49 protein-coding genes and 1 pseudogene (2 of these 50 only partly in view) are annotated in these 56463 nt (G+C 71.3%); 25 read left to right on the top strand and 25 right to left on the bottom strand.

The genetic code is table 11. From position 1 onward, the window contains the following. The 3 genes in view from ACZ4N4_RS29320 to ACZ4N4_RS29310 are tightly spaced (at most 45 nt apart) and all read left to right on the top strand, a layout consistent with a single transcriptional unit that may run on beyond the window. On the top strand, positions 1–555 hold the 3' portion of the coding sequence (locus ACZ4N4_RS29320) for an acyl-CoA thioesterase (protein WP_467594268.1). Its footprint begins 345 nt before the window's first position; only the last 555 of its 900 coding nucleotides appear in the window; its start codon lies off the left edge, out of view; its stop codon occupies positions 553–555. A 45-nt stretch (positions 556–600) separates the two neighbouring features. After that, entirely contained in the window at positions 601–2241 is a 1641-nt protein-coding gene (locus ACZ4N4_RS29315; RefSeq protein WP_467594266.1) for an AMP-binding protein, read from the top strand. Positions 2242–2252: 11 nt separating this feature from the next. Next, entirely contained in the window at positions 2253–4637 is a 2385-nt protein-coding gene (locus ACZ4N4_RS29310) for a bifunctional salicylyl-CoA 5-hydroxylase/oxidoreductase (RefSeq protein ID WP_467594263.1), read from the top strand. 20 nt (positions 4638–4657) lie between these two features. Here the strand turns inward: ACZ4N4_RS29310 and ACZ4N4_RS29305 are convergent, their stop codons facing one another. From ACZ4N4_RS29305 to ACZ4N4_RS29295, 3 genes are all read right to left on the bottom strand, one after another. Beyond that, entirely contained in the window at positions 4658–5638 is a 981-nt protein-coding gene (locus tag ACZ4N4_RS29305) for a DUF3500 domain-containing protein (protein ID WP_467594260.1), read from the bottom strand. Positions 5639–6100: 462 nt separating this feature from the next. Then, positions 6101–7591, bottom strand: a complete 1491-nt coding sequence (locus ACZ4N4_RS29300) for a sensor histidine kinase (protein WP_467594257.1) — start codon at positions 7589–7591, stop codon at positions 6101–6103. Then, positions 7588–8313, bottom strand: coding sequence for a response regulator transcription factor (locus ACZ4N4_RS29295; protein ID WP_467594253.1), 726 nt, complete (start codon positions 8311–8313; stop codon positions 7588–7590). Before ACZ4N4_RS29295 ends, ACZ4N4_RS29300 begins: the two co-directional genes overlap by 4 nt. Positions 8314–8762: 449 nt before the next feature. On the opposite strand from ACZ4N4_RS29295, the gene ACZ4N4_RS29290 reads away from it, so the two are divergent. Beyond that, entirely contained in the window at positions 8763–9272 is a 510-nt protein-coding gene (locus ACZ4N4_RS29290; protein WP_453579499.1) for a transglycosylase SLT domain-containing protein, read from the top strand. A gap of 13 nt (positions 9273–9285) precedes the next feature. Here ACZ4N4_RS29290 and ACZ4N4_RS29285 read toward each other — a convergent pair whose 3' ends face one another. Further along, on the bottom strand, positions 9286–9504 hold the full coding sequence (locus tag ACZ4N4_RS29285; protein WP_453579521.1) for a TetR-like C-terminal domain-containing protein: 219 nt from the start codon (positions 9502–9504) through the stop codon (positions 9286–9288). A gap of 68 nt (positions 9505–9572) precedes the next feature. Here ACZ4N4_RS29285 and ACZ4N4_RS29280 point away from each other — a divergent pair, with 68 nt between their 5' ends. Next, positions 9573–9743, top strand: a complete 171-nt coding sequence (locus tag ACZ4N4_RS29280; RefSeq protein ID WP_453579501.1) for an O-methyltransferase — start codon at positions 9573–9575, stop codon at positions 9741–9743. Between the two features lie 10 nt (positions 9744–9753). On the opposite strand, the gene ACZ4N4_RS29275 is transcribed toward ACZ4N4_RS29280, so the two are convergent. Continuing rightward, positions 9754–11208, bottom strand: a complete 1455-nt coding sequence (locus tag ACZ4N4_RS29275) for a purine-cytosine permease family protein (protein WP_453579502.1) — start codon at positions 11206–11208, stop codon at positions 9754–9756. A 247-nt stretch (positions 11209–11455) separates the two neighbouring features. Here ACZ4N4_RS29275 and ACZ4N4_RS29270 point away from each other — a divergent pair, with 247 nt between their 5' ends. Together ACZ4N4_RS29270 and ACZ4N4_RS29265 are read left to right on the top strand one after the other, a co-directional pair. Beyond that, entirely contained in the window at positions 11456–12262 is an 807-nt protein-coding gene (locus ACZ4N4_RS29270; protein ID WP_467594249.1) for a serine hydrolase, read from the top strand. A 203-nt stretch (positions 12263–12465) separates the two neighbouring features. After that, the gene (locus tag ACZ4N4_RS29265) at positions 12466–13557 is read left to right on the top strand and encodes an AI-2E family transporter (protein WP_467594247.1); all 1092 of its coding nucleotides are present in this window, start codon (positions 12466–12468) and stop codon (positions 13555–13557) included. A 15-nt stretch (positions 13558–13572) separates the two neighbouring features. On the opposite strand, the gene ACZ4N4_RS29260 is transcribed toward ACZ4N4_RS29265, so the two are convergent. Continuing rightward, a complete protein-coding gene (locus ACZ4N4_RS29260; RefSeq protein ID WP_467594245.1) occupies positions 13573–15813 on the bottom strand; it encodes a sensor histidine kinase in 2241 nt (746 codons plus the stop codon). Positions 15814–16075: 262 nt separating this feature from the next. On the opposite strand from ACZ4N4_RS29260, the gene ACZ4N4_RS29255 reads away from it, so the two are divergent. Next, positions 16076–16243 (top strand): hypothetical protein, encoded by a 168-nt coding sequence (locus ACZ4N4_RS29255; protein WP_467594242.1) that lies wholly within the window; start codon positions 16076–16078, stop codon positions 16241–16243. 72 nt (positions 16244–16315) lie between these two features. After that, complete coding sequence (locus ACZ4N4_RS29250; protein WP_467594240.1) at positions 16316–17188, top strand: methylenetetrahydrofolate reductase; 873 nt, start codon at positions 16316–16318, stop codon at positions 17186–17188. A 218-nt stretch (positions 17189–17406) separates the two neighbouring features. Here the strand turns inward: ACZ4N4_RS29250 and ACZ4N4_RS29245 are convergent, their stop codons facing one another. Continuing rightward, the gene (locus ACZ4N4_RS29245; protein ID WP_467594238.1) at positions 17407–17892 is read right to left on the bottom strand and encodes a DUF5990 family protein; all 486 of its coding nucleotides are present in this window, start codon (positions 17890–17892) and stop codon (positions 17407–17409) included. 126 nt (positions 17893–18018) lie between these two features. Beyond that, positions 18019–19356 (bottom strand): jacalin-like lectin, encoded by a 1338-nt coding sequence (locus tag ACZ4N4_RS29240; protein WP_453579515.1) that lies wholly within the window; start codon positions 19354–19356, stop codon positions 18019–18021. Between the two features lie 500 nt (positions 19357–19856). Between ACZ4N4_RS29240 and ACZ4N4_RS29235 the strand changes: the two genes are divergently transcribed. Further along, entirely contained in the window at positions 19857–20408 is a 552-nt protein-coding gene (locus ACZ4N4_RS29235; RefSeq protein ID WP_467594234.1) for a lamin tail domain-containing protein, read from the top strand. Between the two features lie 62 nt (positions 20409–20470). On the opposite strand, the gene ACZ4N4_RS29230 is transcribed toward ACZ4N4_RS29235, so the two are convergent. Continuing rightward, complete coding sequence (locus tag ACZ4N4_RS29230) at positions 20471–21424, bottom strand: ScbA/BarX family gamma-butyrolactone biosynthesis protein (protein ID WP_467594231.1); 954 nt, start codon at positions 21422–21424, stop codon at positions 20471–20473. A 394-nt stretch (positions 21425–21818) separates the two neighbouring features. Here ACZ4N4_RS29230 and ACZ4N4_RS29225 point away from each other — a divergent pair, with 394 nt between their 5' ends. The 5 genes from ACZ4N4_RS29225 (at position 21819) to ACZ4N4_RS29205 (ending at position 25907) form a co-directional block, all read left to right on the top strand. After that, on the top strand, positions 21819–22550 hold the full coding sequence (locus tag ACZ4N4_RS29225; RefSeq protein ID WP_467594228.1) for an HAD family phosphatase: 732 nt from the start codon (positions 21819–21821) through the stop codon (positions 22548–22550). Then, positions 22547–23320, top strand: a complete 774-nt coding sequence (locus ACZ4N4_RS29220) for an SDR family NAD(P)-dependent oxidoreductase (protein WP_467594225.1) — start codon at positions 22547–22549, stop codon at positions 23318–23320. Before ACZ4N4_RS29225 ends, ACZ4N4_RS29220 begins: the two co-directional genes overlap by 4 nt. Positions 23321–23461: 141 nt before the next feature. Beyond that, the gene (locus tag ACZ4N4_RS29215; protein ID WP_360496077.1) at positions 23462–24127 is read left to right on the top strand and encodes a ScbR family autoregulator-binding transcription factor; all 666 of its coding nucleotides are present in this window, start codon (positions 23462–23464) and stop codon (positions 24125–24127) included. 217 nt (positions 24128–24344) lie between these two features. After that, positions 24345–24959: a ScbR family autoregulator-binding transcription factor gene (locus tag ACZ4N4_RS29210; RefSeq protein WP_467594221.1), complete on the top strand. Its 615-nt coding sequence runs from the start codon at positions 24345–24347 to the stop codon at positions 24957–24959. Between the two features lie 123 nt (positions 24960–25082). Next, positions 25083–25907, top strand: coding sequence for an AfsR/SARP family transcriptional regulator (locus ACZ4N4_RS29205; protein WP_467594218.1), 825 nt, complete (start codon positions 25083–25085; stop codon positions 25905–25907). Here ACZ4N4_RS29205 and ACZ4N4_RS29200 read toward each other — a convergent pair. Both ACZ4N4_RS29200 and ACZ4N4_RS29195 read right to left on the bottom strand, forming a co-directional pair. Next, positions 25891–26298 (bottom strand): annotated as a pseudogene (locus tag ACZ4N4_RS29200) (MFS transporter); the annotation flags it as partial. The gene ACZ4N4_RS29205 and the pseudogene ACZ4N4_RS29200 sit on opposite strands and share 17 nt — an antisense overlap. 45 nt (positions 26299–26343) lie before the next feature. Further along, a complete protein-coding gene (locus ACZ4N4_RS29195) occupies positions 26344–27615 on the bottom strand; it encodes an FAD-dependent oxidoreductase (protein ID WP_467594215.1) in 1272 nt (423 codons plus the stop codon). A gap of 563 nt (positions 27616–28178) precedes the next feature. Between ACZ4N4_RS29195 and ACZ4N4_RS29190 the strand changes: the two genes are divergently transcribed. Both ACZ4N4_RS29190 and ACZ4N4_RS29185 read left to right on the top strand, forming a co-directional pair. After that, the gene (locus ACZ4N4_RS29190) at positions 28179–29150 is read left to right on the top strand and encodes a DMT family transporter (RefSeq protein WP_467594213.1); all 972 of its coding nucleotides are present in this window, start codon (positions 28179–28181) and stop codon (positions 29148–29150) included. Between the two features lie 282 nt (positions 29151–29432). Next, positions 29433–30290 carry an AfsR/SARP family transcriptional regulator gene (locus ACZ4N4_RS29185; protein ID WP_467594210.1) on the top strand — a complete coding sequence of 286 codons (858 nt, stop codon included), beginning with the start codon at positions 29433–29435 and terminating at the stop codon, positions 30288–30290. A 168-nt stretch (positions 30291–30458) separates the two neighbouring features. Here ACZ4N4_RS29185 and ACZ4N4_RS29180 read toward each other — a convergent pair whose 3' ends face one another. Both ACZ4N4_RS29180 and ACZ4N4_RS29175 read right to left on the bottom strand, forming a co-directional pair. Further along, positions 30459–32399 carry a glycoside hydrolase family 5 protein gene (locus ACZ4N4_RS29180; RefSeq protein WP_467594207.1) on the bottom strand — a complete coding sequence of 647 codons (1941 nt, stop codon included), beginning with the start codon at positions 32397–32399 and terminating at the stop codon, positions 30459–30461. A 56-nt stretch (positions 32400–32455) separates the two neighbouring features. After that, complete coding sequence (locus ACZ4N4_RS29175; protein ID WP_467594204.1) at positions 32456–33160, bottom strand: alpha/beta fold hydrolase; 705 nt, start codon at positions 33158–33160, stop codon at positions 32456–32458. A 173-nt stretch (positions 33161–33333) separates the two neighbouring features. On the opposite strand from ACZ4N4_RS29175, the gene ACZ4N4_RS29170 reads away from it, so the two are divergent. Then, complete coding sequence (locus ACZ4N4_RS29170; protein ID WP_467594201.1) at positions 33334–34023, top strand: DUF6215 domain-containing protein; 690 nt, start codon at positions 33334–33336, stop codon at positions 34021–34023. A 92-nt stretch (positions 34024–34115) separates the two neighbouring features. On the opposite strand, the gene ACZ4N4_RS29165 is transcribed toward ACZ4N4_RS29170, so the two are convergent. The 3 genes from ACZ4N4_RS29165 to ACZ4N4_RS29155 form a co-directional block, all read right to left on the bottom strand. Then, complete coding sequence (locus tag ACZ4N4_RS29165; protein WP_467594198.1) at positions 34116–34715, bottom strand: hypothetical protein; 600 nt, start codon at positions 34713–34715, stop codon at positions 34116–34118. 413 nt (positions 34716–35128) lie between these two features. Then, the gene (locus ACZ4N4_RS29160) at positions 35129–37162 is read right to left on the bottom strand and encodes an NAD(+) synthase (protein WP_453576895.1); all 2034 of its coding nucleotides are present in this window, start codon (positions 37160–37162) and stop codon (positions 35129–35131) included. A gap of 193 nt (positions 37163–37355) precedes the next feature. Further along, on the bottom strand, positions 37356–38192 hold the full coding sequence (locus ACZ4N4_RS29155; RefSeq protein ID WP_467594196.1) for a PaaX family transcriptional regulator: 837 nt from the start codon (positions 38190–38192) through the stop codon (positions 37356–37358). A 92-nt stretch (positions 38193–38284) separates the two neighbouring features. Between ACZ4N4_RS29155 and ACZ4N4_RS29150 the strand changes: the two genes are divergently transcribed. Further along, positions 38285–38467 carry a hypothetical protein gene (locus ACZ4N4_RS29150; protein ID WP_467594193.1) on the top strand — a complete coding sequence of 61 codons (183 nt, stop codon included), beginning with the start codon at positions 38285–38287 and terminating at the stop codon, positions 38465–38467. 95 nt (positions 38468–38562) lie between these two features. Here ACZ4N4_RS29150 and ACZ4N4_RS29145 read toward each other — a convergent pair whose 3' ends face one another. After that, positions 38563–39555 carry a phospholipase D-like domain-containing protein gene (locus ACZ4N4_RS29145; protein ID WP_467594191.1) on the bottom strand — a complete coding sequence of 331 codons (993 nt, stop codon included), beginning with the start codon at positions 39553–39555 and terminating at the stop codon, positions 38563–38565. Positions 39556–40301: 746 nt separating this feature from the next. Between ACZ4N4_RS29145 and ACZ4N4_RS29140 the strand changes: the two genes are divergently transcribed. Together ACZ4N4_RS29140 and ACZ4N4_RS29135 are read left to right on the top strand one after the other, a co-directional pair. Beyond that, a complete protein-coding gene (locus ACZ4N4_RS29140) occupies positions 40302–42686 on the top strand; it encodes an ATP-binding cassette domain-containing protein (RefSeq protein WP_467594189.1) in 2385 nt (794 codons plus the stop codon). A gap of 155 nt (positions 42687–42841) precedes the next feature. Then, complete coding sequence (locus tag ACZ4N4_RS29135; RefSeq protein ID WP_453576906.1) at positions 42842–43348, top strand: MarR family winged helix-turn-helix transcriptional regulator; 507 nt, start codon at positions 42842–42844, stop codon at positions 43346–43348. A gap of 95 nt (positions 43349–43443) precedes the next feature. On the opposite strand, the gene ACZ4N4_RS29130 is transcribed toward ACZ4N4_RS29135, so the two are convergent. The 5 genes from ACZ4N4_RS29130 to ACZ4N4_RS29110 all read right to left on the bottom strand — a co-directional run bounded on the left by ACZ4N4_RS29130 (position 43444) and on the right by ACZ4N4_RS29110 (position 48926). Then, on the bottom strand, positions 43444–43881 hold the full coding sequence (locus ACZ4N4_RS29130) for a universal stress protein (RefSeq protein WP_467594184.1): 438 nt from the start codon (positions 43879–43881) through the stop codon (positions 43444–43446). 245 nt (positions 43882–44126) lie between these two features. Further along, a complete protein-coding gene (locus ACZ4N4_RS29125) occupies positions 44127–45353 on the bottom strand; it encodes a glycoside hydrolase family 88 protein (protein WP_467594181.1) in 1227 nt (408 codons plus the stop codon). A 226-nt stretch (positions 45354–45579) separates the two neighbouring features. Continuing rightward, on the bottom strand, positions 45580–46446 hold the full coding sequence (locus tag ACZ4N4_RS29120; protein WP_467594179.1) for an oxidoreductase: 867 nt from the start codon (positions 46444–46446) through the stop codon (positions 45580–45582). Between the two features lie 15 nt (positions 46447–46461). Continuing rightward, a complete protein-coding gene (locus tag ACZ4N4_RS29115; protein WP_467594176.1) occupies positions 46462–47337 on the bottom strand; it encodes an NmrA family NAD(P)-binding protein in 876 nt (291 codons plus the stop codon). Between the two features lie 167 nt (positions 47338–47504). After that, the gene (locus tag ACZ4N4_RS29110; protein WP_467594173.1) at positions 47505–48926 is read right to left on the bottom strand and encodes an MFS transporter; all 1422 of its coding nucleotides are present in this window, start codon (positions 48924–48926) and stop codon (positions 47505–47507) included. 111 nt (positions 48927–49037) lie between these two features. Here ACZ4N4_RS29110 and ACZ4N4_RS29105 point away from each other — a divergent pair, with 111 nt between their 5' ends. Both ACZ4N4_RS29105 and ACZ4N4_RS29100 read left to right on the top strand, forming a co-directional pair. Continuing rightward, positions 49038–49664 carry a TetR/AcrR family transcriptional regulator gene (locus tag ACZ4N4_RS29105; protein ID WP_453576913.1) on the top strand — a complete coding sequence of 209 codons (627 nt, stop codon included), beginning with the start codon at positions 49038–49040 and terminating at the stop codon, positions 49662–49664. Positions 49665–49756: 92 nt separating this feature from the next. Then, positions 49757–50170 carry a hypothetical protein gene (locus ACZ4N4_RS29100; RefSeq protein WP_453576916.1) on the top strand — a complete coding sequence of 138 codons (414 nt, stop codon included), beginning with the start codon at positions 49757–49759 and terminating at the stop codon, positions 50168–50170. Between the two features lie 224 nt (positions 50171–50394). Here ACZ4N4_RS29100 and sigJ read toward each other — a convergent pair whose 3' ends face one another. Further along, positions 50395–51336 carry an RNA polymerase sigma factor SigJ gene (gene sigJ, locus ACZ4N4_RS29095; RefSeq protein WP_467594168.1) on the bottom strand — a complete coding sequence of 314 codons (942 nt, stop codon included), beginning with the start codon at positions 51334–51336 and terminating at the stop codon, positions 50395–50397. A gap of 158 nt (positions 51337–51494) precedes the next feature. Between sigJ and ACZ4N4_RS29090 the strand changes: the two genes are divergently transcribed. Next, a complete protein-coding gene (locus ACZ4N4_RS29090) occupies positions 51495–52124 on the top strand; it encodes an LUD domain-containing protein (RefSeq protein WP_467594165.1) in 630 nt (209 codons plus the stop codon). A gap of 121 nt (positions 52125–52245) precedes the next feature. Here the strand turns inward: ACZ4N4_RS29090 and ACZ4N4_RS29085 are convergent, their stop codons facing one another. Then, on the bottom strand, positions 52246–52971 hold the full coding sequence (locus ACZ4N4_RS29085) for a class I SAM-dependent methyltransferase (RefSeq protein WP_467594162.1): 726 nt from the start codon (positions 52969–52971) through the stop codon (positions 52246–52248). A 759-nt stretch (positions 52972–53730) separates the two neighbouring features. Here ACZ4N4_RS29085 and ACZ4N4_RS29080 point away from each other — a divergent pair. Further along, a complete protein-coding gene (locus tag ACZ4N4_RS29080) occupies positions 53731–56127 on the top strand; it encodes a glycoside hydrolase family 65 protein (protein WP_467594159.1) in 2397 nt (798 codons plus the stop codon). A gap of 140 nt (positions 56128–56267) precedes the next feature. Here ACZ4N4_RS29080 and ACZ4N4_RS29075 read toward each other — a convergent pair whose 3' ends face one another. After that, a protein-coding gene (locus ACZ4N4_RS29075) for a COG4705 family protein (protein WP_467594156.1) crosses the window boundary here: on the bottom strand, positions 56268–56463 show its 3' end. The gene runs 596 nt beyond the window's last position; 196 of the gene's 792 nt are visible here — the last part of the coding sequence; its start codon lies off the right edge, out of view — the gene reads right to left on this strand; it ends in the stop codon at positions 56268–56270.

Below are 56463 nucleotides of genomic sequence, written 5' to 3'. Positions count from 1 at the left end.
GCGGGGGAGCCGGGTGGCTCCTTCCACACCGAGTTCGCCGGGGAGATCCCCGCCCCCGAGACGCTGCCCAGCTCTGCCGAGTACCTCGCCGAGCGTACCGGCGGCACCATGACCGCGGAGTCCAAGGCCTACTGGCGCGGCGGCCGCGGCTTCGACATGCGCCACGTCCCCGGCCCCGTCTACCTCACCGTCGAGGGCGAGCGGCTGCCCCACCAGGCGGTCTGGCTACGGCCGTTCGACGCGCTGCGGCCCGTCGAGGGACTCACCGACGCCCAGCGCGACCTCGCCGCCCTCGCCTACGTCTGCGACTACACGATCCTCGAACCCGTCCTGCGGGTCCTCGGCCTGGCCTGGGCCGACCCCGGCCTGGTCACCGCAAGCCTCGACCACGCCATGTGGTTCCACCGTCCCGCACCGGTGGACGACTGGCTGCTCTACGCCCAGGAAGCGGTGGCCGCCGACGCGGGCCGCGGCCTCGGCACCGGACGTTTCTTCACCCGCGACCACCGTCACCTGGCCACAGTCGTCCAGGAGGGCATGATCCGCCCTGCCTGACCGTCCGCCGCATTCCACCGGCGGGCTCCCGGAAGGAACCCCACGTTGGCTGTTCCGCTCTCACCGACCTCGCACCTGGACACCTTCGCCCGGGATCATCTGCCGCCCGCCGAACTGTGGCCCACGATCGAGTTCAGCACGCCCGAACTGAGCTACCCGGCCCGCCTCAACGCGGCCACCGAGCTCATCGACGCGGCCGTCGAACGCCACGGCCCCGACCGCCCGGCCCTGCGCACCCCCGCCGGGGAGCTGTGGACGTACGGCGAACTGCGCACCCGCGCCAACCAGGTCGCTCAGGTGCTCACCGAGGACCTCGGCCTGGTGCCCGGCCGGCGCGTCCTGCTGCGCGCGCCCAACACCCCCTGGACGGTGGCGTGCTGGCTCGGCGTCCTGAAGGCCGGCGGGGTGGTGGTCACCACGATGGCCGCCCTGCGCGCCCGCGAGATCATCCCGATCGCCGAACGCACCAAGCCCGCCGTCGCCCTGGTGGACCACCGCTTCACCGACGAGCTCCGCACCGTCCTGCCCGGCCTGACGCTGGTCGAGTACGGCGGCCCCGGCCCCGACGACCTGGTGGCCCGGTGCGCCGCCAAGTCCGGCGAGTTCAGGGACGTGGAGACGGCGGCCGACGACGTGGCGCTGCTCGGCCCCACCTCCGGAAGCACCGGCGTCCCCAAGATCACGATGCATTTCCACCGGGACATCCTGTCCATCGACAACACCTTCGGCCGCCACCTGCTGGGGCTGCGCGAGGACGACCTGGTCGCCTGCACCGCGCCGTTCGCCTTCACCTTCGGCCTCGGCATGCTGGTCGTCTTCCCGCTGCGGGCCGGCGCCTGCGCCCTGCTGACCGAGACGGCGACCCCGGCCCAGCTCGCCGACCTCGTGGAGAAACACGGCGTCACCGTCCTCGCCACCGCGCCCACCGCCTACAAGGCGATCGTCCGAGAGGGCAAGGAAGGGCAGCTGCTCAGCGTCCGGGTCGGCGTGTCGGCGGGCGAGCACATACCGCTCACCACCTGGCAGGAACTGCGGAACCGCATCGGGCTGAAGGTCATCGACGGCATCGGCGCGACCGAGCTGCTGCACATCTTCATCTCCGCCGCGGGCGACGACATCCGGCCCGGCGCCACCGGGCGTCCCGTGCCCGGTTACCGCGCCACGATCCTCGGTCTCGACGGCGAGGAGCTCGGGCCGGGTGAGCCGGGACGGCTCGGCGTCATCGGCCCGGTCGGCTGCCGCTACCTCGACGACAAGCGCCAGCAGGACTACGTCGTCAACGGCTGGAACGTCACCGGCGACATCTTCCACCGCGACGAGGACGGCTACTTCCACTACCACGCCCGCAGCGACAACATGATCGTCTCCTCCGGGTACAACATCGGCGGCCCCGAGGTGGAGGCCGCCATCGACACCCACCCGGACGTCGTCGAGTCGGCGGTGGTGGCGCGCCCCGATCCCGAACGCGGCTCGGTCGTCTGTGCCTTCGTCGTCCTGCGCGAGGGCGTCACCGGGGACCCGGCGAAGGCCAAGGAGATCCAGAACCACGTCAAGCAGGTCCTGGCGCCCTACAAGTACCCGCGTGACGTCCGCTTCCACGACGCCCTGCCGCGCAACACCAGCGGAAAACTCCAGCGGTTCGCGCTCCGCAAGATCATCGAAGCCGAACAGACCGCTGAGCAGTGAGAGGAACTGCCTTGAAGATCGCGATCATCGGCGGTGGCCCGGGAGGGCTCTACCTCGCGGCGCTGCTGAAGCAGCTGGACCCCGCCCACGAGATCACGGTGTGGGAGCGCAACGCCCCCGACGACACCTTCGGATTCGGAGTGGTGTTCTCCGACGAGACACTCGGCGGCATCGAGAATGCCGACACCGTCTTCTCCGAGGCCATGTCCCGCCGCTTCGCCCGCTGGACGGACATCGACATCCACTACCGGGGCGAGAGCCACACCGTCGGCGGCCAGGGCTTCGCCGCCATGAGCCGCAAGGAGCTGCTGCACCTCCTCCAGGAGCGCTGCCGGGAGCTGGGCGTCACCCTGCACTTCTCGACCCCGGCACCCGAGGTGGCCGAGCTGCGCGCCTCGCACGACCTCGTGGTCGGCGCGGACGGCGTCAACTCGGCCGTCCGGGCGGCCCACGCGGACGCCTTCCGCCCCTCCCTGGACCGGCGGCGCAGCAAGTACATGTGGCTCGGCACGGACCGGGTCTTCGAGGCCTTCCAGTTCTTCGTCAAGGAGACCGAGTGGGGGGTCGTGCAGGTCCACGGCTACCCCTATTCCGACACCGGCTCGACCTTCATCGTGGAGATGCACGAGGACGTCTGGCGCCGGGCCGGCTTCGACGTCACGGAGGACGCCGTGTTCGCGCCGGGTGTCTCCGACGAGCAGGCCGTGGCCCGGATCCGGGAGCTGTTCGCCGACGAACTCGGCGGGCACCAGGTGTTCGCCAACAACTCCAAGTGGCTGAACTTCACCACCGTCCGCAACGAGCACTGGCACCACGGCAACCTCGTCCTCATCGGCGACGCCGCCCACACCGCGCACTTCTCCATCGGCTCCGGCACCAAGCTGGCCATGGAGGACGCCCTCGCCCTGGCCGCCTGTCTGCACGAACACCCCGACGCGGAAAGCGCGTTGACCGCCTACGAGAGCGAGCGCCGCCCGGTGGTGGAATCCACCCAGCGGGCCGCGCAGGCCTCCCTGGAGTGGTTCGAGAACATCGGCATGTACGCCGGCCAGGAACCCACCCAGTTCTGCTTCAACCTCCTGACCCGTTCGCGTCGTATCACCTACGACAACCTGCGCACCCGGGACCAGGAGTTCGCCGACCGCGTCGACGCCGCCTTCGCCACGGCGCAGGGACTGGACGCCGAAGCGCCCGCGATGTTCCAGCCGTTCCGCATCGGGCGGCTGGAGCTGAAGAACCGGGTGATCGTCTCCCCGATGGACATGTACTCCGCCGTAGACGGCGTGCCCGGTGACTTCCATCTGGTCCATCTGGGGTCGAAGGCGATGGGCGGGGCGGGGCTGGTGATGACGGAGATGGTCTGCGTATCTCCCGAGGGCCGCATCACCCCCGGCTGCACCGGACTGTGGAACGACGAACAGCTCGGCTCCTGGCAGCGGATCGTCTCCTTCGTCCACGACCGCAGCACCGCCCGCATCGGCCTCCAGCTCGGCCACTCCGGCCGCAAGGGCTCGACCCGCCTGATGTGGGAGGGCATGGACGAACCGCTCCCCGACGGCAACTGGGAGGTCGTGGGCCCCTCCGGACTGCCGTACGGTCCTGGGTCGCCCGTCCCCCGCGAACTCACCCGCACCGAACTCGGCGCCATCACCTCCGAGTTCGTCGAGGCGGCCCGCCGTGGCGCCGAGGCCGGCTTCGACCTCCTCGAACTCCACTGTGCCCACGGCTACCTGCTTTCCTCCTTCCTCTCGCCCCTCGCCAACCAGCGCACCGACCAGTACGGCGGCTCGCTGCAGAACCGGCTGCGCTATCCCTTGGAGGTCTTCGACGCGGTCCGGGAAGTCTGGCCCGCCGACCGGCCGTTGACCGTGCGGATCTCCGCCACCGACTGGGCCCCCGACGGCAACACCGAGCACGACGCCGTGGAGATCGCCCGCGCCTTCGTCGCGCACGGGGCGGCCGCCATCGACGTCTCCACCGGCCAGGTCACCAAGGACGAGCGCCCCGCCTACGGCCGCTCCTACCAGACCCCTTTCGCCGACCGGATCCGCCACGAGGTGGCCGCAGAGAGCGGCGTGGCCGTGATCGCGGTCGGCGCCATCGCCTCCTACGACGACGTGAACTCGATCCTGCTGGCGGGCCGCGCCGACCTGTGTGCCGTAGGACGCACCCATCTGTACGACCCGCACTGGACCCTGCACGCGGCCGCCGACCAGGACTACCGGGGCCCGGCCGCCGAGTGGCCTCTCCAGTTCGGGGCCGGGCGCCGCAAGCCGCCCACCGCACGCACCGACGCCGTTCGCCCGCGCCTGTCCCTGCTGCGGGCGGACTCGGCGGGGGAGAGCGTTCACCTGCGGTGGAAGCCCCTGCGGGAGGGACTACCGGTGGTGGGGTGACGTCAGGTAGTGCTGGCGGATCAGCTCCTTGCCGTAGTCGTGCCGTTGGGCGTGCGGATGACGGAGTGGACGTGCATCTGGGTCGGGACGCCCTGGGTGCCGCCGTACGCGCCACGCAGCGGGCCGGGTGCCTGGCAGTCGACCTCGACCCAGACCACCGGGCTGTGCACCCGGACGTAGAACGCGTCGGCGGCACCCGTGCCGCCGGCCCAGGTCACATAGGTGTCGTCGAGGTGGGCCCGCACCTCGGCCAGGCGCACCCTGGCCGCGTCGGCCCTGGCCCGGCCGGTGAACGCCTCGACGATGCCGAGGAGCTTCTGCTTCTGCGCCCGGGTCAGGGTGTTGCCGCGGATGCCCTCGTAGGCCTGGACCGCGTTGTCGGAGAAGGCGCCCGCCTTCATCGACTCGTTGGTCTTGGTGGCCGAGGTGATCGCGACCGCCTGCTGGTCGGCGGTGAGGGAGTTGACGAAGGCGAGACTCGCCAGCACCTCCTCGTGACAGACGGTGACCGTCTCGCCGTCGATCTCCATGGTGGTCGGCTCCGAGCCCCAGAAGCAGGGGCTCATGACGACCTGGTCGCCGAGCACGAAGTAGTTGATGACCAGGTGGTGGCCGTCGAACTGGAAGCCCCAGGGCTCGGTGGCGGACGGGGTGCCCATCAGCGTCCAGTAGTAGGCGTCCTCGTTGAAGGACGTGGTGTTGCCGATCGCCTCGCCGGCCGCCTGGTTGATCTTCCGGATCTTCTCCGAGGTCTCCAGGCCGTCCGCGCCCAGCGCGGCCTTCAGCAGGGCCGTGCCCAGGTCCTTCTGCGTGTCGCCGAGGTCGGCGAGCGAGACGCCCTGCCGGGTGTAGGAGTCGACGTTGCTCCACAGCCGCCACTCGGTGGAGTGGATCGTGAACTGTGTGGCGGTCCTCTGGGTGTCGGTCAGACCGGCCAGGAAGGCGTTCGCGGCGGAGATCACCGGGGCCGTGTCGACCTTGGTGGAGTGGATCGTGAACATATCGTCGATCCGCCTGCCGTCGGTCGTCAGGCCGAAGAACTCCTCGGTCAGCGACTGGTTGCCCGGACCGCCGGCGCCGCCACCGCCCGGGCCACCGCTCGGCGGGGCGCTGGGGGAGGGGCCGGCCGAGGCGTCGGCCGTACCCGTGCCGTCGTCGGCGAGCGGTGGCCCGGGCGGTGGCGCTGCCCATGGTCACCAGGGCCGTCGCCCCGGACGCGAAGAACACCTTGCGCATGAAGTGACGACGACTCGCCTCGGGACGTTCCGAGGCTTCCAGCATCCGCGTCGCGCCTGTGTCGGCGTCGATCTCGGACATGCGGCTCCCTCCGTCAGGGGCCCGTCCCTCGTGGACGGCCACCGGACGACCAGCCTGCTGCCGACAACTGAGGCTGCGCTGAACCGAGTTGCCCAGAGCGGCGCGGAGAACCCGGTGACCTGGGGTCATATGAGGATGCTGAGCATTCAGGAGACCTTCAGGGCGATGAGGGTGGCGCCGCGGGCGAGCGGCAGCGTGACGGTGAACTCGGTGCCGCCGGGTGCGCTCTCCACCCCGACCCGGCCGCCGTGCGCCTGAGTGATCGCCGCCGCGATCGCCAGCCCGAGCCCCGCCCCGCCCTCGGTGCCGGGGGTACGGGAGCGGGAGGCGTCGCCCCGCGTGAAACGTTCGAAGACCGTAGGCAGCAGACCGGCCGGTATGCCCGGCCCGTCGTCGTGCACCCGGATCGCGCAGTGCCCGTCCGCCGCCGCCACGGTGACGGTGACGCGGGTGCCGGCGGGGGTGTGGAGCCGGGCGTTGGCCAGCAGGTTGGCCACCGCCTGGTACAGCCGGGACCGGTCGCCGACCACCGTGGCCGGCACGTCCAGGCGCAGCACCAGCTGCCAGTGGTGGTCGGACCCCGCTGCCCGTGCGTCCCACACCGCGTCCCCGACCAGGGTGGCCAGGTTCACCTCGGCCGCCTCCAGCGGTCGGCCCTCCTCCAGGCGCGCGAGCAGCAGCAGGTCCTCGACCAGTCCGGTCATCCGTGCCGACTGGTCGGATACCCGGCGCCAGGCCAGCTCCGGTGCGATCCTCCCGGTGTCCACGCCCATCAGCATCAGCTCGGCGTACCCGGCGATCGAGGCGAGCGGGGTGCGCAGCTCGTGGCTGGCGTCGGCGAGGAAGCGCCGCATGTGCTCCTCGGCGCGCTGCCGTTCGCGGAGGGACCACTCCACGTGGTCGATCAGCCGGTTGAGGGCGATGCCGACCTGGCCGACCTCGGTGCGCGGGTCGGTGTCCGCGGCGGGCACCCGGGTGAGCCCGCTCACCTCCCCCCGGTCGAGGGGCGCGTGCGAGACCTCGACGGCGGTGGTGGCGACGCGCCACAGCGGCCGTAGCTGACCCCGGGTCGCCACGGCCGACACGGATCCCGCCAGGACCAGCCCGACCCCGGCGATGCCGGCCTCGACCACGACCAGGGAGTCGATCATGTGCTGTACGTCGCCCACGGGCAGCCCGGCCAGCATGGTGGTGCCGCCCTCGCCGACGGCGGTCAGCCGGTAGGCGCCCAGGCCGGGGATGGTCCGGGTGTGCAGGGTCCCGTCCGCGGGGAGGCCGCCGAGGACGGTGCGCTCGACGGTGGTGAGGGCGCGCGGGCCGTCGTCGGTCACCACCTCGGCCGTGGTGATGCGGCTCCCCTCGACGAGGGCGGCCAGGGTGCCGGTGTGCTGGCCCCGTTCGTTCAGGAAGCCGAGGCTCGCGCCGGGCGGCCCGTGCTCCCGGCCGCCCTGGCTGTGCTCGGCGGCGTCGGTGACCCGCTGGTCCAGGTCCCGGATCAGGTAGTAGGGCTGGACGAGCACGGTGGCGAGGGCCATCGCCGCGCAGACGGCGGCCAGGGTGACGGCGTGGACGAGGACCATACGGGCCCGCAGCGAGCGCCCGCGGAGATGGGCCAGGGCGCGGCGGACCGCCGTCATGCCTGGTCGTCCGCCGGTCTGAGGACGTATCCGGCGCCCCGCACGGTATGGATCATCGGCCTGCGCTGCTTGTCGATCTTCGCGCGCAGGCCGTAGACATAGACCTCCACCAGGTTCCCGCCGCCGTCGAACGAGCTGTTCCACACGTGGTCGAGGATCTGCGTCTTGCTGAGCACCTGGCGGGGGTGGCTCATCAGGAACCGCAGCAGGTCGAACTCCTTCGCGGTGAGCGAGATCGGCGTACCGCCCCGGCGCACCTCGCGGGTCTTCTCACCGAGCACCAGGTCGCCGAGGACCCGCACCCCTTCCTCCTCGGCGGCCTCGCCGGCCCCGCAGCGGCGCAGCAGCCCGCGCAGCCGGAGCATCACCTCCTCCAGGGAGAAGGGCTTGGTCACATAGTCGTCGGCACCGGAGGACAGTCCGTCGAGCCGGTACTCCACCGCGTCCCGGGCGGTCAGCATGAGCACGGGCAGCTGGGCGTTCTCGTACCGCAGCCGGCGCAGCACCTGGATCCCGTCCAGGTCGGCCAGCATGCCGTCCAGCACGACGGCGTGCGGGCTGTATCTGCGGGCGGTGCGCAGCGCGCCGTACCCGTCCTGCGCCACGAACGGCCGCCAGCCCGCCGCGGTGACGGCCACCGAGAGCAGCTCGGTCAGCTCGGGTTCGTCGTCGACGATCAGCACTCGGATCGCGTCCGCCGCGAGTGTGGGGGTGTCAGACATGCCCCCGATGTTCTCCCGGCGGGCTGTACGCGAGCTGTGGGGCGACCCTCTCCGGCCCCCCTCCGCCCCCTCCGAACCCCTTCGGGCGCCCTCCGTGATCATGGCGGACCGCTCGGTTTTCTCCCTCCGGAGGGCCCCGGAGGCGTGACGCCACCCATAGGAGCCAGATCACATCCTATCGGAGGTAGTAGACGGGAAACGCCCTGAACGCCATGCAAGCCGCATCAAAAGGTACATAACGCCGGTTTATACGAAGTTACGTAGTACGTCACATCATTGCGTCCCGGTCCGGGCGCCGCTAACCATTGCTGTCGTCGCCGGGAGACGGGCGATGGACCGGGCGGATCTCCGCCGGGCCCACCCACTCCCGCCGGTTGTACGGGGCTCCGCCCCACGCCGCCGCACACAGCGGCCGGCGCCGACGCCGTCCCCACCGGAGATTCGCTCACATGACCATGACCACTCGCACCCGCATCGCTCGCCTCCGCACCATCGGCCTCACCGGCCTCGCCACCACCGGCGCCGCGGCGGCAGCCCTCACCCTCATGCCGACGACCGCGCAGGCCGCCGAAGCGACGCAGGCGCACACCTCCACCGCGGTCACGGCCTCCAGCAGCGACAGCCACAAGTCCGGCTCCTCGAACAACCTCGACGGCTGGATCAAGCAGTCCCTCCAGATCATGAAGTCCAAGGGCATTCCGGGCAGCTACGAGGGCCTCAAGCGCAACATCATGCGCGAGTCCGGTGGCAACCCCTCCGCCCAGAACAACTGGGACGTCAACGCGCAGAAGGGCACCCCTTCCAAGGGCCTGCTCCAGGTGATCGACCCCACCTTCAACGCGTACCACGTCAACGGCACCGCGCACAGCGTCACCGACCCGGTGGCCAACATCACCGCGGCCGCCAACTACGCCGCCCACCGCTACGGCTCGATCGACAACGTCAACTCCGCGTACTGAGCGCGGCGATGACTCACCGGGCCGATGCCGGCCCGTCGTGCCGCAGCAGGAACGCGTCGGCAAGGGCGTCGGTGAACTCCTCACCGACCGGCCCGGCCGACACCGGCACCCGCCAGTAGAGCGGGCCCGTCAACAGGTCCGTCTCGGTCTCCAGGTCGAGCCCGGCGGGCAACCGGCCCGCCGCCACGGCTCGTTCCAGCCGGGCATGGTCGCGCCGGCGCTGCGGCGCCAGGCAACGCGACCTGAACTCCCCGGCGAACGCCGGATCACCTGGACGGCCGGAAGGACATCTGCCCGCCCGTGCTGAAGCTGCTGGAGCCGCGCCTCGCCCCCGGCACCCTCGTCGTCGGCGACGACTCCACCCTCGCGAGCAGACGGCCCTCCCTCGACCACGTACGCGACCCGGCGAACGGCTACCGCGGCGTCGGCCTCCCGGTCGAGGACGGCATGGAGATCAGCCGCCGGCCGTGACGCGTCTCGGCTAGAAGGGTTCCCGGTGCTCGTGCGCCGCCTGCTCCAGGGCCGCGGCCTCCGCCTCGGCGATGCGGGTCTCCGCCTCGACGTCGATCGAGCGGGTCAGCCACCAGTACAGCAGCGCCGAGACCGGCAGTCCGACGAACAGCGAGATGTCGGCGCCGTCGAGGGCCTTGGCGGCGGGGCCGACGAAGAGCGTGCCGACGGAGAAGAACGGGATCATGACCGCGAACCCGACCAGGTACGAGACGATCCCCTGCCAGCCCCAGCGGCCGTAGATGCCGTTCGGCTTGAAGATCTCGGCGATCGCGTAGTGGCCGCGGCGCACCACGTAGTAGTCCATCAGGTTGACCGACGTCCACGGGATGAACAGATAGAGCACCAGCAACAGGAAGTTGTTGAAGTTCGTCAGGAAGTTCGAGGTCGCCGCCAGCGCGCCGATCAGGGAGAGCGCCGCGGTCACGCCGATGGTGATCAGACGCACGCCCAGCGTCGGCCGCACCCGCTTGAACGAGTCGATGGCGCTGATCAGCGTCAGTGAACCGCCGTACATGTTCAGCGCGGTGACGGAGATCAGGCCCAGGGCGGCGAACAGCAGCACGATCGCGCCGAAGCCGTTGAAGACCTTGTCGCCCGCGGCGTTGATCGAGGGGATCGTGTCGAAGCTGTCTCCCGCCCAGGCGGCCAGCAGCGACCCGAGCACCATCAGCCAGATACCGCCGAGCGCCGAGCCGAAGTACGTCCAGTAGAACGTCTTGCGGACCGTCACGTCCGGCGGCAGGTAGCGGGAGTAGTCCGAGACGTAGATGGCCCAGCTGATCTGGTAGCCGGCGACCACGCCGAACTGGGCCAGGAACGGCGTCCACTTGAAGGCGCCGAGATCGAAGGAGCCCGGCGGGTAGTGCAGGGTGACCAGGACACCGACGGTGAAGATCCCGAAGATGACGAGGAAGGTGTAGGTCAGGAACCGCTCGGCCTTGTGGATGATGTCGTAGCCCACCAACGCGATGACGAACGCGACCGCCGTGACCACGATCACCCACAGCTTCACGCCACCGTGGATCGTGGAGTTCAGCGCCTCACCGGCCAGGCTGGTGTTGAACACGTTGAACCCCGCGTACTGCACGTACGCGAACAGCCACACCAGCAGCGCCCCGACATAGCCGAACTGGGGCCGCGACTGGATCATCTGCGGCAGCCCCAGCTGCGGCCCCTGCGCCGAGTGGAAGGCCATGAAGAAGGTGCCGATCACGGTGCCCGCGACGATCGCGAGCAGCGACCAGATCAGATTGCCGCCCTCCGTGATGCTGATCAGCCCCACGGCCAAGGTGGCGATCTGCGCGTTCGACATGAACCACAGCGGTCCCAGATGCCACAGCTTGCCGTGCCGCTCGTCCAGCGGCACATAGTCGATGGACCGGACCTCCAGACCGCTCACCCGCGGTTCCGCCGACGTGCTCATGGCACCTCCAAGGGGTCGGTCCGTCACTCTGGTCACATTCTTCCCCCGGAAAGGCCCGGATGAGGCCTCCGGAATCCGTGCTCCGTCCCCCGGCGTCCCCGGAATGCCCGCCTCGCTGCGGCCTTGTTGCTCTACTCACAATTTGCCCGGAACCACCCTTTTCGTGGCGGTGGTCACGTCGCCGACCGGGCATTTTGTCTATGTTCGCAGTTCTGTGTCCCTCCGACCTGAACTGCCGAGGCCCCGCATGCTCAACCGCCCCCTCGCCGTCGTGGCCACAGTGGTGACCCTTCTGGCCGGCGCCGCACCGGCGGCCCTGGCGGCCGGTGCCGCCTCCGCCTCCAGCTCCACGTTCCGTACGGCCGTGCAGGCACCGGCCGAGGCGCGCGTGACCGCCGCCGTCCTCGATCTGGACGCCGGCGGCCGGGAACCCGTGGTCTACGGCGACGACACGCCGTACGACACGGCGAGCATCGTCAAGGTCGACATTCTCGCCTCGCTGCTGCTCCATGCGCGTGACCACCGGCGTGCCCTCACCGCGCGGGAGAGCGCCCTGGCGCAGGTGATGATCCGCGACAGCGACAACGACGCCGCCAACGCCCTGTGGCACTCCATCGGCGGCGCCCCCGGCCTGGCGTCGGCGAACAAGCGGCTGGGGCTGACCTCGACCACGCCCGGCACCGGAGGCCGCTGGGGGCTCACCCGGACCACGGCAGGCGATCAGATACGCCTGCTGAGCGCGGTCTTCGGCGCCGGCCCCACACCGCTCGACTCGGCGTCCCGAAGCCGTATCGGCACCCTGATGACCGAGATCGCCGCCGACCAGTCCTGGGGCGTCTCGGCCGCCGCCGACTCCGGGTGGGCGCTGAAGAACGGCTGGCTGATGCGGACCACCACCGACCTGTGGGACATCAACAGCGTCGGACGCGTCACGGCCGGCGGCCACCACTACCTCGTCGCGGTCCTCTCCAACGGCAACGCGTCCATGCCGGACGGCGTGAAACTGGTCGAACGAGCCGCCCGTACGGCCGTCACCACGGCGGCGGCACACTGACCCCCTTGGCCCAGCACACCCCGCCCGCCGCCCGAATCGCCCCTAACGTGCACTAGAGGTGCCCTTACGCGCACCCGAGGTGACGGAGGCCGGCAACGGGAGGCGCGGTGGCGGGTGCGGGCGGGCCGGCGGCCGGGCGGGGCCCGGCGCGTCGGGCGCGCCGGGCGCGGGGCGCGGGACAGGCCGCCCGGTCCGGCCATCCGGTGTGGATCCCCAAGCGCGCCCGGGATCCGCGTGCCTCCGCCTCCGTCAGCGCGGTCGTCGTCCCCGCCCTGCGGATCGCCGCCGCCTACGCCTGGCGGCTCATCGTCCTCGGCATCGTCGTCTACGGCGTCTTCATCGTCCTGGGCCGCTTCCAGCTGATCGCCGTCGCCCTGTTCCTGGGCCTGGTCGTCACCTCGGTGCTGCGCCCGTTCACCGACCTGCTGAGCCGATGGCTCCCCAGACCCCTGTCGGTGGCCGTGAGCCTGGTCGGCAGCATCTGTGTGTTCCTGGGGCTGCTGGCCCTGGTGGGCAACGCGGTCGCCCAGGAGTCGGCGACGCTGGCCGACCAGTTCCGCGGCGGCATCCACCGCATCGAGGTCTGGCTCCAGCGGCCGCCCTTCCGGCTCGGCCCCGGCGCCCTGTCGCATCTCCAGCAGCAGATCGTGAACTACATCCAGGCCAACCGCTCCAACCTGGCCAGCAGGGCGCTCAGCGGCTTGGGCACCCTCGTCGAAGTGGTCGCCGGGGGCGCGCTCGCGCTCTTCTCCTCCGTCTTCTTCATCAACTCCGGCGAACGGCTGTGGGCCTGGACCAGCCGTGAGCTCCTGCCCGCCGGCGCCCGGAGCGCGTGGGACCGGGCGGGGCACGCCGCCTGGCGGACGTTCGCCGGGTACACCCGGGGCATCATCATCGTGGCCGCCGTCAACGCCGTACTCGTCGGCATCGCCCTGCTGGTGCTGCGGGTGCCGCTCGCGCTGCCGCTGACCCTGCTGGAGTTCTTCGCCACGTTCGTCCCGCTGGTCGGCTCGCCGATCGCCCTGGGCGTGGCCACCGTGGTGGCGCTGGCCGGACGCGGGCCGCTCACCGCCGTCGCCGTCCTCGTGCTCATCGTCGTCATCGGCCAGCTGGAGGGACATGTGCTGCACCCTCTGGTGATGAGCTGGGCGGTGCGCCTGCACCCCCTCGTCGTCGCCGTCTCCGTCATCGCGGGCAGCATCGTCGCGGGGGTGATCGGCGCCGTCGTGGCCGTGCCGCTCGTCTCCGTGGTCTGGGCGGTGCTGCGGGCGCTGCGGCCCGCAGCACCGCCCTGATCCGAATCCCGGGGCTCAGCCGTCCTTGGCGGGGCGACGGGTGCGCTTGGGGGCCCGGCGGGACCGGCCGGACGGGGCGGGCGCCTCGGACGGGCCGGCGGACCCGGACGGCGCGGCGGGGGAGGGTGCCGGGATGCCGTCGCCCCACGCCTCGTGTGCGCCGAACGGATCGGCGGGCCCCTCCGCGAGCAGTGCCTCGATGTCGAGGCCGGGCTTGGCACGCGCCTTGACCGCGGCCAGGGTCAGCGTGTCGGTGTCGGACTCGGCGCCGTCCCGCCACAGGACGGTGCCCGGCAGCATCACCAGCGAGGTCGTACCGCTCTCCCCGGCGGCCGGCCGCAGCTGGACGCGCACGCCGTGCCGGTCGGCCAGCCTGCCGACCACGTACAGGCCCATGTGCTGGTAGACGCCGGCGTCTGCGGTCGGCGGGTTCGCCAGCTTGTGGTTGATCAGTGCGAAGTCCTCGGACATCAGGCCGATGCCCTGGTCGTGGATCTCGATCATGATCTGGGTGTCGGGCAGCCGGGTCGCCGTGACCCGGACCGTGGAGCGCGGTGAGGAGAACGCGGTGGCGTTCTCCAGCAGCTCGGCCAGCAGATGCACGAGGTCGGTGACGGCACGGCCGTGGATCTGGGTCTCCGGGACGCCCGACAGCTCGATCCGCTCGTACTGCTCCACCTCGGAGGCCGCCGCCCGGATGACGTCCACCAGGGGGAGTGGGTGGTCCCACTGCTGGGTGGGCCGCTCACCGCCGAGCACCAGGAGGTTCTCGCCGTTGCGCCGCACCCGCGTGGCCAGGTGGTCCAGCTTGAACAGGTTCGCCAGCTGCTCGGGGTCGGCCTCGTGCCCCTCCAGTTCGGTGATCAGGGCCAGCTGACGCTCGACCAGCGACTGGTTGCGGCTGGAGAGGTTGGTGAAGACCGTGTTGATGTTGCCGCGCAGCAGGGCCTGTTCGGCGGCGAGCCGGACCGCTTCCCGGTGCACGTGGTCGAAGGCCCGGGCCACCTCGCCGATCTCGTCGGTGGTGGTGATCGGGATCGGGGTGACCCTGGTGTCCACCTGGCCGGGCACGGCCTGGGACAGCCGGGTGATCACGGCCGGCAGCCGCTGCTCGGCGATCTCCATCGCCGAGGCGCTCAGCCGGCGCATGCCCCGGCTCATCGAACGGGCCACCCAGGCCGCGAGCAGCAGCGCCGCGAGGACGGCGCCGAGCGCGAGCGAGCCGTTGGTGATCGCGTTCCGCTTCGCCTCGGCGGCGACGCTCCGGGCATCGGCGAGCGCCGTGTCGGTGAGGTGGACCTCGATGCCCCGGCAGGCGTCGAAGGCGAGGGTGGACGCGGCGAAGAACGACTCGGGTGTGATGCCCTCGGCGGCCAGCTGCTCGGTCGGCTTCCCGCCGGCGATCTCGCTGATCATCTTCGCCAGTGTCGGCGGTGCCACGAACGTCCGCCCGGCCGCCCTGGCCTCCTGGGCCGCCTTCGCGGTCTGCTCCGCGCCCTTCTTCTCGGCGTCCGCGAACGCGGCCCGCAGCCTGGTCATGTCCTGCGTGGTACCGGCCCCCGCGTACTCCTGGAGGGCCACCTGCTCCAGGTAGGCGTACGAGCTGAACGAGCCCAGCTGGGTCGGCAGTTCGCCCTCCGCGAGGGCGGTGCGGTCCTCGACCAGCAGATGCGTGCCGATGGAACGGATCAGGGACTCGGCCGCCTGGGTCAGCGAGATGGCGTAGAGGGTACGTCCGAAGCTGGCCTGGTTGTTGCTGCCGAAACCCAGTTCGTTGGAGAGCTCCATCAGCGGGTGCTGGACGGCGTGATAGCTCTCCTCGGTCTGCACCCCCGTCAGCCGGGCGGTGAACGCGTCGGCCCGCACCGCGGGCAACTGCTTCTCGCCCACCCGGACCAGCTCGATGCGCCTGATGAGGCCCGCGGTCCTGGGCGCGCGGGCCACCGCCCGGTCGAACGCGTCGGCGTCCGCGTCGGTCACCTTGCGGGCCGCCGCCACCGCCGGTGCGTTCCGCTCGCCCTCCAGCAGCGGGATGACCGACACGTCCCGTTCGTTGATCGCGTCACTGGCGTAGGCGTTCGCCGCCCGCACCAACTCCGCCACGCGCACCGCGTCGTCGGCGTCCCGCAGGGTGTCGACCGAGTTCTTCACCCGGACTCCGCCGAGACCGAGAGCGACCAGCACAGGGATGAGCAGAATGGCCTGGAGGCGTCTGGCGACGCGCCAGTTGCCGGTCAGAGGTCTGAACTTGGGCAAGGTCGTTCCACTTCACAACAGGGAGGGTGCGCAGGGCCGCCGTTCACAGCCCGACGTTCTGTGGCCAAGTTCTAACACCCGGCGATCGACTGTGACCGGCTTTTCTGTGAAGCGGTTTCCAACGAAGTGGTACAAAGCTCAATCAAAACCATCGGTGGTCAACGCATGTACCACCGGGCGGATCCGCCACGCGCCGAGGCCCGCCCGATGGAGCGCACGGTCAGCGCTTACCGCTGTCGCGGTACGCAGGCAAAGGGTGCGGATGCCGAACCTCGCCACGCCCGGCACCGAGGTGCACATCGTCTGGGGCGAGCGCCCCGGCCCCGGCACCGACCCCGGGGCGGACCTGGGCTTCCCGCGCATCCGGGCCACCGTGCAGCCGAGCCCCTTCGACCGGCACGCCCGCACCCGGTACCGCCGCGACGCCTGAGACGGACTCCCGGATGAAACCCCCGACCCACGATGTTCGAAAATCGGAGCTTCACGTTCGGCAAGGAGCACGATGACCACCCTCGACACGGCCTCGGCTGCGGTGAGCACCGCACTGCTGGAGGACTTCTCCCTGGAGATGACCGGCAAGGACGTCCCCAGCCTGGAGGAGGCCCGCGACACCATCCCGCAGGGCACCCGCATCAACGTCACCTTCCTCGGCAACGAGGACCTGCGGATGCGGCTGGACGCGGCGCGCGCGGTCAGGCGCCTCGGCTTCGTGCCCGTGCCGCACTTCTCCGCCCGACGGCTCGGCTCCCGCGCCGACTTCGAGCAGTTCCTCACCGGCCTGCGCACCGACGGCACCGGCGACAACGTCTTCGCCGTCGGCGGCGACCCGGCCCGCCCCGAAGGCCCCTACGCCGACTCGCTGGCACTGATCGAGTCCGGCCTGCTCCAGGAGTACGGCGTCCGGCACGTCGGCATCAGCGGCTACCCGGAGGGCCACCCCGCCATACCCGGTGACGTCCTGTGGTCCGTGCTGCGCGACAAGAGTGCCGCGCTCGCCGCGCAGGGCCTGGACGGCGGCGTCATCACCCAGTTCGGCTTCGACGTCGATCCCGTCCTCGCCTGGGTCGAGCGGGTCCGGGACGAGGGCATCACACTCCCGGTCCGCATCGGCGTCCCCGGCCCGGCCGGCGTGCGCCGCCTGATGGCCTACGCGGCCCGGTTCGGCGTCGGCACCAGCACCGCCATCGCCAAGAAGTACGGCCTCTCCCTCACCAACCTGATGGGCACCGCGGGCCCGGACAGGTTCCTGCACGCCCTGGCCGAGGGCTACGACCCGGGCCGGCACGGCGAGGTGAAGATCCACTTCTATACGTTCGGCGGACTGCGGGCCACCTCCGAATGGATCGCCCGGTTCAGGAAGGACCACCACGTATGAGTCAACGCGCGGTCCTGTCCCGTGCCGTGCTGTGGCACGCCGAGGACCGGGTGATCCGCGACGGAAACCACACCATCGTCTTCGGCTAGCCGGCAGCCCCCACGACACGCGTGAACGACGGCGCGGAACTCGCCCGGCGGATCCGGGAGTACGGGTCGCCTCGGTGGTGACCAGCAGGTGCGGGGCACCCGCTTCCCCCTCGCGACCGCCCTCGCCGACTACCGCGCGGATCTCGGCTGAGGAGCGCCGCCGGCGCTCCAGACGACGACCGGCGGTACGACACGCGCGCACCGGGGCATGCCCCGGGCGTCCGTCAGCCCGAGTCTGCCGACCAGCAGGCCGTCCCGCACGGCTGCCTCCGCCACCGCGCCCGGGACGGCGTCGAGCATCAGCTTGGCCCGGCGGAACATCGTGAAGCCGCCGCCGGTGCTCACGGTTCCCCAGGACAGATAGACGAACCGGCCGCCGGGGCCGCCCTGGACGTACGGTCCCTTGAAGTCGATGCCGGTGTCCGAGGCCGCCGCGGTGCAGGGCAGGGACCAGGTCGCGAGGACGGCGTCACCCGGCTGCGGGTCGAGCAGTTCGGCAGGACGGTTCCGGCGCTGTACGGCCACATGAATTCCGTCGTACGCGGAGAAAGCGCTGTCCCCGGGCGCCGGGCAGGACCGTCCGGGCAGGTCGGTCGCGTCGATGCGGATGCGCATACCGGCCATCATCGCCGACGCGTCGGCCCGCGTTGTACGGCCGGCCGGCGAACGGTTCGTGCGTTCACCCGCGTTGTGCGGCCGGCCGGCGAACGGTTCGTGCGTCCGCCGGCCGGCCGGGCGCGGTCAGCGCTTGGTGTAGATGAAGCCGACCTTGTCGAGCTCGACACCGGAGCGGCCGTGGAAGCCGGCGATCTGCCAGCCCGACGGCGCGGTGCGGGTCACGCAGTCCGAGGTCGTCGTACCACCGGCGAGGGTGTTGCCCAGGTTGGTGGTGAACTTGGCGTAGAAGATGCGCGTGGTGTTGTTGTACTTGCCCTCGCACAGGTACGCCGTGGTCACGTACTCGCCGCTGCCCAGCGTCAGCGAGGACGCCGTGCCGCCGGTGCCGCCGTGGGTCAGCGTGGTGCCGTTGCCCAGGGTGATGCCGACCTGGTCGACGCGGGAGCCGGAGCGCAGCGAGATGCCGGTGGCGCGGGCGGCGGCCGGGACGCTCGGAAGGTCCTGGTAGTAGTCGCCGTGCGGACCGCCGAACTGGTCGCTGAGCTGGAAGTCCGGGTTCTGCGACCAGGAGAAGCCGACCGTGATCGGGTCGTGGTCGGAGAGCATCAGGCCGTCGGCGTTGAGGAACTTGGCGTGCTCGTTGTTGTACGAGGTCGCGTTCAGGGTGACCAGCTTGCTGCTGCGGTACAGGACCTTGTCGACCACCTCGCAGGTGTTGGGCACGGTGGCCCCGGTCTGGTCGCAGAGCAGGGTGTCGCTGCCCTTGGCCGGCGCGCTGCCGCCACGGATCAGCTGGACCCAGGCGTCGGTCAGCCCGTTGGCGGAGGCGAACTCCGCGATGGTGTCGGCGGTGCGGGTGTAACGCGTGTTGGTGTCACCCATGACCACGACGGCGTTCCCGGCCGAGTGGGTGCTGATGAACGACGTCAGCTGGCTGAGGTTGTCGGCCCGGGAGGCCTCGTCGCCGTCGTTGGTACCCGCGTTGGTGTGCAGGTTGTAGAAGTCGACGTAGACGCCCTCGGCGAGCCGCTCGCGCATGAAGGTGAAGCCCTTGGGGGTCAGGCAGTCACCCGAGTCGAGCTGGCAGGAGTTCCAGCCGACGCGCTCGAAGTCGTCGCCGTCCCAGGCGTAGTCGGAGACGGTGTTGAGCCCGCTGCCTATCCCCGCGCCGCCGCTGGTCGCGGTGCGGTACGGGTGGGTGTCCGTGGAGTACAGGTACGCGTGGTAGTTGAAGTCCTCCTGGACGTTGACGATGTCGTACGGCGCGATCCGTCGGCCGATCTCGGTGGTGCTGGTGTCGCGCGGTGTTGATGCGCTCGACAGCGACTCCGGAAGCCCGGCGACGTTGTACGTGAGCACGCTGAACGTGCCCGAGCCGGCCGCCGCGGCCGGAGTGGCCGTCGCCGTGAGCCCGCCGAGGGCGGCGACCGCGGCCGCCAGGCAGGCAACGAGTCTGCGCATGGGGGTGTCTCCTACGGGGAGGGGTGCGCTGGGAGAGTGTGGACATGCCAAAAGGCAAGCCAAAACGTAGTGGCAAACGCTTTCTCCCGACCACTGTCGCGGCCGACCAATCGAGGAACTCCTCATGACGACCAAGAGATCGTCTTCTGGCGGCGGTCCGATCGGCCGCTGACTGTTACTCACTTTCGGGTGAGCGGGCCCAGTTCACGGTGCGGCCCGTGGTGTCACCGAGGTGCCGTCGGCCCGCTGATTGCACGACTTTTGGGCCCCATGATGGAGCAAATCGGTCCATTCACTTGATAAATGGACGTTACATTCGAGAGTCATAGCAAAGCGATAGATCGGTAATGGGCATGGTGTGTGTCCCCCACGTCGCGCCGCCCCGTTGCAATGTGTGACTGCGCGGCCGCCCGGCCGTCGCACCGCACCACACACCCCTCGCGGACCTCGGCTTCGCGCCGCCCGCGCAAGGGTGTGCCAACCCCGTAAAGGGGGACCTCGTGTCCGAATCCGTCTTCGCGACCGCACGTCGTCTCGGCTCCGTCACCGCCGTGGCGGCCGCCCTGGTGGGCGCTGTGGCCCTGCCCGCCGCTGCCGCCGCCCAGCACCCCGCGAATCCGTCCCGCGACGCGGTCGTCATCAGCGCCGTCCAGCACGACCTGCAGGGCCGCGCGGTCTTCTCCGGCCGCGCCCTGAACCGGGAGTGGGTGGACGTCACCAACACCACCCGCCGGGACGTGAACCTGAGCGGCTGGACGCTGTCGGACGCCGAAGGTCACAACTACACCTTCCATCACTACCGGCTGGCCGGCCGTGCCACGGTACGGGTCCACACCGGGCAGGGCCGGGACACCATGACGGACCTGTACCAGGACCGCCGTCGGTCCGTCTGGAACCACGAGGCCGACACCGCCACCCTGCGCAACGACCACGGTCGCTTTGTCGACTCCGCCTCCTGGGGTCTGCACCACCGCCGTGACGGCGGCGACTGGCACGCCGGGGGCGACCGCCACTTCGGCGGCGACCGGCACGTCGGCGGCGACCGGCACTGACAGCTCGACGGCCGCCGCCGGGTCCCGAACCGGGGCCCGGCGGCGGCCGTTTCACGGGGCCTTCAGCCGACGACGGGACCGTGCACGGTGGAGGTGAAGACGGTCTCGCCGCCCTGCCGGCCGACGACCCGCACGGTCACCGTGCCGTCGCCCCCGGGAGTCACCTCGGTCACGTCCACCCAACACGGGCTGTCGAGTTCGACGTAGCGGTCGAAGGTCGTGGACGTGCTCGCCGGTATCAACGCACGCGGTGCCAGGCGGGCGCAGGCGGCCTGGCGGGCACCCTCCAGCAGGACCATGCCGGGCAGATGGTCACCGTCGTGGTCGAACAGGATCGGATGGGCCAGGTCGGGGGTGAGCAGCCACCGGCCGGGCGCGTCCGTGGGGGTGAGCACCACGTCGGCGGGGGAGGTGCGGCCCACCGCGGACGGCGGCATCGGATCGGCCGCGACCGCCGGGTCCGTCGAAGTCGCCTGCTTCGCGGGCCGGCTGGCTCGCAGACGCGCGTAGACGGACGGCGTGACGACGGAGTACAGCCCTTCTCCGTGGGCCACGGGCCGGCCGTCCCGGCGCAGCGCGAACCCTATGCCCATCCGGCGCGCGGACGCCCTGCCGTGCGGGGCGGTGTCCGGGCACGTCACCTCGAGCTCGAAGTCGGTCGGCCGGGAGCCGATGCGCAGTTGCTCCAGATCGGTGTGACAGCTGAGCGACCACAGGACGAAATGATGCCCGAGCGGTACCCCGTGTTCGGCGTGCGTCACGAACATGCCGGCCTGCCGAAACGTCTCCGCGGCCTGCAGCGGGTCGTGGCTCGAGCCGTCGGCGCTGTTGAAGAAGGTGTGGGCGCGCGGCCACTGTCCGGTGAGGGAGAACCGCAGCCCGTCGTCCTGCGCGGTACAGCCGGAGAGGAACACCTCGGCCAGGGACGCCCGGTGGACGTACTCCTTCGGCACCGTGGTGGTCAGCCGGGGCAGTACGGGCAGACCCACTCCGATCTCAGTGGTGGACAGGCTCATCGACAACCCCCCGTCGGAAAGCTCTTCGTTGGCTGAAGCTCTGTTCGACGCCTATAAGATACGGACCTACCGGTTTTCTCGGGTCGGCCACAAGGTAAAGGATTCGCCAAGCGTGGTTGGACTCGATCCATGTACGACTCCGCTCGGTAGTGGTTTGGCCAAGTATTTTCGCCCTCAATCAAGTTGAAGGCACGGCTAAAAACGGACTAACTGGCAGATGTCGGCGGCCGGTTATCGGTGGGTGACGGGTGCGGCCCGCCTAGGTCAAAACCTGTGTGGCGGTCTCTTTCGGCCATCTCCGCGAGGGAGTTCACTGCCCGCCGGCCCACCCGGGCCGCACCAGGCCCCGACCGCCCCTGCATGATGTTCGAACGGCCTGCGAGAGGGAGACCCGATGGAACCACTGCGCACCCTGCGCCTCGCCGCCGTCAACATCGACGGCGTCCTGCTCAACGACAGCTTCAGCCCCGTCCTGCACCGCCTCGTCCTCAAGTACGGCGGTGCGTACACCCGGGAGCTGGAACAGCGGCTCTTCTCGCAGTCCCGCCTCGCCGCCGCCCGGGTGCTGCTGGAGGAGACCGGTGCCGAGGTGAGCGAGCAGGACGCCATCGCCGACTACTTCGCCGAACGCGAGCACTATCTGCGCGCCCATCCCGTCCACCCCCTCGACGGTGCCGAGGAGCTCCTGCACCGGCTGCGCGCCGCGGGCCTGGACGTCATCTGCTACGGCGGTCTCGACGAGGACCACTTCCGCCGCCATCTCGGCGCCTGGGAGCAGCTGTTCACCGCTCCGCACTACATCTGCACCAACGACTTCCGCCCCGGCATCCGCGAGATAGCCGAGGGCCGCTTCGCCCTCGAGCCCCACCAGGTCCTCTTCATCGACGACGTGGCCCGCTTCGCCGGTCACGCCAAGGAGCTGGACGTGCCGTTCGTCGGCCACCCCAGCACCTTCGAGCACGGCTTCCAGCGTGAGCTGATGCGCGAACTCGGTGTCCGGCACCTGGTGGGCAGCCTCGCCGAGATCGACGAACAGCGCCTGCGCACCCTCGACCGGGAGGCCGGCCTCGACGTCTTCTGGCATGATGCCGACTCCCTCTCCACCACCCCCGAGGTGACCAGGTGACCGCAACGGAAGGCGCCGCACTGGCCGGCCGGGTCGCCCTCATCACCGGCGCCAGCAGCGGTATCGGCGCGGCCGCCGCCCGGGTGTTCGCCCGGCAGGGCGCCACCGTCGTCCTGACCGCCCGCCGCGAGGACAAGCTCCGCGACCTCGCCGACGAGCTGCGCGCCGAGGGAGCCGAGGCGAGCCACCGCACCCTGGACGTGCGCGACGGAGAAGAGGTGCGCCGGACCGTCGAGTTCGCCGTCAACCGCTACGGCCGTCTCGACGCCGCCTTCAACAACGCCGGTGTCGCGCTGCCGAAGACCCCGATGCACCTCATCGACGACGCCGACTACGAGCGGGTCACCGAGACCAACGTGCGGGGCGTGTGGAACTGCCTGCGCCACGAGATCACGGCCATGCTGGAGACCGGCGGCGGCTCGATCGTCAACACCAGCAGTGTGGGCGGCCTGGTCGCCTCCTCGACGGCCGCGCCCTACATCGCCTCCAAGCACGCGGTGATCGGACTGACCAAGGCCGCCGCCGTCGAGTACGCCCCGCACCACATCCGTGTGAACGCCATCGCCCCGGGCCTGACCCGCTCCGAGATGATCGACGACTGGTTCGCCAAGTCGCCCGAGAACGAGGCGCGTGCCTACCGCTCCGCCCCGCAGGCCCGCGCCGCCGACCCCGAGGAGGTCGCGGAGGCCGCCGCCTGGCTGTGCAGTGACAGGGCGAGCTTCGTGACGGGTGCCACACTTACCGTGGACGGTGGGCGCACCGCCTGGTGAACTGCCCTGAAGGTCCCGTGTCGACGCACCGGCGCCGACGCGGGACCGGCCGGGAATCGGCCCTGTGCGGCCGAAATACCGACCCCCGGTTGGGGTAAGGTACGTCACGTCCGGTTTTGTTTTGACCGAGGAGGGGTCCCCATGGCGCGTCAGGAGCGTGCGATTCGGACCCGCCGCGCTGTTGTCGAGGCCGCCGCCGCGGTCTTCGCCGAGCGCGGATACACGGCGGCGACGATCGCCGAGATCCTCGAGCGGGCCGGAGTGACCAAGGGAGCCCTGTACTTCCACTTCGACTCCAAGGAAGCCCTCGCGCGAGGCGTGATCAACGCCCAGATCAGCGACGACTACTGGGTGCCGCGCGAGCTGAAGCTCCAGGAGTGGGTGGACATCGGCATGACGCTGGCCCACCGCATCCCCAAGGAAGTCATCCTGCTCGCCGGTATACGGCTGTCGGCGGACCTGCAGGGGCGTTCGCTGTTCGGCAGTGCCTGGCCCGCCTGGACCGAGGTGGTGACCGAGAAGCTCGTGGAGGCCAAGGAACGCGGCGAGGTACTGCCGCACGTCACGCCGCAGGAGACCGCGGAGTGCTTCCTCGGGGCCTGGATCGGGACCCAGTTCATGTCCGAGGTGGTCTCCGACTGGACCGATCTCAACGACCGTATCTCCGTCCTCTACAACCACGTACTGCCGGCGATAGCCACACCCGCGGCCCTGATCCGGCTGGACACCGCGCCCGACCGGGGCGCCCGGGTCGTCGAGGAAGTCGAGCGCCGGCGGCAGGAATCGCTGGTGGCGACCGAGGCCTGACCCGCCTCCGGCGAAACCACCTGCCTGGTTCGTTATCCGGGGGGTCACCCTCTCCCGACGATGCGGGAGGGCCATCAGGGTCCTCTGCCCGCACTCCGAACTCTGGCAAACCTACCGATCATGCTGTTTGCTAGGGTTCTCGGATCGGAATGTTGCAGGCCCAGGGGGAATCGGACCGTCCAATTCCGGATTCGCCCCGATCAACAGGGGGATCGCGATGGTCAAGCAGCTCCGGGCGGCCCGAACCCGCCAGGCCCTCGTTCACGCCGCCGCCGAGATCTTCGCGGACGACGGCTACGCGCTGTCCTCGCTGCCCGCGATCAGCCGGCGGGCCGGAGTGAGCGCCGGGGCGCTGCACTTCCACTTTCCCAGCAAGGACGCCCTCGCCGTAGAGGTGGAGGACGCGGCCCGGCGAACCATCGAGCACATGGTCGCGGACCGGCGTCCGTCGGCCGCCTCCACACTGCACCTCCTGATCACGGTCACCCGGGAACTGCTGGTCACGGTCGCCACCGATGTCGTGGTCCGCGCGGGCTTCAAGCTGAGCGTCGACCCCTCCCGCAAGAACGGCCCGGGTTTCGGGTGCTGGTGGCGTACGTGGGTGTGCGAACAACTGGTGCGGGCCCAGCATCAGGGCGAGCTGGCCGAGGGGGTGTCGCCGGACCGGGTCGCCGCGGTGATAGTCGCCGCGACGGTCGGATTCGAGGTGCTCGGCGCGGCCGACCGCGACCGGATCTCGCCCCAGCATGTCGAGCAGTTCTGGTCACTGGTGCTTCCCCAACTGGCCGCACACAGCGGTGAGTTCGCCGGCGCCGCGCTCTCCGACTCCTGACTGCGGGTCAAGAGCCGACAAAGGCCGCGGAGTTCGGTTTGACAAACCGCCCATGCCGTTTTTGACTCGGGTGCCCGGGAGTCGCCTCGGAGCACCCCAGTGGCGTACGGGCAGGGAGACGGCGTGGACATCGGCATACTCGGCACCCTCGACGTGCGCGAGATGGGCGTCTCCATCACCCCGACCGCGGCCAAGCCCCGTCAGGTGCTCGCCCTGCTCGCCCTGCACGCCGACCGGGCGGTGACCGTCGCGACGCTCACCGAGGAACTCTGGGGGCGACGGCCGCCGCGCAGCGCACGCCCCACCCTGCAGACGTACATCATGCACCTGCGTGAACTCGTCGCAGGAGCGTCGGCGGCGACGGGCGGTGACACGGGCGGCCGCACCCCGAAACAGGTGCTGCGCACCGTACCCGGCGGCTATCTGCTCGACAGAGGCGAAGGCACCAGTGACGTCCGGGAGTTCGAGCGACTCAGTCGGACCGGGTACCGGGCGATGGACGTGGGGGACCATCGCGAGGCCGCCCGGCTGCTGCGTGCCGCGCTCGACCTGTGGACCGGTCCGGCCCTGGCGGACGTCCCTGCCGGAGAGTGCCTGCGCGCCGAGACGAGGGGGCTGGAGGAGAGCCGGCTGTGCGCGCTGGACCGGCGTATCGAGGCCGATCTGCTGCTCGGCCGGCATCGCGAGCTGATCGCCGAACTCACCGTGCTGGTCAGCCGGCACCCCACCCACGAGAGCCTGTGCGGCCAGCTCATGCTCGCGCTGCACCGCTCGGGCCGCCGCGGTGAGGCCCTCGCCGCCTACCAGCGTCTGCGCACCACCCTCGTACACGACTTCGGCCTGGAACCCTCGGCCATGCTGGGCAAGATACGCCAGTCAGTCCTGGCGGCCACCGAGGACGACACGCAGGTGGCCGATCCCACGGGTCCGCTCACCCAGGTCGGCTGACACCCCCTCCGACGCGAAGCGGCCGGCGGCCGAGCAGCAGCGTGCAGGCGCAGGCGGTCAGCAGTCCGCCTGCCAGGAAGACGGACCGTACCCCGGCCGGTGGCAGGAGCAGGCCGCCGAGCGCGGCTCCCGCCGCGATACCGGCGTTGTAGAGGCCGGAGTTGGCCGCGAGGGCGATGTCCGTGCGGCCGGGGGCACAGTGCAGCATCGCGTTCTGGGCGCTCATGAACACCGGCCCGAGCGCACCGCCCGTCAGGACCAGGAACACCACCGCCGCCACCGGCCGGCCGCCCGCCGAGTAGAGGCCGAGCATGCCCACCGCCTGGCCGGCCACGGCGGTGGTCAGCGCGGACTGCGGGAAGCGGTCGAGGAGTGCCCCGGTCACGGGAACCAGCTCACCGGGCTCCCCGGATCCGCCGCAACCGAATTCCGCTGTTCAGGAGGTTCCGATGTGCCGGGCGATCCGGACGGCCGCGAACTCCGTGCCTGCCACGAACCGCATCATCGGCCCGAACATCGGCGCCGCGAGCGAGCCCGTGAAGTACAGCCCCGGCACCGACGACTCGAACGTCCCCCGCAGCGCGGGCGCCCTCGAACCCGGTACGCACGCCACGGCGCGACGCACGGTGGGGGACAGGAAGGGCAGGGCGTCCAGGTCCAGCCGGTAGCCGGTGGCCGCCAGCACATGGTCGACGGCGAGGGACTCGCGCTCGCCCCCGGGACCGGTGACATCCAGGCGCACCGCCGCCCCGGAGAGCGCCGCACCGGTGACCCGGCGCGAGGTGTGCACCGGTACGACACCCACCACCCGCTCCCGCAGCCACCAGCCGCCCGAGGGGCCGAGCGCCCGCCGGAACAGCAGCAGCCGCGCCGCCGCCGGAAACCATCGCACACCGCCCGGTGCGGCGCAGACCCCGGCCAGGATCCAGCCCGTGCCCAGCGGGGAGGCCGGCTTGGCCAGCCGCTGCGTCCACGGCCGGGCCAGGTCCGGGGGCATGCCCCACAGCACCTTCCGCTCACGCACCAGAACCTGGGCCTCGGCGCCCGCCTCGTGCAGCAGCGCGGCACTCTCCAGCGCGGACTGGCCACCGCCGACGACCGCCACCCGCCGGCCCGCGTAAGCGGACAGGTCGGTGTGGTGGCTGGTGTGCGACACCGGCGCCCGGGGGCCGGGCCCCTCGGGTACGAGGTGCCGCAACTCGTCCGGGACATGGGCGAGTCCGTTCAGACCGGTCGCCACCACGACGGCCGACGCCGCCGTCTCCTGCCCGTCGTCCGCCCGGACGACGAAGCCGGCTCCGGACGCGGCCCGCTCGACCGCGGTCACCCGGGCCGGCTCCACCTCACCGACGTACCGCTTCTGGAACCACTGCCCGTACCGCACGAAGACGTCGCACGGGATCGGGGTCAGCTCGGTCAGTTCCGGCTCGCCGTGCTCGCGCCGGAAGTCCGCCAGCCGGCCGCCCGGCTCCGGCGCCGACAGATCGGTCGCGGCCGGTGTCGATTTCAGGAACATCCCGGTGGCCATGGCATGCCGCCAACTGCCCATCACATCGCCGAAGACGCGGACCGGTGCTCCCGCCGCCCGTAAGTGGGCGGCCACCGACAATCCGTACGGCCCGGCCCCGATCACGACGACCGGTGGCCGTCCGCGCCCGGCGACCGCCTGCTCCTGGGCAGGGTGCTGCCCCGGAAGCGACTGCGTCATGGATCCCTCCGCTGGTCTGTTCGCCGCCCTCCCCTGGGCGACGCGACACTGCGGGATGGCACGCCCGGCGTGACTCGGCCGTGCTCGTCCCCCCTCCGCGGGTGAGTCTGTCCCACGCGGCCGACCCGGGAAACGATATCTACGCACGTTGGCCAAAACTTGGTCGAATCATACGACAAGCGGACCCGGCCAAGTCATTGACGTGCGGAGGAGGGCTGCCGCCGATCACGGACCCGACAGGTTCGATCGATGGCCGCGGCCGACCGACTCCGCCCGCCGGCCCAGGGGCGCGGCAGCGGCGCCCGGACGGCTGCCGTGCTCCGTGCGCGGCAGCCGTCCCGAGGTGCGGACAGGCCGACCGCATTCCGGACCGCCCGGATAGCATCGCCGTGTGAACACCTACTGGCACGTCGTTCTGCCGCCGCTCTGCGCCTGACGGGCGCACCAGCCGACGGCTTGAATCCACGCTCCCGGCCCTGCCTTCGAGGCCGCCCGGGGCCTGTGTCGTGCGCCCGTTCCGAAACCGGTCCGCAGACGGTATTCGACGACGGAAGTTCACGACTGTGCCGAACGACACCTCATCCCCCTTCTCCCGGCCCCGCACCGGCTCCACCCGCGCGCGTCCGCGCCCTCGTCGGGTCGGAGCGCTCGCCGGGCCGGTCCCGATCCTCACGGCCGCCGTGCTGTGGGGCACCACCGGGACCGCGAGTTCCCTCGCCCCCGCCGGAGCGCCGGCCGCCGCCATCGGCGCCGCCGGCCTGGTCCTCGGCGGCCTCCTGCTGCTCCTGACCGCACCGGGCGCCCGCGCCCTGCCCCTGGCCTGCACCGGCGGCGAACGCCGGCTGCTGGTCCTCGGCGCCCTCGCGGTGGCCGGATATCCGCTCACCTTCTATCCCGCCGTGGCCCGCACCGGCGTCGCCGTGGCCACCGTGGTCGCACTCGGCGGCGCTCCCGTCTTCGCGGGCCTCCTCGGCCTGCTCACCCGCCAGTCCCGGCCCACCGCCCGCTGGGCGGCGGCGACCGGCGCGGCAGTCCTCGGCTGCACCGTGCTCGTCCTCGGGCCCGCACTCGCCGGCGACGGCGCCCCCGTGGACACCCTCGGCGTTCTGCTGGCCGGGCTCGCGGGGCTGTCGTACGCCGGTTACGCCCTCGTCGGCGGACGGCTCATCGCCGGCGGCCACGCCTCCGGCCCGGTGATGGGCGCGATGTTCGGGGGAGCGGCACTGTTCGTGCTGCCCGTGCTGTTGTGGAGCGCCGGGCCGTGGGTGCTGACGGCGCGCGGCGCACTGGTCGTCCTGTACCTCGGCGCGGTCACCACCTTCCTCTGCTACCGGCTCTTCGGATACGGCCTGCGGCACACCACCGCCCAGATCGCGACGACCCTGACCCTGGTCGAGCCCGCGGTGGCCGCCGTCCTGGGGGTCGCGGTCCTGGGCGAACGCCTGCCGGCCGTCTCCTGGTGCGGACTGGCGGTGCTGGCGCTGGGGATCGTCTTCCTGACCGTGCCCATCGGCTCTCGTGGCCGAGGACGCTGAGCCGATCCATGGTCAAGTAACCGACCGGATGGCTTCGTTCGCGCTGTTCTCCGGGCCGGTATCCGCTACGGCTCGCAGCCGGTCCGAACCGTCCGGTCGGTGTCGCCCCGCCCCGAGGGTCGTCGAAAAGGCGGCGCGGAGCAGCCACTTCGGCGTTTCCCGGGGGCGGTGCGGCCCCCTGCGGCCGTCCGCCGAAAGCCAGCCGATGGACGGTTTGTTGACAGACCGCTTGCGCTGTTTTCTACTGGCGGAGTGTCAGGTGAGGGGATCAGGGAGACGCGTGTGGACATCGGGCTGCTGGGTGCACTGAACGTGCGGGAGAACGGGGTCTCCATCGCCCCGACCGCGCCGAAGCCCCGCCAGGTGCTGGCCCTCCTGGCGCTCCGAGCCGACCAGGTGGTGCCCGTCCCCACCCTCGTCGAGGAACTCTGGGCGGGTGCCCCACCGCGCAGCGCCCGCACCACCCTGCAGACCTATGTGCTCCAGCTCAGGGAACACATCGCGACCGCCCTGCGCCAGGGTGCCGGTCCGGAAGACGCGGACGCGCCGTGTGCGAAGGACGTCCTCACCACCCTGCCGGGCGGCTACCTGCTGGCCTCCGGGGGCGGCGGCAGTGACATCCACGAGTTCGAGCGGCTCCGTGAACTGGGCTGCCGGGCCATGGACGACGAGAACTTCGCGAGCGCCTCCCGCACCCTGCGCCAGGCGCTGGACCTGTGGACCGGCCCGCCCTTTGCGGACGTCCACACCGGAGCCCACCTGGCCATGGAGGCGCGGCGGCTCGAGGAGAGCCGGTTGTGCGCCCTGGACCAGCGGATCGAGGCCGACCTGCGGCTCGGCCGGCACCGCGAACTGCTCGCCGAACTCACCGTCCTGACCAGCCGCTACCGCACCCACGAGAACCTGCACGCCCAGTTCATGCTCGCCCTCTACCGCTCTGGCCGGCGCGGCGAGGCACTCCAGGTCTACCAGCAGCTGCGTTCCCTCCTCGTCAGAGACCTCGGCCTGGAACCCTCGGCGCGACTGCGTCGCCTCCAGCAGTCCATCCTCACGGCCACCGCCGAGAGCCCCGGCTCGCCGGCGCACCACGACGACCTGGCCGCCCCGGCTTCGGGCGGCGGGCTGGCGCGCGTGCCCTGAGCGGGTCGCGGCTGCGCCGACCCCGCCTCCCGAACCCGTCAGCGACACCGTGCCCCTCACCACCGCGTACGGCTACGCCCCGACCGGTCGCCGGAGCGCCTGCGCCGACGGGAGCGCCCGGGACCTGGCCAAGGCGGCGACGGGAGCGGCGGGCCGGTGACGGGCGGGTCAGGACGGCAGCGGCGCGCACAGCACGGCGGCGGGACCCTGCGTGCTGCCCATGCGGGTGGTGAAGGCGACGCCCGCGATGTACTCGCCGGCGGCACACTGGCCCTTGTAGGCGCCGTACGCGAAATCGTCGCCTCCCGCATCGGCGGGGCGGTTGTCGGACCGGTCGAACCACACCGTCCGGCCGCTCGCGCTCAGCGCGGCGCGCGCGGGCACGCACAGCACCGCCGACACCCGCTCCCCGCGGCGGCTGTAGCCGATCGCGAACTGACCTGCCGGGCACTGGAGTTTGGTGTACCCGGAGGCCCAGTCGCCGCCCGCCGGGACGTACCGCTCGTCCGTGACGACCGTCTGGGCATTGCCCGCGGCGCGCAGATCGCCCGTCGTCGCGTCCGTGCACAGGCCGCGTCCGCCGGAGTGGGCGAGGCCGATCAGCCGCAGCCCGTCGGTGCAGGCCGCCTTGTAGGCGCCCGAGTCCCAGTCGCCGGCCGCCCGTGCCCGCAGGGACTGGACCGCGTCGCCGTGGTCCGTGGCCAGCATCCGCCAGGTGGTACCCGGCGCGATGTATCCCGTGCGGCTGGGGGAGTTCAGGAGGTGGTCCCAGGCCGTGGCCCGCCAGTCGCCCCCGTCGAGGATGCCGGACCGGTGCCCGGCGGTGTCGTAGCGCAGCAGCGCCCAGTCGTCGTGGCCCTCCCAGCCGACCAGCGGCCAGTAGGCGAAGTCGGTGTCGTGGTCGGCGAAGTAGTCGGTGATGTTGCCGAACCAGGTGCGGGCGGCCGTACCCGTCTCGCCGGCGCCGATGCCGAACTCGCTGATCCACACGGGCGCGGTGTAGTGCTTGCCCTCGGTGGTGACGAAGAAGGCCTGGTCGGCGAGGACCTGGTACAGCTCGTCGCGGGTCAGGTCCTGGTAGCGGGGGTCGCTGGTCTCGCCGACGCCGGTGGCGCCGCTGTGGTGGGGGCCGGTGTAGCCGTAGAAGTGGGCGGAGTACACCAGTTTGTGGGCGTCCACCAGAGTGTGGGAGAGGGTGCGGACGGGGGTGAGGGTGGGGCGGTCGTGCGGGAAGCCGTCCACCGGTAGCCCGGTCCAGTTGATGCCCTCGATGACGATGAGCAGGTTCGGGTCGGCCTCGGTGAGGATGCGGTCGGCGGCGAGCTGGGCGGCCGCGTACCAGTCGTGGTCGTCGCCCAGCCCCCAGTTGGGGTCGTTGAGGATGTCACGGCGTACCTCGTTGTAGAGGTCGGCGCCCACGACACGGGAGTTGGCCGCGTAACGCCGGGCCATGAAGACCCAGTCGTCGGCCCACTGCTGGGTGGACCGGCTGCTGTTCCACCGCTCGTTGCCGTCGATGCCGCAGCACCAACGGGAGGTGTTGGTGTGGTTGTTGAGGATGACGGCGAAGCCCGCGCCGGTCAGGGCGGCCACCACGGCGTCGTAGACCTCCAGGGGGGTCTCACCGCGCAGCTGCGGATTCGCCGTGACCGCGGCGTCCGGTACCGGCGTCGTCGTATGGATCATCTCGTTCGAGAACGGCAGCCGGATGCTGTTGATGCCGAGCGCCTGGAAGTCCGACAGGAGCTGGGGGAGGGAGGCGCGGTCCAGGCCCAGGGGGATGCCGTAGGAGTCCTGGCCGGCGTGGTGGGCGGAGGGGTCGGAGATGCTGCCGCTTCCGGTCCAGGACCCCTGGGCACCGTCCCAGTTGGCGGCCTTCAGGCGGAAGCGGTTCCCGGCGGCGTCGACGATGTAGCGGCCCCGGGTGGACAAAGGCGGCTGCCAGGTGCCGGTGGCGGATGCGGCCGGTGCCGTGGTGACCGACCGCGGTGCGGAGGAGGCCGCGGCGGGCCGCGGTACCGCGGTCGCCGGGGTGGTGCCGGACAGGGCGAGAACCATGAGCGGTGCTGTCAGGTACGTGACAAGCTTGACGAACTTCGTGATCGACATCAGCCGTCCTCGGAGTGGATGCCGCGTGGGGGCGCCGCAATTTATCAGGGCGCGCGTCAACGGAGAAGCGGCTCCTCGGCCCCACAGGCCTCGGCCGTCCAGCCTTCCAGATCACGTTCGGGACGCAGCAGTCGGCGGACGGCGGCGGCCGAGGCCCGGTGCCAGTCGTGGCTGCGGCGGAGCATCGCGTGATCCCCGCCCCTGAGCAGCACCATTCCGGCCTGCGCCCCCGCCTCGCGGGCCTGACGTACATACGCGGCCGACTCGTGGGGCTCGGTGACCCGGTCACGGTCGCCGTGCAGGACGACGATCCGCGTTCCGGTGAGGTCGTCCACGGGGTCGCCGGGCGGGCACCAGGGCGCCAGCGCGAGCACACCGCGCACCGCGGGGTCGGCCGCCGCCCGCAGTGCGGCCCGGCCGCCCATCGAGTGGCCGACCAGCACCACGGACACGTCCCCGGCCCGGCCGCGCAGCTCGTCGAGGGCGCGCAGGGTGTCCTGGAGCGGATCGGCGGCGTCGTTCCAGCCGCGGTACCGGTAGCGCACCTGACCGACCAGCACGTCGCGGGGCGAGGAGACCGACGCGGCGGCGCTCAGGAAGGGGCGCATGCGCAGAGCCGCCGGCTGCCACGGGCGCGCCGGGCGCAGCCCCTTCTCCTGGCCGCCGTGCAGGACGAGCACCGCCGCGCGCGTCCGGTCCCGCGGTGCGCGACGCACCACCAGTGCGCTCCCACTCGCCTCGACGACCCGTCCGTCGGTCACCGCGTCCACCCCTGCTTCTCCGGCCCTGCGTGCTGCCGCCATCAAACACCGCCGGGGGAAGCCACAGCCACCGAGAAGGGCTGAGCGGACCGTGCCATCCCCGTGAACATCGGTACCGTGAACCTCGGTTAGGCTCCAGGGCGCACAGGGGACGCACAGTGGGGGTGGGGGACATGACCGAAGGTTTCAGTGAGCCCGAAAAAGAGGGCAGACCGGCGGTCCAGGCGATCGCGGCGGTGGCCGTGTTCCTGGGCGTGGTGGGAGTCCTGTGGGCTCAGAAGGCGTTCGTCCACCCGCAGGACGCGAGCAGCGCACCGGCGGCCTGCTCGAAGTCGACCGACCGGCTGCCGGCCCGGTATGTCTCGGGCGCACGGCTGTGCAAGGCGCTGAACCGCCCGGACCTTCCGGCCCTGTTGGGAACACCGCAGGAACAGGCCGAGACCGCCAGCGGCAGCGGTGACTGGATCACGCTTGCCGGGGGCACGAAGATCCCCTCGCCCGACGCCACGGTGACCCTGAAGACGTACTCCGTGAAGCTGTCGGCGTCCTACGACGATCTGTCCGTCGCCGAGGTGGGCGACCTGATGGGCGGCGCACGCAGGACGACCGTTTCGGGGCACCCGGCCGTCCTCTACTCCAGCCCGACCATCTCCATCGGCTTCAACCTCGGCGGCGGGAAGGCGACCACCGGGCCCGGCGGCACGGCGCGCTGTCTCCTGGTCTCGAAGCACACGAAGGACGACGGCAAGGGCACGTTCGAGGTCGCGATCTGGCGGCAGGACGACGTGCTGCCCGACGACACGGCTCTCGAACGGGTCGCGGAGCAGGTGTTGCAGACCGTCCCGGGCTGGAACGGGAACTGACCGACCGCCCCGCGGCCGAACGGGCTCGCCGCCGCGGCGCCCCGGAACACGGGCACTGCGGCGGCGAACCGCGGTCGGTCCGGTTCAGTCGCTCACGGTGCGACGGTCGTCGTCGAGGCGGCGGCGCCCGCGGCGGGCAGCGACGGCAGCGCGGGCACGGCGCCGAGCAGCCCGGTGACCGCGGCCAGGATGGGTCCGAGCAACCCGGTGACGGCGCTCACCACTCCGCCGAGGTCGAGCGAGGTCAGCGAGGCGAGCAGGCTGTTGACGGCGGCCTGGACGGCGTTCAGCAGGTCCGAGACGGGGTCGGCCGCCCGGGCAGCACGGCCGGTGCCGTCGGCGTCCAGCTGCCGCAGCCGCTCCTGGAGAGCGGCGCTCCATTTCCGTACTTCCGTCGCGTAGGCGGCGGCCCGGGCCGGGTCGACGCCGGTGCCGTCCGCCGTGGCGAGGTTCGGCAGCGTGTCCAGGAGCGGGGTCAGGGCGCGGTCGTACCGCGTCGTGTCCATCGCTTCGATGCGGTCCAGGAGCGTCGCGACATCGGTACCGGGCCGTGGAACCGTGTGTGCGGCACCGGTTCCCGATGCTTCACGGCCGGCGTCGGCGGCGGCAGCGGTGGCGGCGGCCGGCCCGAAGACCAGGGCGGCACAGACCAGCGGGGAGACGAGGAGGCCGCGGGAGGCTAGGGCGCGCATGGAGGTTCCTTTCGACACTGCTGTCCTTGTGCCCACCCTGGAAAGCCGCACGGGGCGCCGCAACCGGTGCCCCGGCCCGCAACCTGCCCGCCTTCCCGACGAGTCCTCTCTGACCAGGTGCTTTGCCCTGCTCCAAGGCTCCTTCCGGGTGTCGGCGGGAGGTTCGCCCGTCAGGGTGTGTACGGCGCCGCCGCCGAGAGCCGTACATGCGAAGAGCCCCGCCCCCGACGGATCGGGGGCGGGGCTCTTCGGACGGAGCGCCGGGCAGGCCTTGCACCTGCATCTCCCCACAGGAAGTGGGGCGTCTTTCCTTGGACCACCAACGCATCGCGCGTTAACCGGATTTGGAGTGCCGCGCGCAAGATCGACCTCAGCGTGGCCACAGAGCGGACACCAAATAGCGGGCAGGAAGGCTACGCCTCCGGGACCCGTGCCAGGTCGTGCAGCCAGGCCTTCGCCGAACTGTCCGACGGGGCGCGCCAGTCGCCGCGCGGAGACAGGGAGCCGCCCGCCGAGACCTTCGGGCCGTTCGGCATGGCCGAGCGCTTGAACTGGGCGAAGGCGAAGAAGCGCCGGCAGAAGTAGTCGAGCCAGTGCCGGATCTCGGCCAGGTCGTACGCCTTGCGGTCGGACTCGGGGAAGCCGGGCGGCCAGGCGCCGGCCTCCCGGTCGTGCCAGGCGTGCCAGGCCAGGAAGGCGATCTTCGACGGCCGGAACCCGTGCCGCAGCACCTGGTACAGGGTGAAGTCGTGCAGCGCGTACGGGCCGATCTTGGACTCGGTGGACTGCAGTTCCTCGCCCGGCACCAGTTCGGGGCTGATCTCCGTGTCGAGGATCGCGGCAAGGGTCTCACCGGTCCGCGGGTCGAACTGCTCGCTGCTGATCACCCAGCGGATCAGATGCTGGATCAGCGTCTTCGGCACACCGGAGTTGACGTTGTAGTGGCTCATCTGGTCGCCGACGCCGTAGGTGCACCAGCCGAGCGCCAGCTCGGAGAGGTCACCGGTGCCCAGCACGATGCCGCCGCGCTGGTTGGCGAGCCGGAAGAGGTAGTCGGTGCGCAGCCCGGCCTGGACGTTCTCGAAGGTGATGTCGTACACCGGTTCGTCGGCCGCGAACGGGTGGCCCATCTCCTTGAGCATGAGGCGTGCGGTAGGCGTGATGTCCAGCTCGGCCGCGGTCACGCCGAGCGAGTTCATCAGCTTGTGGGCGTTGCCCTTGGTGTGGTCGCCGGTGGCGAAGCCCGGCAGGGTGAAGCCCAGGATGTCGCTGCGCGGGCGGCCCGCGCGGTCCATCGCCCGGGCGGCGACGATCAGCGCGTGGGTGGAGTCGAGGCCGCCGGACACCCCGATGACCACCTTCGGGCCTCCGATCGCCGCCAGCCGCTGCTGGAGCGCCGCGACCTGGATGTTGTACGCCTCGTAGCAGTCCAGGGCGAGCCGTTCCAGGTCCGCGGGGACGAAGGGGAAACGTTCGACCCGGCGGCGCAGGCCCAGGTCGGCGGTCGGCGGGTCGAGCCGGAAGGGGACGGTACGGAAGCTGCCGGTACGTGTCGCGTGCGTACGGCGGTTGTCGTCGAACGAGCCCACCCGGGCCCGCTCCTGGCGCAGCAGGTCCAGGTCCACGTCGGCCACCGCGTACTGGTCGTCCCGCGGGAACCGGTCAGTCTCGGCGAGCAGTGCGCCGTTCTCGTAGATCATGGTCTGGCCGTCCCAGGACAGGTCCGTCGAGGACTCACCCAGCCCGGCCGCCGCGTAGACGTACGCGGCCAGACAGCGCTGCGACGCCGAGCGGCACAGCAGCTTGCGGTCCTCCGCGCGGCCGACCGTGATCGGGCTGCCCGAGAGGTTCACCAGCACGGTCGCGCCGGCCAGCGCGGCCTCCGCGCTCGGCGGCACCGGCACCCACATGTCCTCGCAGATCTCGGCGTGCAGGACCAGACCGGGGACGTCCTCCGCGTCGAACAGCAGGTCCACCCCGAACGGCACGGACTCGCCGCCGATCCGGATGGTGCCGCCCCGCTCGTCGTCGCCCGAGGCGATCTGCCGGCGCTCGTAGAACTCCCGGTAGTTCGGCGGGTACGACTTCGGTGCGACACCGAGGATCCGGCCGCGGTGCACGAACACCGCGCAGTTGTAGATCCGGTTGCGGTGGCGCAGCGGGGCGCCGACGACGAGGACCGGCAGCAGCCCGGCCGAACCGGCCGCCACCGTAGCGAGGGCCTCCTCGACCTGGTCGAGCACCACGTCCTGGAGCAGCAGGTCCTCGATCGAGTAACCGGTCAGGCCGAGCTCGGGGAAGACGGCCACGGCGACGCCGTCCTCGGCGCAGCGGCGGGCCTGGCGCAGGACCGCCTCGGCGTTGGCGAGGGGGTCGGCGATGACGGTGTGGCCGGTGCACGCGGCGACCCGCGCGAAGCCGTGCTCATAGATCGACCAGAAGTTCAACGGGGGCTTCCTCGGGAGAGACGGACACGGTGCGGATGCCGGACGGACGGCGTCGCCGTACCCGGGCACCCTCTCCTTCGGCGGTCCGGCGAACCTCCTGCTCCAAGAAGCATAGATCGGCGGTGATCCGTGCTGACCAGGGGATTCCCGGCGAGCCGCGGGGCCGTCGACCGGGCGGGAGGGGGCACAAGGGTCACAGGGGCATGGTGTCCAGAAGATCGGCGGCCATCCGGCGGGCCGGGACCTCGGTCTCGGCGGCGACCCGGTGGAACGTGGTCTCCGCCCGGCGGGCCGGCCAGTCGGGCGGCAGGTGCCGGACGGGCAGCCGGGGGTCGGTGCGGATGATGCCCAGCCATTCGCTGACCAGGCGCAGCCGGGTGACGACCGGGTCGTCATCGGGTCCGGCACGCCACGCCTCCCAGCGGGTGTGGAAGTCCTCGTAACGGGCGGCGATCGACGCCAGGTCCCAGGTGTCGCGGATCATGAGGTCGATGTCCGTGGCCCCGTCGGCCAGCGCGTGGAAGATCTTGACGTGCGCGGAGAGCCCCAGTTCGGCGACGACGCCGGAGACGTCCACCCGGCCGGGCGCGATCCACAGCCCGCTGTACAGCGGCCCGAACCCCGACCAGCCGAGCTGCGAGCGCAGGTCGTGCCGCTGGCGCTGCCAGGACTCCGGCAGCGAGAAGCCGAGCAGGGTCCAGGAGCCGTCCCAGTCGTCGTTGACCGCGCCCGTCTGCCAGATGCGCTGCCGGCCGTCGTGCAGGATCTGCGTGGCGAGCGGTGTCAGCCCGAAGTACGTCTTGCGCCCCTGCCGTTGGCGTTGCAGGAGGTTCCTGTGGACCATCCGGGTGAGCGTGGAGCGCACGGCCTGTTCGCCGACGTCCGCCCGGCCCAGGACCGTGATGATGCTGCCCGAGTAGACGCCCAGCGGGCCCCGCTCCAGTACATGGTTGCCGAAGAAGGCGAGCAGCAGCGACTGCGGACGGGGCTGCGGGGAGTCCAGGGGCTCTGGCACGGTCTCGGCGTTCACGTGCGCAAGATTACGGCCACCGGGCGGGCGTACGACGGGCCCGGTGATCTCGCTTCCGGTACTGGTCACGGGGTGGGGCGGACGGGGCCGCGGTGGTACGGCAGGACCGTTCAGTTCGCCCTGTACCGCTCCGCTGGAGCGCGGCCGTCGAGGAACGGGCCCGGCGTGCGGTGGCCGCGGCCGTCGAGCGGTTGGACGAGGACCGCACCGAGCCGCACGAGGTCGTCCTCACCCCGCGCCTCGTCGTTCGCGGGACCATCGCCGAACCCCGCTGACGTCCGGACGCCCCGGCGACCCGCCCGTGTGGCCGAGTCCCACCCCGGCCCGTGCGCGGGCGTCGCCGGGGTGGGGAGGCCGGAGGCCCGCTGCGCTACGCCGCCGTGCCGCCGTTGTAGTCGCTGTCGAACGTGGTCTCGACGGTCGTGGCCACCGACTGGGCCACCCCCGTGCCGGTCAGGATGATGCCCAGCTCCCGGTTGCTGGACAGGGAGTTGCTGCTGATGTTCATGGAGCCGGCCTCCACCTCCTGGGTGGACAGGCCGTAGTCGGCGACCATGGCCTTGGCGTGGATGTAGAAGCCGTCGGGGTCGGAGTAGCCGACGACCGTGCCGCCGGCGTCCTCGATCTCGGAGACCTCGCTGGAGTAGTCGCCCGGCGTCTCCAGAACGATCCGCACCTTCACGCCCGCCTCGGCCCTGGCCACGATCGCGTTGACCACCGTGCTGTCGCTGAACTCCAGTTCCTCGACGTCGAGCGTCTTGGTGGCCGCGTTGATCACGGACAGCAGCCGGCTCCGGGAGTCGGTGGGGGACCAGAGCAGGTGGTCGCCGTCGGTGGGGGTGACCGAGGTGCCGGCGTAGTCGGCGGCGAACACCTTCTCGATGGCGGCGACATCGCGGGTGTCGTCGGTGAACACCCCGTAGTCCCGGCCGGTCGAGTAGTACTGCGAGGTCAGGTTGCCGGTCAGGACCAGTGACTTGGTGGCGTCCACCGTGATGGTCTTCTGGTGCGTGTAGACGAAACTGGACGGCGACCACACCACACCCACGCCCGCCTTGGTCAGGGCGCTGTACGCGGAACTGTTGGCGCTCTGGTGCGCCCGGTCCAGGACCACCCGCACGGTGACGCCCTTGTTCTTCAGGGCTATGAGGTCGTTGACGGCCGTGGTGTCCTCCAGCTCGTACATCGTCATGTCGAGCGAGCTGGTGGCCGAGTTGATGAAGTCGTAGATCGTGGGCTCGCTGCTGCTGAGCGAGAAGGCGAACGCGGTGTAGCTCGCGGCGTTCGCGGGGACCGCGGCGGCGATCACGGCCGCGCCGGCCGCCAGGGCGACACCGGCGCGACCGAGAATCTTCGACAGCATGCGTGACTCCTAGTCGAGTTGACGCTCACGTGGGGGGTGGGTGAGCGTGCGCATGACACCACGCGCGTAGACCGCCGAGGAAGGGGAGCCCGGTGAACTCGCCGTTACCTGTGAGCCATAGGGGCGGACAATGCGGACTCCGCACAGGTCGGCGCCGGTTCATGGGCGTCCCGCGAGAACGCAAAATCTTCGTAGCCGGGCCCGGCGGGCAGTCCGTCGGAGACCGGGGAGCGGTGGCCGGGGGCCCGGGTCGGCAGGGGCTTGCCGAGGCCCGTGCGGTACGGCGGGATCGCCGGGCCCACCCGGGAGCGGGACCCGGGAGGCGGAGCCCCGCGCCGACACCCGGCTGCCGCCCGCCCCCTTGCCCGCCCGCGCCGACACCCGGCCCGCGCCGGCACCCGGCCCCGGTCAGCCCGCCCGCCCGCGCCGGCACCCGGTCGGCCCGCCCGCGCCGGCGCCCGGCCTCGGCCGGCCCGCCTGCCCGCGCCGACACCCGGCCGGACCGCCCGCGCCGGCACCCGGCCCGCCCGCCCGCGTCGGCGCGTGGCCCCGGACCGCCCGCGTCGGCGCCTGGCCCCGGATCGCCCGCGGCCGGGCGGCCGGCGGGGCAGGTCAGTAGGCGTGCGGTGGGACCGGTCGGCGTGCGGTGGGACCGGTCAGTAATGGAGAAGCGCTAGTGTTCCACCCCGGCTAGCGTGGCGGCCGTCGACGGAGGCCCCGCGCAGCGGATGGAGACGGGTTTGAGCATGGCCGGAAAGACAGAGACGCAGGCGTCCACGCCGCACGTGGCGGACAGCCACGACCTGATCCGTGTGCACGGCGCGCGAGAGAACAACCTCAAGGACGTCAGCATCGAGATCCCGAAGCGCCGGCTGACGGTCTTCACCGGAGTCTCCGGCTCGGGCAAGAGCTCACTGGTGTTCGACACCATCGCCGCCGAGTCGCAGCGGCTGATCAACGAGACCTACCCAGCCTTCGTCCAGGGCTTCATGCCCAACCTGGCCCGCCCCGAGGTCGACGTCCTCGACGGACTGACCACCGCGATCATCGTGGACCAGCAGCGGATGGGCGGCGACCCCCGCTCCACCGTCGGCACCGCCACCGACGCCAACGCACTGCTGCGGATCCTCTTCAGCCGGCTCGGCAAGCCGCACATAGGCTCGCCCAAGGCGTTCTCCTTCAACATCGCCTCCATCAGCGGGGCCGGCGCCGTCACCGTCGAACGCGGCGGACAGCAGGTCAAGGAGCGCCGCAGCTTCAGCATCACCGGCGGCATGTGCCCGCGCTGCGAGGGCCGCGGCGCCGTCACCGACCTCGACCTCGGCCAGCTCTACGACGACACCAAGTCCCTCAACGAGGGCGCGATCACCGTCCCCGGCTACAAGGGCGGCGGCTGGAACTCCCGCCTCTACACCGAGTCCGGCTTCTTCGACCCGGACAAGCCGATCAGGAAGTTCACCAAGAAGGAACTGCACGACTTCCTGCACCGCGAGCCGACCCGGATGAAGATCGCGGGCATCAACATGACCTACGAAGGTCTGATCCCGCGCATCCAGAAGTCGATGCTCTCCAAGGACAAGGAGTCGATGCAGCCGCACATCCGCGAGTTCGTGGAGCGGGCGGTCACCTTCGCCACCTGCCCCGAGTGCGACGGCACCCGCCTGAGCGAGGGCGCCCGCTCCTCGAAGATCGCCGGGATCAGCATCGCCGACGCCTGCGCGATGCAGATCAGCGACCTGGCCGCATGGGTCAAGGACCTCGACGAGCCGTCGGTGGCGCCGCTCCTCACGACGCTCCGCGACACCCTGGAGTCGTTCGTGGAGATCGGCCTCGGCTATCTCTCGCTGGACCGGCCGGCGGGCACCCTGTCCGGTGGCGAGGCGCAGCGCACCAAGATGATCCGCCACCTCGGCTCCTCGCTCACCGACGCCACCTACGTCTTCGACGAGCCCACCACCGGCCTGCACCCGCACGACATCCAGCGCATGAACGGCCTGCTGCTGCAACTGCGCGACAAGGGCAACACCGTCCTCGTCGTCGAGCACAAGCCCGAGGTCATCGCGATCGCCGACCACGTCGTCGACCTCGGCCCCGGCGCCGGCGTGGGCGGCGGCACCGTCTGCTTCGAGGGCACCGTCGAGGGCCTCCGCAAGGCCGGCACCATCACCGGCCGGCACATCGACGACCGGGCCACCCTGAAGGAGACCGTCCGCAAGCCCACCGGGGCGCTGGAGATCCGCGGCGCGAGCACCCACAACCTCCAGGGCGTCGACGTCGACGTCCCGCTCGGGGTCCTGACCGTCGTCACCGGCGTCGCCGGGTCCGGCAAGAGCTCCCTGGTGCACGGCTCGATCCCGGCCGGCGCCGGGGTGATCTCCGTCGACCAGGGCGCCATCCGCGGCTCCCGGCGCAGCAACCCGGCGACGTACACCGGGCTCCTCGAACCGATCCGCAAGGCCTTCGCCAAGGAGAACGGCGTCAAGCCGGCCCTGTTCAGCCCCAACTCCGAGGGCGCCTGCCCCACCTGCAACGGCGCCGGCGTCATCTACACCGACCTGGCGATGATGGCCGGCGTGGCCACCACCTGTGAGGACTGCGAGGGGAAGCGGTTCGAGAGGTCGGTGCTCGACTACGCACTCCACGGCCGCGACATCAGCGAGGTGCTGGCCCTGTCGGTGAACGAGGCCGTGGTGTTCTTCGCGGCGGACGAGGCGAACGTCCCGGCCGCCCAGCGGATCGCCCAGCGCCTCCAGGACGTCGGCCTCGGCTACCTCACCATCGGCCAGCCGCTCACCACCCTGTCCGGCGGCGAGCGCCAGCGCCTCAAGCTGGCCACGCACATGGCCGACAAGGGTGGCGTCTACGTCCTCGACGAGCCGACCGCGGGCCTGCACCTCGCCGACGTCGAGCAACTCCTCGGCCTGCTCGACCGGCTGGTCGACGCCGGTAAGTCCGTCATCGTCGTCGAGCATCACCAGGCGGTCATGGCCCACGCCGACTGGATCATCGACCTCGGCCCCGGGGCCGGCCATGACGGCGGGCGGATCGTCTTCGAGGGCACCCCGGCCGACCTGGTGGCCGCCCGCAAGACCCTCACCGCCGAGCACCTCGCGGAGTACGTCGGCGCCTGACACCCCGGCCCGCCGCCAGGCGCGGGAACACGGCCGCGGACGTGTTCCCGCGCCCCGCTCCGTGACACCCACGAGAGCCCGGCCATGACGCCGGAAACACGCGTACGGGGGCGCGGAAGTATGAACATTCAAACATGAATGGTTACATTGCGCGCATGACCACGACGCCACGCTGGCTGAACCCCGAGGAACGACGGGCGTGGCTCGCCTACGTCCAGTTCTCCACCCACCTGTCCGACCACCTCAACCGCCAGCTGCGGCGCGACGCGGGCATGACCCACGCCGACTACACCCTGCTCGCCCACCTGTCCTCGGTCACGGATCACAGCCTGACCATGTCCGAGCTGGCCGAACGCCTGAAGATCACCCGGAGTCGGCTCACCCACGCCGTGACCCGCCTTCAGGAGGCCGGTTACGTCGACCGCCGTGAGGACCCCGGCAACCGCCGCAACCAGTTCGCCGTCCTCACCGAGGAGGGCATGCGCCTCCTGGAGCGCGCGGCCCCCGGCCACGTGGAGGCTGTCCGCCGGGCCGTCTTCGACGCCCTGACCCCCGAGCAGGTGGCTGAGTTCGCCGCGGTCGGGGAGGCGATCAACGCCGCGCTCCAGCGGATGGACGCCGACAGCGGCGAGCAGGAGGCGCTGCCCTGGCGTCGACGCTAGGAGACGGCGTCGGCTCGCGCCGAGGGCCCGCATGCGGAAGCCCCGAGGCCGCCGCAGACGGGAAGGTCCGCGGCGGCCCCGGGGCTCGCGTCAGGTCAGTCCTGGTCCTGGCTCTCCGGGGCGAGCAGGATCGCGGTGTGGGCGTGGTGCGCGACGGCATCGCTGACCCGCGGGTCGAACAGCGCCTGGGCGGCGCTGCGGTGGTGCGGGCTCAGCACGATGAGATCGGCGCCGAACTCCTCGGCGGTCTCCGAGATGGCGGCGGCGACCTGGGTGGTGAGCCCCCTCAGAAGGGTTCCCTCGGCTTTGACGCCCTGGTCCCGGAGGGCGGCGAGCGCCTCGTCGAGAACGGCCTGGGCCTCGGTGTCGCCTTCCAGCGGGACGACCGCCGCGACGGAGGCGGCGGAGGCGATGACGTGTACGACTCGGACCTCGGCGTTCGCGAGCTGCGCCAGCTCGCCGGCCAGCCGTACGGCGGAGCGGCGGGCGGGGCTGGGATCGACGGCGACGAGGATGCGCTGGAACACGGACACGGTACTTCCCCTTTCGGGGCGCGGAAGGTCCACTCGGTGGTCTGGGACGCCGGGTGCCGGCGTGACGGCTCGGCGCGTCCGGCGCCGAACGAGTTCTTCCGTCCCCATGGTGTGATCATCTCACCACCGGTCGGCGCGAGGGACAGTGATCCATGTAACAGCCACTGAACTGCGGGAGGCCGGCCGGTGCCGGCCCTGCGGGCGAACGCGGCGCCCGCTGTCGCCGCGCCCGCGCGCCGTCGCGGTCAGGGCATGGTGAGGTCGATGGCGCGGTCGAGCGCCTCGCGGTGGAGGACCCGGTGGATGCCTTCGAGGAGGTAGTAGTCGGCGTAGGGGAGGGAGACCTCGATGCCGTCCTCGGCGGGCCGGTTGCGGGTGCAGCGGGCGACGACGGCGTCCGCCCGGGTGGAGGCCCTGGTCAGGCAGGTCTGTGCGAGCGCGGTCAGCAGCCGCAGCGCGACGCCGCGGTACTTCTCGTGGCCGGTCGCGGCGGCCAGGTCGAGGAGGCCGCAGGCCATGATGGCTCCGGCCGACGCGTCCTTGATGTCGTGGGGGTGCTGGGGTGCCCGGTAGTCCCAGACCGGCACGTGGTCGGGGGTGAGCACGCCGATGGCGTAGTCGGCGAGACGCGTCGCCGTGGTGAGGAACCGGGGGTCGGCGGTACGGCGGTAGAGGGTGGTGAATCCGTAGATCCCCCAGGCCTGTCCGCGGGACCAGCAGGAGGTGGGGCTGTAGCCCTGGACGGTGTTGGGGCCGATGGGGGCGCCGGTTGCCGGGTCGAGGTCCCAGACGTGCGGGGTGGAACCGTCGGCCCGTGGGAAGAGGCGCTGGGCGGTCTCGGCGTGGGCGACGGCGATGTCGAGATAGGCGGTGTCGCCGGTCTGCTGCGTGGCGAAGACGAGCAGATCGAGGTTCATCATCGTGTCCATGATGATGCGCCCGGCGTTGGCGGGGTCGTCCAGCGCGCCCCAGGCGCGCAGGAACCGGCCGCGCGGGTTGTAGCGCCGGCTGAGCGAGTCGGCCGCCTGGATGGCGCCGGTGCGCCACTGGTCGTCTCCGGTCAGCCGCCAGGCGGTGACCCAGGAGGGGGTGAACAGGAAACCGAGGTCGTGGGTGGTGGTGTCGGTGCGGCGCGGGGCGAGCTTGCGGGCGGAGTCCAGGGCGAGGGTGCGGAACCGGTCGTCGTCGGTGTGGAGCCAGCACATCCACAGGGTGCCGGGCCAGAAGCCGCCGACCCAGTCGCCGTTCTGGGAGTAGGTCCACTTCTCGAACTTGGTCACGACGGGGAAGCCGCTGACGCCGGGTGCGACGGCGCGGACCTTCTCGACCGCGTAGTCGGCGGCGGCCCTGAGGATGTGCGTGGTGGCGGCCGGGGCGTGCCCGGCCTCGGCGTGCGCGGGCAGAGGTGCGCTGGCGTAGGCGGCCGCGGCGCCGCCGGCCGTGGCCAGCACGGCCCGCCGGGAGATGGACATGACTGCCTGCCTCTCCAACTGGACTGTGATGCACAGAAGTTGAAGGAGTGTGGCATGCAGGCTCAGACCATGTACACCCATGTGCATGATGTTCATATGGGTGAATGCGCGTGCTGCGCGCTGGGGACCGGACCGCCCGGACCGCCCCCACGTCGAACACACGCAACCCCGCTCTCGACTCCAGGCGTTCGGCCGGCACTCGCGTCGCCGCACGGGGGCCGGTGGGTCACTCGTCCACGCCGTGAGGGTCGGCAGCGCTGTCCTGGTCGTGATCGGTGGCGAGGGCGACGTGCCGCCAGGTGTCCATCTCCTTGCGGAAGGTGTCCAGTTTGGCGTCGAAGGCTTGCAGGGTGTCGGCTCCGAGCGGGAGGCGCAGGGGCGGCTCGGGGGTGGCGGCCATCTCGACGATGGCGCGCGCGGCCTTGACCGGGTCGCCGGGCTGGGCGTGGTTCAGGCTCGCGGCGGCGGTACGCATCGCGCCGACCGTGGGGGCGTAGTCGTCGATGGTGGCGGGACCGGTGTGCAGGCTGGCGGGGTCGAGGAAGTCGGTGCGGAAGAAGCCTGGTTCCACGAGGGTGACGTGGATGCCGAGGGGGGCCAGTTCGGTGTGGAGGGTCTCGGTGAAGCCTTCGACGGCGAACTTCGTGGAGGCGTAGACGCCCCAGCCGGGCGCGGTGGCGAAGCCCACGATGGAGCTGATGTTGATCACGTGGCCGGAGCGCCGGCGGCGCATCACCGGCAGTACGGCGCGTTGGACGGCGAGTGGACCGAACACGTTGGTCTCGTACACCGCGCGTACCGCGGCGTCGTCGGACTCTTCGACGGCGGCGAGCAGACCGGTGCCGGCGTTGTTGACCAGGACGTCGATCCGGCCGAACCGCTCGACCGCCGCGTCGACGCCGGCGTGGATGCTCCGCGGGTCGGTCACGTCCAGCGCCATGGTGAGCAGCATGTCGCCGGCGTCGGGAAAGCGCTCGCGGACGGTCTCGGCCTTCCGCGCGGTCGCGACGACCTGGTGGCCGGCGGCGAGGGCGGCACGGGTGATCTCCAGGCCGAGGCCGCGGGACGATCCGGTGATGAACCAAACGCTCATTGTCTTCTCCGGTGTTCAGGCAGTGGGCAGGTCGAAGGCCGTGCGGTTCTGCGCGATGAAGCCCTCGACGTCGAGGGGGTCGCTGCCGCCGATCGTCTTCACGAGGTCGTTGGTGCCGGCGAAGACGCCGTTGCGGTAGTCGACGGCCACGGCGAGCAGGTGCTGGATGAGGTGGTCGGGCGCGCCGCGCCTGCGCAGGATGGCGGCGAATTCGTCGAGTTCGATGGGCACGTAGGTGACGTCACGGCCCAGCGCCCGAGACATCCTCTCGGCGATCTCGTAGTGGTCGAGTTCCTCGGCTCCGTACAGCGGGTAGATCTGGCCGGCGTGCGGGGCGGGGTCTTCCAGGACGGCCGCGATCACCTTCGCCTGGTCGCTCTCCGCGATGGGGGCGTGGCGTCCGTCGGCGAACGGCAGGCGCAGTTCGCCGGTTCCGTCGGCCCAGGTGTCGATCAGCCACTGGGCGAAGAAGGTCGGTCGGATGTGGGTGACGGGGACCGGGGCGTGGTCCAGGACGCGTTCGGCGACCCAGTGCTGGCGTGCCGCGTCGCTGGCGGTGTTGCGGCGGGCGGAGATCTGGGACATGTTCACGATCGCCTGGACGTCGTTCTCCTCCGCCGCCTGGGCCACGTTCGCGGTGGCGTCCATCAGGCCGGGGCGGATCGGATAGGTGAAGTACAGGGCGTCGATCCCCTTGGTCGCCCGGGACAGGGAGTCCAGGTCGAGGACGTCGCCTTCCACGACGTCGGCTCCGAGGGCGGCGAGCCGCTCGGCGCGCGAGTCGAGGCCGCGGACGAGTGCGCGGACACGGTGACCGCGCTGGAGCAGGAGTTCGGTGGCGTGGCCGCCGGTCTTGCCGGTGGCCCCGATCACGAGGAGGTTGCGTTCCATGCTGATGATCTCCGTTTGTCGAGAGGGAGCTGGTGGGAGTCCAGCGTCAGTCCGTCACGCGGATGTCGCAGAAGACGAATGAGAGGCGGTGCGACGCCTGTCCGGCAGGGGGCAGGGGGCAGGGGGCCGGGGTCGCGGGTCCGACGCGCGTGGCCGCGACCCTGCGGTCAGGGTGTGTCGTGGGGCCGGAGGGCGAGCAGCGCGGTGGCCGCGGCCACGGCGGCGCCGGCCTGGACCGACCAGGCACGGTCGAACCCGGTGGTCGTGGCCTGGGGGGTGAGGGCGACGAGCAGGGCCACGCCCACGGCGCTGCCGATCTGGCGGCTCATGTTGAGTACGGCGCTGCCGGTGGTGGCGCGTTCGGGCGCGAGGGTGCCGGCGGCGGCGAACAGCGGCGCCTGAGCCAGACCGCCGGCCAGGCCGACCAGGATCAGGCCCGGGAACATGCCGCCCCAGTAGTCGGGGGTGGTGTGCACGGTCGCGAGCCAGTAGCCGGCGGCGAGTGCCATGGCCAGCGTGCCGGTCACGGCGGGCACGGTGCGTCCGAAGCGGCCCTGGATGGGGCCGGCGTTCATCGCGAAGGCGATCGAGGCGAGCGGGGCCGGGGCGATGGAGACGCCGGCGCGCAGCGGGCTGAAGTGCCAGACCTCCTGCATGAACAGGGCGGTGCTGAGCAGGACGATGGCGAATCCGACGGAGAACAGGAACAGGGCCACGGTGGCGGCGGTGAACGGCCTGCCGGCGAACAGTTGTCTCTCGATCACCGGCGACCTGCCGCGCAGGGTGCGCTCGACGGTCGCGGCCCCGGCCAGGGCGGCCGCGGCGAACAGGGCCACGGTGCGGGTATCCGTCCAGCCCCACCCCGGTCCCTGGACGGTGGCCAGCACCAGCAGGCTCACGGCCAGCAGCAGGGCGACGGCGGAAGCCGCGTCCGGCACGGCACCACCCTTGGGCTGGCGCACCTCGGGCAGCAGCAACGTGCCGGCGACGAGAGTGGCGATGCCGACGGGAACGTTGATCAGGAAGATCCATCGCCAGTCGAGGGTGACGAGCAGACCGCCGACGGGCGGGCCCGCGGAGGCCGCGATCGCGCCCACGCCCGCCCACAGTCCCACCACCAGGGTGTGCTGACGCGTGGGGAAGCTCGGGTAGAGCAGGCCGAGTGAGGTCGGCACGATCATCGCCGCGCCGACGGCCTGGAGCGCCCGGGCACCGACCAGCACGCCGAGACTCGGTGCGGCGGCCGCGACGGCGGAGGTGAGGGTGAAGAGTGCCACTCCGGACAGCAGCATCTTCTTGCGCCCCCAGTGGTCCGCGATCCGACCCGCGGGCACGAGCACGGCGGCGAAGACGATCGCGTAGGCCGACAGAACCCACGACACGCTCGCGACGCCCGTGCCCGGGAACGACCGGCCGATCGCGTCGAGGCCGACGTTGACGACGAAGAAGTCGAGCTGCGCCATGAAGGCGACGGCGCCCAGCACCGCCATGATGCTCCAGCGGCGCGGGTGACCCGCCTCGGCGACGGCCGGAGCCGGGACACCGTGCGGTGCCGTCGCGACCACTCGCGGTGCGGCCTGTGTGGACATCCTGTCCGCCCTCCCAGAAAAAATGGGCCTGGCAGCCCTTTTTTGACCTGCCTCCAGGAGACCTCTCGCAGAATGGGTTGTCAAGCCCTTTTTTGCGGTATGGTGGTCGGCATGACCACCACCAGCGAAGCGTCGGGCCGGAAACTGACGGCCAAGGGTCTGGCCACCCGTGAACGCATCGTCAGGGCGGCCGCCGAGCTGATCTACGAACACGGCGCGCAGAACACCAACAACGAGCAGATCCGGGTGGCCGCCGGCGTCAGCGGCTCGCAGCTGACGCGCCACTTCCCCACCAAGGAGTCCCTGGTGCGCGCGGTGCTCGCCTGGCAGGCCGACGGCATCGTCGCCCGACACCAGGCCCCCGAGCTGGGCGAGTTGGACAGCTTCGCCGCCCTGCACAGGTGGGCCGACTCCTACATCGCCTCGCAGGACATGCTGCGCGGCGGCTGCACGTTCGGGTCGCTGGCCGCCGAGGTCGTCAAGAGCGAGCCCTCCCACCGGGACGCGGTGGCCGACGGCTTCGCGCGGTGGCAGGAGCTGTTCAGGCGCGGCCTGAGCAAGATGCGCGAGCGGGGTGACCTGCGGCCGGAGGCCGACCCGGCCGCGCTCGCCCACTTGCTGGCCGCCGCGTTCCAGGGCGGAGCGCTGCTGGATCAGGCGGCCGGCGAGTCGACACCCCTGCGTGACGCGCTGTACGGGGCCCTGGCCTACGTCGAGTCGTTCGCCGCGGAGCATTGACCCGCGGCCAACCGACCCTCAAGCCCGCGGCGCTCAGGAAACGTCGAAGACGAGTCGGCGGGGCGCTCGCTGAGACTGGATAGGGTGGTCGGATGTTCGATCGTCTGGAGATCGCGGTGGTGCCGCCGGGATCCCGGTTCGCCGCGCAGGTGCGGTTCCGGGTCAACGGCGCGGACGTGGTGGAGGGGGCGGTCGGCGCGGGCGGACGCGGACCGTACGCGGTCGATGCGCTGCCGGCCGGCCATCCCAGCCCGTTTCGGGCGTCCGAAGAGGCGCGCCGCCTGGAGCTGGGGGAGCCGGACTGCACCGGTGGCTGCTGCGGCTTCCTGACCGTGGTCGTCCAGCGGTTCGGGGACATCGTGCAGTGGTCGGACTGGGAGGTGCCGCGGGTGGCGAACAGCCCCGTGCCCCACGCTCCGCCGGACCTCCACTTCGACGCGGGTCAGTACGACGCCGAATTGGCTCGCGTCGAGGCGGACCGCTGGTGGCAGGCGTACCACCCGTAGGCGGAGGGGCCCAGAGCGAGGACGGCTGTGGTTGGGCCAGCCGAAGTGGTGGGCGCCGGGGACGAGTCCGGCTCTGGCGATGCCCGCGATGTGCAGGGCGAAGTGTGCCTCCCACCGGCCGGGACGTGCGTGCCACCCGGAAGCCGTCTGGAGGTCTCGCATCCGGGGCCGGATTCCGCGGCCGGACGGCGGCGGTGAAGGGACCGGCGGCGAGGAGGCGCCGGTCAGCCTGTCGTCGTCCAGCGGCGGAGTTTCTCGGGGTTGCGCATGACCCAGATGTGTGTGATCCGGTCGCCCGCGACGTCGAACGCGAACACCGTCACGACGACGCCGTCCTGTACGGCCACCAGCCCGGGCTGACCGCTGACCGTACGCTCGAGGAGCGCCATGGTGCCGGGCCTGCGACGGGCGATCTCCAGCCAGGCGTGGGCGATCTGCTCGCCGCCCTCGATGGGATGCAGGAAGGTCGTGGCGAGTCCGCCGCCGTCGGCGGTCGCCGTGGCGGCGGGGTCGAGCAGGCCGATGAGCGCGTCGATGTCCTGGGCCTCCCATGCCCGCCTGAATTCCCTGACAACTCCGGCGCGCTCGGCCGCCGGAGCCGCGGACGGCCGCGCGGCCCGGACCCGGCGGCGGGCCGAGGAGGCCAGCTGACGGCATGCCGCCGGGGTACGTCCCACGATCTCGGCCACCTCGGCGAAGGAGTGGCAGAAGACGTCGTGGAGGACGAACGCGACCCGTTCGGCCGGGGTCATCGATTCGAGCACGACCAGGAAGGCCAGACTGACCGACTCGTCCAGGGTGACCCGGTCGGCCGGGTCGGCGGTGGTGCCGCCGGGCCGCCCGGTGGTCCACTCCGCGCGTTCGGGCAGCGGCTCGGGGATCCATTCGCCCACGTAGGTCTCTCGCCGGACCCGGGCGGAGCCGAGCAGGTTGAGGCAGATGCGGCCGACGACCGTCGTCAGCCAGGCGCCGGGGGAATCGATGGCGTCCCGCTGCCCGGGGGACAGCGCGTACCAGCGGGTGTAGGTCTCCTGGACGGCGTCCTCCGCTTCGGCCAGTGAGCCCAGCAGCCGGTAGGCGACGTTCATCAGCTGTCGCCGCTCGCTCATGATCGCGTTTAGGCCCGGATCGGCCGGTCCGTGTCCTTGCCCGGATCGGGTGGTCATGGTGCCGATGGCTCCCTCGGTCGCAGCTGTCCTCATCGGTTCGACAAGACAGGGCACCGGAACGTGAGGTCCGCTCGCCGCCTGACGTTCCGCCGGGCTGTGTTGTCGAACCGGTGAGACGAACACATCATCCAGCGAGCAGGAAGCCCGGAGACAAGATGACCACCCCCATACCGGCAACACAGTTCGCCGACCCGGCGCCGGAGCAGCGCCTGGAACGGGCGGCCGCGGCGCTGACCGCGCACGGCTTCACCGTGGAGATCCTCGACGACGCCGCAGCCGCGCGCACCCGCGTCAAGGAACTGATACCGGAGGGCGCCGGCGTGTTCACCGCGGCCAGCGAGACCCTCCGCCTGTCCGGCATCGACGAGGACATCAACGCGGGCGGACGGTACCAGGCCGTCAAGCCACGCGTCCTGGCCATGGACCGCGTCACCGGCGCCGACGACATCCGGCGGCTGATCGCCGGTCCCGACGTCATCGTGGGCAGCGTCGCCGCGCTCACCGAGACCGGCTCCCTCGTGGTCGCCTCGGGCAGCGGGAGCCAACTGCCCGGCTACGCCGGCGGCGCGGGCCGCGCGATCTGGATCGTCGGGGCGCAGAAGGTGGTACCCGACCTGGACACCGCGCTGCGGCGCGTCGAGGACCACTGCCTCCCGCTGGAGAGCGCCCGCACCCGGGAAGCCTACGGATGGCCGAGCGCCGTCAACCGGCTCCTCATCCTCAACGCGGAACGCCAGGCCGGACGCGGCACCGTCCTGCTGCTCCGCGAAGCCATCGGATTCTGACCTCCGGGCTGCCTGGGCGGAGGCGCCGGCGACGTTCGAGCAGGAGCTACGGCATCCCGGTGCCGCCCTCCGCCACCAGGTGCGGGCGGCCCGCTGAAGGGTGTCGCCGAGTGGCGGCAGGTCACGGACGTCGCGCCACGAAGACGAACTCCCTTCCTGGTCGGTCAGGTGCGTCGCGGACTTCCTCGACCACATAGCCCTGCGCGACCAACTCCCGTTCGACCTCGGCCCGTTCTCGGAAACGCAACGTCGAATCCGAGGTCAGCACCTGTTCGTCCGCAGCGAAGCCGTAGGTCCCGCGGAAGGTCACCAGGGGCCGGCTCACCTCGAGCAGCTGGACCCAGCTCTCGACGGAGCCGACGCCCGGGATCTCCGTCACGCGGTAGGAGCGCTCGCGGGTCCACTCCTCCCAGGCGCGTCGGGCCGGATCGCGGGTCTCGAAGACCAGACGCCCGCCGGGCCGCAGCGCTTCGTAGGCTCCCCGCAATGTCATCTGCCACGTCTGTGGATCGACGATGGCCTGGGCGACGTTCGCGGTCATCGTCACGAGGTCGACCCGCAGCGGCGGCAGGTCGGTCGCATCACCCCGGATCCAGCGCACTCGCTCACTTCCGGGCTTGGCCCGAGCGACATCGACGGACGCCGAGGCGGGATCGACACCGACGACCTCGATCCCCCGGTCGGCCAGGAGAAGCGCGAACACTCCAGTGCCGCAGCCGACGTCAAGGACCTGATGCGCCCCGAACTCCGCTGCCATTCCGAGATAGGCGTCGAGATCGCTGCGGTCGGGGTCGAGGGGATCGTAGATCGCGGCGAGCCGTGGATGCCCGAAACACTCGTCAGCCATCTGGAGAACGTATGCGGGACCGGGCCCGGGCAGCTACCCAGTTTCCAAGAGGGGTACGCCCAGAGCCTGTTCGGCCCTGTCGACGACGCCGTGATCGAGCGTGTCCCGTCACCGACAACCCGCGGGACGCGGATGGCTCAACGCTGCTCCACCCCAGGGATTGAGCGTTCTGTATCACAGGTGAGGGGTGATCATTTCCGCCCCTGCGCATTCCTGGCGTGGCGACGCTACGCAAGGACCGGCTTCAGCGCTCGTCCTGCTTCTGATGCCGGCCACGAAAGGAATGAGCGTGAACGCTCGCTTCGGCATGAAACGGACAGTGGCGCTCGGGGTGACAGCGCTGGGGGCCGCCGGGCATCCCCGGCGCCTGCCGCCGGTGCGTGTACCGACTGGCCGTGCGCGTGCCGCAGTCCGACTCGTAGCCCGCCCCACGCGCCGACGCGCCGGACGTCGTCATGGCCGCCGTGCGGTGCCTCGACCGAGCGGGTGCCTTCCGGCGTGCCGGACGGTGCGTGCGGGGCGTCGGCCGTGGGCACCACCTAGCCTCGACGCCGTGCTGACCCGGACCGTGAAAGTACCTGCGGCCCGGAACACGCTGTTCGGCGATATCTCCGCAAACGCGTCACAAGCGAGGCGACTGACTTTGTGCCCTTCGAGGCGGTGGACGACCACGACGAACGCAGGGACGGCCGACTCCGCGAGGACGGGGTGTCGGGCGGACCTCGTGCTCCGCGGTCCGGCCGAGATCCTGGAGTCGCGGTGATCATTCATCCCAGTTTCACGGTGGAGCCCTGGTGCCTGCGTGAGAACGAGCTGAACCTGGACCTGCTCGCCCAGAGCGAGTCGGTGTTCGCCCTGTCCAACGGGCACATCGGCTGGCGGGGCAACCTCGACGAGGGGGAGCCCCACGGGCTGCCCGGCGCCTACCTCAACGGCGTGTTCGAGCGGCATCCCCTGCCCTACGCCGAGGCCGGCTACGGGTATCCCGAGTCCGGCCAGACGATGATCAACATCACCGACGGCAAGATCATCCGGCTGCTGGTCGACGATCACCCGTGCGATGTGCGCTACGGCCGGCTGCTGGAGCACGAGCGGGTTCTGGACTTCCGGACCGGTGTGCTCAGCCGTACCGCACGGTGGATGTCTCCCGGTGGCCGTACGGTTCGGATCACCACACGGCGGCTGGTCTCGTTCACCCAGCGGGCGGTTGCCGCGGTCGTGTACGAGGTCGAGCCGGTCGACGGTCCGGTCACGGTGGCCGTGCAGTCCGAACTCGTCGCGAACGAACAACTGCCCCCTCTGCAGGGCGATCCGCGGGTCGCCGCGGCGATCGAGTCCCCGCTGACGCCGGAGGAGAGCTTCGCGCAAGGCACCCGGTTGCGGCTGCTGCACTGCACCGACCGCAGCGCGCTGCGGGTGGGAGCGGCGGCCGACCATCTGGTCGAAGGGCCGGAGAGCACTCGCTGGACGGCGCAGAGCGAGCCCGATGTCAGTCGACTGACGGTGACGGCGGACCTGGCGCCCGGGCAGCCGCTGCGGCTGTTCAAGTTCGTGGCCTACGGCTGGTCTGCCCAGCGTTCGCTGCCGGCCGTGCGCGACCAGGTGGACGGCGCGGTGGCGGCCGCGGTCAGCGCCGGCTGGGACGGGCTGGTGGCGGGGCAGCGGGCGTATCTGGACGAGTTCTGGGCCGGCGCGGACGTGGAGGTGGAGGGCGACGCACAGATCCAGCAGGCGGTGCGGTTCGCGCTCTTCCACGTGCTCCAGGCGGCCGCCCGGGGCGAGAACCAGGCGATTGCCGCGAAGGGACTGACCGGGACCGGGTACGACGGGCACTCCTTCTGGGACACCGAGTCCTACGTGTTGCCGGTGCTGACGTTCACCGCACCGGAGGCCGTCGCGTCGGCGCTGCGCTGGCGGCACCGCATGCTGCCGGCGGCGCGGGAACGCGCCCGTGAGCTGAACCTGGCGGGGGCGATGTTCCCGTGGCGGACGATCGACGGTTCGGAGTCGTCCGCCTACTGGCCGGCCGGGACGGCTGCCTTCCACATCAACGCGGACATCGCCATTGCGGCCGTCCGGTACGTCATGGTCACCGGGGACGAGGAGTTCGAGCGGAACGAGGGCCTCGACCTCCTCGTCGACACCGCCCGGCTGTGGCGTCGCCTCGGCCACCACGACCCCGACGGTGTCTTCCACATCGACGGCGTCACCGGACCCGACGAGTACAGCGCGATCGCGCGGGACAACCTGTACACCAACCTGATGGCCCGCCAGAACCTGATGGCCGCCGCGGACGTGGCCGCGCGTTATCCGGACCGGGCCGAGGAACTCGGTGTCGACGACGAGGAGACCGCCGACTGGCGCGAGGCCGCGGTCCGGATGGCGAAGCCGTACAACGAGACCCTCGGCGTGCACGAGCAGTCGGCCGGATTCACCGACTTCCAGCACTGGGACTTCGACGCCACCCCGCCCGAGAACTACCCGCTCCTGCTGCACTACCCCTACTTCGACCTGTACCGCAAGCAAGTGGTGAAGCAGGCGGACGTGGTACTGGCGATGCTGGAGTGCCCGTACGCCTTCACCGACGAGGAGAAGGTACGCAACTTCGCCTACTACGAGGCGCTGACCGTCCGGGACTCCTCCCTGTCGGCGTGCTGCCAGGCGGTGCTCGCAGCCGAGACCGGGCATCTGCGACTGGCCTACGCCTACCTCGCCGAGGCCGCGCTGATGGACCTCGACGACCTGGAGCACAACACCCGTGACGGCCTCCACATCGCCTCCCTCGCCGGGACCTGGCTCGCCCTGGTCGGCGGCTTCGGCGGCCTGCGGCGACACCTTGACGACGACGGGAAGCCGGGCCTGCTCGGGTTCGCGCCGCGGCTGCCCGAAGCGCTGTCCAGGGTGGCCTTCACGGTGCAGACACGAGGACGGAGGCTGAAGGTCGACATCGGGCGGACCCGTGCGCGCTACCAGCTGGTGGAGGGAGAACCGCTGACCGTGCTCCATTTCGGCGAGCCGCTGACCGTGACCGTCGATGAACGGGTGGACCGGCAGGTCCCGCCCGGCTCCGTCCGCCCCGAGCCCCAGCAGCCGCGCGGCCGCCGCCCTGAGGGCCTGCCGAGCGAGGTGGAGCACCACGAAGAGACACCGGCCTGACCTCCGCTCCTTCGCGGCCGCTGGGCCGGCCGCGAGGACATGCGTGGCCGCAGCGCGTGCACCCGGCTACCGCCACTGCCGCACCCGCGGCGTGATCCTCGCGGGCCTCGTCCGCCGGGCCGCTCCCCGCGTGCCGCTGTTCAGGCCGTGGTGCGGGTGCGGGTGTCGCGCTGTGACAGGGCGAGACAGCAGACGAACGCGACGATGGCGACCGTCCATGCCAGGGTGACCGGCCCCAGTCCCAGGCCCAGGCCGCCGCGGCTGTGGCCGAGGGCCATCCAGTCGGCGAGGGAGGCACCAAGGGGCCGGGTGATGACGTACGCCGTCCAGAAGGCG

Source organism: Streptomyces sp. NPDC026538 (genome assembly GCF_055567535.1).
The sequence above is the reverse complement of the archived record's forward strand: the minus strand, read 5'-3'. Positions and strand labels throughout refer to the sequence as shown.

Coding starts and splice junctions, on each gene's coding strand:
- ACZ4N4_RS29305 (WP_467594260.1), bottom strand. CDS start 5,638: ATGTTCACGATCCACTCCACCAAGGTCGACACGGCCCCGGTGATCTCC.
- ACZ4N4_RS29300 (WP_467594257.1), bottom strand. CDS start 7,591: ATGACGGCGGTCCGCCGCGCCCTGGCCCATCTCCGCGGGCGCTCGCTG.
- ACZ4N4_RS29295 (WP_467594253.1), bottom strand. CDS start 8,313: ATGTCTGACACCCCCACACTCGCGGCGGACGCGATCCGAGTGCTGATC.
- ACZ4N4_RS29290 (WP_453579499.1), top strand. CDS start 8,763: ATGACCATGACCACTCGCACCCGCATCGCTCGCCTCCGCACCATCGGC.
- ACZ4N4_RS29275 (WP_453579502.1), bottom strand. CDS start 11,208: ATGAGCACGTCGGCGGAACCGCGGGTGAGCGGTCTGGAGGTCCGGTCC.
- ACZ4N4_RS29270 (WP_467594249.1), top strand. CDS start 11,456: ATGCTCAACCGCCCCCTCGCCGTCGTGGCCACAGTGGTGACCCTTCTG.
- ACZ4N4_RS29255 (WP_467594242.1), top strand. CDS start 16,076: ATGCCGAACCTCGCCACGCCCGGCACCGAGGTGCACATCGTCTGGGGC.
- ACZ4N4_RS29250 (WP_467594240.1), top strand. CDS start 16,316: ATGACCACCCTCGACACGGCCTCGGCTGCGGTGAGCACCGCACTGCTG.
- ACZ4N4_RS29245 (WP_467594238.1), bottom strand. CDS start 17,892: ATGCGCATCCGCATCGACGCGACCGACCTGCCCGGACGGTCCTGCCCG.
- ACZ4N4_RS29240 (WP_453579515.1), bottom strand. CDS start 19,356: ATGCGCAGACTCGTTGCCTGCCTGGCGGCCGCGGTCGCCGCCCTCGGC.
- ACZ4N4_RS29230 (WP_467594231.1), bottom strand. CDS start 21,424: ATGAGCCTGTCCACCACTGAGATCGGAGTGGGTCTGCCCGTACTGCCC.
- ACZ4N4_RS29225 (WP_467594228.1), top strand. CDS start 21,819: ATGGAACCACTGCGCACCCTGCGCCTCGCCGCCGTCAACATCGACGGC.
- ACZ4N4_RS29215 (WP_360496077.1), top strand. CDS start 23,462: ATGGCGCGTCAGGAGCGTGCGATTCGGACCCGCCGCGCTGTTGTCGAG.
- ACZ4N4_RS29210 (WP_467594221.1), top strand. CDS start 24,345: ATGGTCAAGCAGCTCCGGGCGGCCCGAACCCGCCAGGCCCTCGTTCAC.
- ACZ4N4_RS29195 (WP_467594215.1), bottom strand. CDS start 27,615: ATGACGCAGTCGCTTCCGGGGCAGCACCCTGCCCAGGAGCAGGCGGTC.
- ACZ4N4_RS29180 (WP_467594207.1), bottom strand. CDS start 32,399: ATGTCGATCACGAAGTTCGTCAAGCTTGTCACGTACCTGACAGCACCG.
- ACZ4N4_RS29170 (WP_467594201.1), top strand. CDS start 33,334: ATGACCGAAGGTTTCAGTGAGCCCGAAAAAGAGGGCAGACCGGCGGTC.
- ACZ4N4_RS29165 (WP_467594198.1), bottom strand. CDS start 34,715: ATGCGCGCCCTAGCCTCCCGCGGCCTCCTCGTCTCCCCGCTGGTCTGT.
- ACZ4N4_RS29145 (WP_467594191.1), bottom strand. CDS start 39,555: ATGCTGTCGAAGATTCTCGGTCGCGCCGGTGTCGCCCTGGCGGCCGGC.
- ACZ4N4_RS29140 (WP_467594189.1), top strand. CDS start 40,302: ATGGCCGGAAAGACAGAGACGCAGGCGTCCACGCCGCACGTGGCGGAC.
- ACZ4N4_RS29135 (WP_453576906.1), top strand. CDS start 42,842: ATGACCACGACGCCACGCTGGCTGAACCCCGAGGAACGACGGGCGTGG.
- ACZ4N4_RS29125 (WP_467594181.1), bottom strand. CDS start 45,353: ATGTCCATCTCCCGGCGGGCCGTGCTGGCCACGGCCGGCGGCGCCGCG.
- ACZ4N4_RS29120 (WP_467594179.1), bottom strand. CDS start 46,446: ATGAGCGTTTGGTTCATCACCGGATCGTCCCGCGGCCTCGGCCTGGAG.
- ACZ4N4_RS29115 (WP_467594176.1), bottom strand. CDS start 47,337: ATGGAACGCAACCTCCTCGTGATCGGGGCCACCGGCAAGACCGGCGGC.
- ACZ4N4_RS29110 (WP_467594173.1), bottom strand. CDS start 48,926: ATGTCCACACAGGCCGCACCGCGAGTGGTCGCGACGGCACCGCACGGT.
- ACZ4N4_RS29105 (WP_453576913.1), top strand. CDS start 49,038: ATGACCACCACCAGCGAAGCGTCGGGCCGGAAACTGACGGCCAAGGGT.
- ACZ4N4_RS29100 (WP_453576916.1), top strand. CDS start 49,757: ATGTTCGATCGTCTGGAGATCGCGGTGGTGCCGCCGGGATCCCGGTTC.
- sigJ (WP_467594168.1), bottom strand. CDS start 51,336: ATGACCACCCGATCCGGGCAAGGACACGGACCGGCCGATCCGGGCCTA.
- ACZ4N4_RS29090 (WP_467594165.1), top strand. CDS start 51,495: ATGACCACCCCCATACCGGCAACACAGTTCGCCGACCCGGCGCCGGAG.
- ACZ4N4_RS29085 (WP_467594162.1), bottom strand. CDS start 52,971: ATGGCTGACGAGTGTTTCGGGCATCCACGGCTCGCCGCGATCTACGAT.